Genomic DNA, 55541 nt, shown 5'->3' with positions numbered 1-55541 from the left:
TACACCTTGCCCAGCATGCCGCAATAGGTGAGGGCGATGGCGATCACGCCGGCCGTCGGCCCCAGGCCCACGATGCGCACCAATAACAAGGCCCAGACCAGTTCCGGCACGCTGCGCAGCAGCACCAGCAGCGCACGGACAGCGTGGCGCACGCTGGCGGCCAGCGGCGACACCTGGCCAGAGCCGATGCGCGAAATCGACAGGCGCTCCGTCACCAGCAGGGTCAGGGGAATCGCACCCAGCATGGCCAGCGCCATGCCGGCCGTCGCCATGGCGATGGTTTCCCAGCTGGAAATGGCCACCAGTTGCAGGAATTCCAGCGAGTGGGCCGGTGGCACGAAGCTGGCCAGGAATTGCCAGGTGGCCGCCAGGCTTTGCGCATCGAATAAAATCCATGGTTTGAATTCGGCCTGCACCAGCATCGGCCACAGCACGATGAGGAGGATGGCGGCGCCGATCAGGCGGCCGCGCCAGGCAGGGTCGCGCGGCAGCGCGGCGTGGGCGCTCTTCAGCAAAGGGGCCTCGCCGCGTCCAGGTTCGCTTCCACCGCCTCGAACTGCGGTGCGGCATCGGCCTTGTTGCGGTACAACTGCGCTATCATGACGTCGCTGACCTCTGCGCTGGGCAAGTCGAAGACGATCTTGCCATCGCGCAGCGCGACGATGCGCGTGAAGCAGGCGCGGGCGATCTCGACCTGGTGCAGGCTGCAAATCAAGGTAGCCTTGCGCGCGCGCGCCTCCGCTTGCAGCACCTCAATCGTCTGCAAAGCCAGCGTGGGGTCGAGCGCCGACAGAGGTTCATCGACGAGGAACACTTGTGCATTCGACACGAGGGCGCGGGCCATGCCGCAGCGCTGGCGTTCGCCGCCGGACAGGCGGTCGACCCGCGCATACAATTTATCTTGCAGGTTGAACTTGCCTAAAGCCTCCCACGCGGCGCGCGGGTCGACGGGCGCCAGCAGGGAGCGGATGGCGGTCCACACGCTCCATTGCGGCAAGCGGCCCGCCAGCACGGCGTTGACGACCCGTTGGCGCGGCGGCAGGGGCGGCGTTTGCGGCGCCAGGAACAGGCGCGCGCGCAAGGCGTGACGCTCGGCGCTGCCGATCTGCCAGGGAGAACTGCCGAGTATGTTCAAGCTGCCCGACGCTGGGCGCAGCGCGCAGGCCAGCGTATGCAGCAAGCTGGTCTTGCCGGCGCCCGAGGGGCCGATCAGGGCGATCTGTTCGCCCTGGGCCACGACCAGGTCCAGGTCGCGCAGGGCCAGCGCATTGCCGGCGGCGCCCGCGTGGTGGACGCTGACCTTGTGGAGTTGGAATGTCATGCGATGTTTCGTTGCAAATGAGGGCTGGGGTCAGTCGCTTCGTGATCGGAATACGTCCCATTGGGACGTATTCCCCGCGCGGGACTCGGCGCCACCGTCTGACCCCTGATTGATGCTGAATACGAGGAAATTATTTCAACAGCTTCGCGTCGCGCGCAGCCGCTTCGATATCCTTGTAGTTCTCGGCCTTAGTCGGGATGAACTTGGTGGCGCGCTGCAGGTCGAGGATTTCCTTGCCTTCCGGCGTGGAAGGGTCCAGCGCCAGGAAGGCGTCCGTCAGCTTCTGGCGCATGACAGGGTTCATGTCGGCGCGCACGCTCCAGTTGTAATCGTAGTAGCCGGGCGTCGTGTAGAACACGCGCACCTTGCTTGGGTCAACCTTTTTCGCTTCGACCAGCTTTTCCCACACGGAAATGTTCAAGGTGCCCGCATCGACCTTGCCGCCGGCAACGGCCGCCACGGTGGCGTCATGCGCGCCGGAAAACGCGATGCGCTTCATGTCCGTGTCCGGATTGATCTTGGCGGCCAGCAAGTAGTAACGCGGCATCAAGTGGCCGGAGGTCGACGATTCCGAGCCGAACGTGAAATTCTTGCCTTTCAAGTCGGACAACTGATTGATGTCCTTGCTGGTGGTGACGAACACCGAGCGGAATTTCGTGTCTTCTTCGCGCTGTACCAGGGGCACGATCTTGCCGCCGCTGCGCACGTTCGCTTGCACGAAGGTAAAACCGCCGAACCAGACCATGTCCAGCTTGTGGTTGATCAAGCCTTCCACGGAGGCCGCGTAATCGGTGACGGGCGTAAATTCCACCTTCATGCCCAGCTTTTTCTCCAGATAGCTGCCCAGCGGCTTGAACTTGCGCTGCAATTCTGTCGGCGCTTCGTCGGGAATGGCGGACACGCGCAGCACTTGCTGGGCTTGCGCCAGGCCGCTGTGGATGGCCAGGGTGGCGGCGACGGTGGCCAGGATGGCGGGAAACTTGTTCGATGAGTTGGAGAACATGGTCATGGGACTGCCTTTGCAAAAAATATTCATTAGATTACGGAAACCCCGGTCGTGCCTTCCAACATCTCGCCGATGACGACGGCGTCGCCAAAGCCTTCGGCGCGGAAAATCGCCAGCACTTGCTCGACGGCTTCCGGCGCGCAAGCCACCAGCAGGGGGCCGGCCGTTTGCGGATCCGTCAGGATCGCCTTGTCGATGGCGCTGAGGCTGTCGTCCAGCGCCACTTGCGCGCCGTAGCCCTGCCAGTTGCGGCTGGAGGCGCCCGTGATGTTTCCATTCTGCGCCAGTTGCTGCACCTGCGGCAGCAGCGGCACATCGTGCATGGCGATGCGCGCCTGCAACTTCGCGCCGCGCGCCAGTTCCAGCGTGTGGCCCAGCAAGCCGAAGCCCGTCACGTCCGTCAGCGCATGCACGCCGTCCAGCAGGGCCAGTTTCTTGCCCGGGGTATTCAATTTGGTGGTGTTATCGATCAGAGAAGCGTAGCCTTCCGCGTCCAGCGCATTTTTCTTCAGCGCGGCGGACAAAATGCCCACGCCGATCGGTTTGCCCAGCACCAGTTTGTCGCCGGTGCGTGCGCCCGCGTTGCGTTTGACTTGCGAGGGATGCACCAGGCCCAGCACGACCAGGCCGTAGATCGGTTCGACGGAGTCGATGGTGTGGCCACCCGCGATGGGGATGCCGGCCTGGGCACAGATAGTTTCGCCACCTTTTAATATGCGGCCGATGGTTTCCACTGGCAATTTATTGATTGGCATGCCCACCAGGGCCAGCGCCATGATGGGCGTTCCACCCATGGCGTACACGTCGGAAATGGCGTTGGTGGCGGCGATGCGGCCAAAGTCGAACGGGTCATCGACAATGGGCATGAAGAAATCCGTGGTGGCGATCAGCGCCTGCTCGTCGTTGAGCTGGTAGACGGCCGCGTCATCGGAGGTTTCTATGCCGACCAGCAATTCCTTCGGCAGGGGAAAGCCACCGCTGCCTTTTAAAATGTCGGCCAGCACGCCGGGCGCAATTTTGCAGCCGCATCCGCCGCCATGGGCAAATTCGGTCAATCGGATCGGTGTATCTGGTGTTGCTGCGCTATCGGACATGGTCGTCATCCTGCTGAATTAAGTAATTAGGTGGCAAGCCAGGCATCACGCGGCACTGGCGGTACGGGGTTGGCCGACGATAGCACATAATGCGCGCGCGGCTTGCTCGAAGGCATGTTCTGAAATATCGGGCAAGACCAGCGGCGTGGCCTGCGCGTAGCGGCTGAAGTTGCGGGCGATCGATTGCCGGTACACGGGGTCGTAATGTTGCACCAGCAACGCTTCCACGAGCTCGGCCATGCGGCCCGCTGTGGCCAGTTGCTGCCAGTGGGCAATTTTCTCCTTGCCATGCAGCTGCGTCAACAGCGCCAGCTGCACATTCAGGCGCTGCGCGTCGCCGACGAAATGTTCATAGTCTTGCATCAGCAATTGCACGCGCTGGTCGGTGGCGAGGCGCACGTCGGTGCAGTCGGCCGCGCGCATCTTGTCCATCAGCGCATCGGGCACGCGCAAACGGCCCACTTTCTTGCTTTCGGACTCGATGAACACGGGGAGCTGCGGGTCGAAATGGCGCAGTTGCTGCCACAACGCGCTTTCAAACGCTTTTTGCGAGGGCTGGTCCGCGTCTGGCAAGCCGCCCAGCACGGAGCCGCGATGGGCCGCCAGGTCTTCCAGGTCGATCACTTGCGCGCCTTGTTTGTCGAGCACCTGCAGCAAGCGGCTCTTGCCGCTGCCCGTGGGACCGCACAGCACATTGATAAAGTCGAAGCGTTCGGGCAGGGTAGCCAGTTCGGTATTCACATGGCGCCGGTATTCCTTGTAGCCGCCGTCGAGCTGAGTGACGGGCCAGCCGATGCGCGCCAGAATATGCGCCATGGCGCCGCTGCGGTTGCCGCCGCGCCAGCAATAGACGAGCGGAGACCATGAATGCGGATGAGCAAGAAAACCTTCTTCGATATGCCGCGCGATATTTTTCGCGATCAGCGCCGCACCCAGTTTCTTCGCTTCGAAGGCGCTGGTCTGTTTGTATAAAGTGCCCACGCGCACACGCTGCTCGTCATCGAGCACAGGCAGGTTGATGGCGCCCGGCAAGTGGTCTTCCGCGAACTCGGACGGGCTGCGCACGTCGATGATGGCATCGAACGCGTGCAAGCGGGACAGGATGTCGCTGAAAGGCAGGACTGCAGGGTATTTCATCGTGGCGCGGCTGCTTGGAATGGGGAAATGCGTATTATCCCCGATAAAGGCCGCTGGCGTGGGGCTTTGGTGCCGCGCCTCACCGCTGCCTCTTACACTTCCCGCGCCGGGCCTTCGTCTTGAATGCCGGCAAAGAACCGGACTAGGCTGTGCGGCGCCTCGTCGCCAACGCACAGGTGCAGGATGCGCTTGGACTCCGCTGCGGCCACGCTGCTGCGCGCAAACAGCGCCGCTTCATACGCCAGCAGGGCCGCGTCGACGTCGCCCGGCTGCGTGGCAAGCGCCTGCGCCAGCTCGGCGCCATCGAGCATGGCCAGGTTGGCGCCTTCGCCGACCGGCGCCATCAAATGAGCAGCGTCTCCCAGCAAGGTCACGCCCGACACGCGTTGCCAGCGGTGGTCAACGGGCAGCAGATGCACGGGGCGTGGCACGGGCGGCGTGTCCGCGTCCGTGATCAGGGCCGTCAGCGCGGGCGCCCACCCGGAAAATTGCGCGGCGATGCAAGCCCGGGCGGCGGCGGGATCGGCAAAATCAATGCCGGCCAGCCATTCTTCCGGCTTGCTCAAGGCCACATACGCATGCAGCACGCCATCGGCTTCCCGGTGCGCCAGGATGCCTTTTCCCGGCGCCAGCGCGAACAGGGCGCCCGCGCCCACGGCTTGCGCGCTGGCCAGGTGGCGACGGTCGCTGTCGAACAGATACGTTTCGATGAAGACAATGCCGCTGTACCCGGGCTGCGCGCTTGAGAGCAGGGGCCGCACCCTGGACCAGGCGCCGTCCGCGCCCACCAGCAGGTTGCTCGTTGCCGTGGCGCCATTTGCAAAGCTCAGCATGTGTTGGCCGCCGCCCATCGTTGCGACGCTGGTCAATTTATGGCCCCAGCGCACGCACCCGTCAGGCAAGGCATCGAGCAGGATGCGGCGCAGTTCTCCGCGCGCCACTTCCGGACGGCCAGCGGTGCCATCGCCCCCCTCTTCGAGCAAAACGGTGCCGTGCAGGTCGAGCACGCGGCTGGCCTCGCCGCCCGCATGGATGAGTGCGCGGAAGGCGTCATGCAGGCCAGCCGCCCGCAGCGCTTGCTGGCCGCTTTCCTCGTGGATATCGAGCAGGCCACCCTGGCGGCGCGCCTGCGGTGACGCATCGGCCTCGTACACGGTTGCGGCGATGCCTTGGACGTGCAGCACGCGGGCGAGCATCAGCCCGCCCAGGCCTGCGCCGATGATGGCGATATGCATGGTCATCCTTGAAGGTCGTTTTCAAAATGTTATTGGAACAGCGTTCCACAAGAATTTTGCGGCAAGCTGGCATCTGTGTCAAGATAAGCGATGCCCAATACTGTAGCGTACCCACCACGACGCGCCGATGCTCTGACGCGCGACACCATCATCGATGCCGCCATTGCCTTGCTCGATACGGCCGGCGAGGGCGGCCTGACCTTCCGCGCCCTGGCCGCGCGTCTGGCGACGGGCGCGGGTGCCATCTACTGGCACGTGGCCGACAAGGATGATTTGTTCACGGCCGCCAGCGACGCCATCGTCGCCCGCGCCATGCAGGCCGCCCCGTTTGGCGCTACGCCGCAGGCGGGCATACGCGCCGTGGCGCTGACCATGTTCGAGGCGATGGATGCGCATCCGTGGCTGGGCTCGGCCCTGTCGCGCGCGCCGGGCCAGCTGCCCACCGTGCGCATTCTGGAACGACTGGGCCAGCAAGTGGATGCCCTGGGCGTGCCGCAGCACAGGCAATGGCTGGCGGCATGCACCTTGTTGAACTATTTGCTGGGCGTGAGCGGACAAAATGCGGCCAATGCCGTCATCGCCAGGGAAAAGGGCCTGGAGCGTGCGCATTTCCTCGACAGCATGGCGGGCGCGTGGTCACGCCTCGATGCGCAGGCATTTCCGTTTGCCCGCAAGGTGGCGGGGCAGTTGCGCGCGCACGACGACCAGGAGGATTTTCTGGCGGGAATCGACCTGATCGTGCATGGCATGCAGGCGCTGCATGCGGACCGCTAGCCCAGAAGATGCCCCAGCAGCGGCGCCAGCAGCACCGTCACGACGCCCGAGAAAATCATCGTCAGGCTGGCCACGGCGCCTTCTTCGGTGCCCACGCGGCGCGCCACGGACAGACCGAAGCCGTGCGCCGCCGCGCCATACGGCGCGCCACGGGCGATGCGCATGCGCAAGGGCAGCAGTTTTAACAAGGGTTTGCCCAGCATCAAGCCGAACAAGCCCGTCATTACGACAAAAATCCCCGTCAGCTGTGCCGAGCCGCCCATGTGGCGCGACGCTTCCAGCGCGAATGGCGTCGAGACGGAACGGGCCAGCAAGCTGCGCGCCATGTCACCATGCACGCCCAACAAGCGGTCCAGCAGCAGGGTGGCGGCCACGGAGGCGACGATGCCGGCGCAGCTGCCCAGCGACAAGGCCAGCCAGTGCTTGCGAATCAGCTTGCGCTCCTGGAAGATGGGCAGCGCGAAGGCGATGGTGGCCGGGCCCAGCAGCCACGGCAGCCAGCGCGTCTCGCCGAAATAGGTGGCGAACGGCGTCGAGGTGGCTTGCACGATGACGATCAATAGCGCCGAGGTGCAGATGGCGGGCGTCAGTAAAAAATGCGGGTGGCGGCGGTGCACTGCCTGGTTGGCATAGAAGAGCACCAGGGTCAGCAGCAAAAACAGCAGGGACAGGACCAAAGTGCTCATGCTGCCGCCCTGGCTGTGCGCTGGCGCACGAGTTTTTGCAGGCGCAGCTTGCGCTCATATCGGCACACCCATTCCACCGTCAACGCCGTGGCCAGCATCACGCAGGCAAAGCCCAGGCCGATATTCACGAACAGCATCACGCCCTGCGATTTCAATAGCTGTGTAAATTGCACCACGGATACGACCAGCGGAATAAAGAACAGCAGCATATTGGCCAGCAGCCAGTTCGCGCCCAGTTCGATGGCGGCGGGCCGCACCCAGCCTGACAGCAGCAGGGCCACCAGCACGAACAAGCCCACTACGCCGCCGGAAAACGGCAAGTGCAGGGCGGAGGCGGCTTCGTCGGCCAGCCACCAGGCGGCAATCAAGATGCCCACCTGCCACACAGTCTGCGCGGGCTGGCGCCAGGCAGGGATGGCAGGCAGAGCGGCGGAATGGATGGCATGCGGCAAGGCTGGGGCTTTCACGGCGGGCTTTCTAGCGGCTGGGGAGGTTTTCATTGTAGAGACTACACATCAAAAGATAAAATGACTTAAACTTATGATTATCATTCGATTTTGGAATGCATCATGGATATCCGCTCCCTGCGCTACTTCGTCGAAGTGGTCGAACAGAACAGTTTTACGCGCGCCGCCGCCAGGCTGCACGTGACGCAACCCACCGTCAGCAAGATGATCGCCCAGCTGGAACAGTCGCTCGACCTGGCCTTGCTGGACCGCGCGGGCAAGCGCTTTACGCTGACGGACGCGGGCAAGGTGGTGCTGTCGCGCGCGCATGAACTGCTGGCCCTGCATGCGGAACTGAAGGTGGAGTTGCGCGACCTGCAAGAGCTGGAACGGGGAGAATTGCGCGTCGGCGTGTCGCCGCAGACCCATTCCACCCTGGCGCCGTGGCTGGCCGAATACCACCAGCGCTATCCGGGCATCGAACTGAAAATGTACGAGAGCGGCACGCAAGCCATCGAGCGCGACTTGCGCAACGGCACGGTGGAACTGGGCACCATGCTCGATTACCCGGGCAATGCAGCCACCTGGCAGGATTTCGAAGCCTTGCCCCTCGTGCGCTCGCCCCTGTGCCTGCTTGCTGCTCCCGCTTCTCCATGGCAGGGGCGCTCCTCGGTGGCCCTCGCCGAGCTGGCCGACAGCCCCTTCATCTTTTATGGCGCCGCTTTCGCCCTCAACGACATCGTGCACGCTGCCTGCCAGCGGGCCGGCTTCGCGCCGCGCATCACGGGCCGCAGCGGCCAGTGGGATTTCATTGCCTCGCTGGTGCGGCTGGGCGTCGGCATTTGCCTGCTGCCAAAGATGTATTGCGACACGCTCGATCCAGCGCAGTTTGCCGTGATTCCCCTGGCCGGCCCGCCCGTGGAGTGGAATCTGATGCTGGCCTGGCGCCGAGGCGGTCGGCTGTCGTTCGCCGCGCGGGCCTGGCTTGACCTCGTCAGGACGCACATGGTGGACGCCGCGCGATTACAATAGGCAGTCCTCCACTTCCGCCCGACCAGATGAACATCAACGTCAACGCCAAGGTTACAGCCAAAATCAAACGCAGCGCCGGCTCGCTGCTGCTGGGATTGTTATGCACCGTGGGCCTGATGAGCGAAATGGGCTACGCCCAGGCCGCCATTCCCGTGTATGGCTATTTCGTCAAGAATAGCTATCCGCACGACCCACAGGCTTTCACGCAGGGTTTGCTGTTCAAGGATGGCCATCTGTATGAAAGCACGGGCCAGAACGGCCAGTCCTCGCTGCGCAAGGTGGAGTTGACGACGGGTAAAGTGCTGCAAAAAAGCATGTTTGATAAAAAAGTATTCGGCGAAGGCATCACGGACGTGGGCGATGAGATCCTTGCCTTGACCTGGATTTCGCAGACCGGTTATGTGTTCGACCAGAAAACCTTCAAACTCAAGCGGACCTTTCGCTACCAGGGCGAAGGCTGGGGCCTGGCCAGCGATGGCAAATTCGTCTACATGAGCGACGGCAGCGCTGCCATCCGCGTGCTCAATCCGAAAACCCTGGTGGAAGTGCGCCGTTTCGACGTGAAGGGGGAAGGCCGCCCCATCGAGCGCCTGAACGAGCTGGAAATGGTCGACGGCGAACTGTTTGCCAATGTGTGGGGCACTGACGTGATCGCCCGCATTGACCCGGCCAGCGGTAGAGTGATCGGCTGGATCGACCTGACGGGCTTGCTGCCGCCCGCACAGCGCGGCACCGCCAATCCCGATGCCGTGCTGAACGGTATCGCCTGGGATGCGCGCGGCAAGCGCTTGTTTGTCACGGGCAAGCTGTGGCCCAAGCTGTTCGAAATCGAGCTGATCGAAATCCAGCGGCATTGAGGTTTTCTATCGGACAGTGTTGCTGGGAATGAATCGTTTATGATGTTCATCCTTCGCTCAGTGCGACCTTTACAGGATGCCATGCTGTCCCTTTCTTTCCGCCTGCACCGCCTGGCGCTTGCAGCCAGCCTGCTTGCCGCCATCTGGCCCGCCGCGCAGGCGCAAGCGCCGTATGTGCCGGTGACGAAACAATACGGCGACTTCGCCGTCACCAACGACCGTCACGACTCGCTCGTCACCTTGTCTTTCCGCCAGCACGGCTATTGGCCCGGCGGCGCCCGCGAAGTGGTGGAAGTGCGCCCGCTGAAAGCGACGCGCGAAGGCCAGCCCATGCTGCTGGCGTTTAGCAAGGGCTACACGGGCCAGGGCACGATACTCATCGGCGTGCAAAATGGCGAGCCGCTGATGCGCCCCATCAGTCCCATGCAGCGCGACAGCATGGTGCGCACGGAGCGCGACCCCGAATGGGGCGTGCCGCAGCCGGGCCGCAGCGAGGTGCTGCTGTTTGCCCGCGACGGCCGCGCGCTCGATACGGGCACCGGCGAATTGCTGTGGTTTGACGTGCCTGGTAGCGTCACTGGCGATTACGCGCCCGCCATGCTGGTCTCCGTGTCGCCCGACGGGCGGCGCGGCGCCTACCTCGCCAGGAAGTTGAGCAAATTGCAAATCATCGTCGCCACGCGGGACGATGGCGTCGCCGGCGTGCTGGCCTTGCCGCCCGACACGTATCAGCGGTGGCTGAAACCGATCTCGGAGGCCGCTTCCCAACAGGCGGGCGCCGCCATCAAGGCGCGCCAGGGCCGCACGGATTCGAACCGCATCCGGCGCGAGCTGGAACTGGCCTGGTTCGGCCAGCAATTTCAATGGAAACAAGGCAAGAATGGCTGGCAAGTGACGGGGCTGGGCCTCAGTTCCACGCCGCCAGAAGGAAAACAGCCATGACAAGACCCAAACTCCTCGCCGGCTGCCTCGCCGCCTCCTTGCTGGCCGGCTGCGTGCACGGCGAAATGTTCCCCAAGGATTATCTGGCACAAGATATCGACAAGCAACAAGCCTTGCTGGAACTGGACGTGGTCTTCGGGCAAGCGCCCGATGACAAGCTGACGTCGCGCAGCTCGGCCCGTGCCGATGGCAGCCTGGAATACTCGGGCGCGCCGCATATCGTCGTGCCGTTCTACCAGAAGGGACTCGGCTTCGACCAGGGTTTTGCCGGTACGTATATCTTTGCCATCGCGTATCCGCTTGCCAAGGTCGAGACGGCCACGGCCAGCAGCCGCGTCTTCGGCCTGAAACTCGAAGGCCAGCAGCCGGGCAGTCCGCGCTACCGCTTCCGCGTGCCTGGCAAGGCGCAATGGAACAGCAATGAAACCTTCATGCTGGAATTTGCACGCAAGGACCGCCGCGAAGAGATCACTTTCCGCTTCAGCAACGAGAAAAGCTGCCCGTCCGCCTTCCTGGCCACCACGCCAAAATATGGCTTCCCCATCAAGGTTGTCGCCACGTTCAAGGATAATAAAGGCTGCCTGAAAGTGTGCGACAGCCGCGACCAGTGGCCGGGCTTTTGCGCCTTCCAGCCGCCGCCGGCGGCTTGATCGCTACGTGGCTGAGCAATACTGGCAGACGTAAAAAAGGCCGATGGAAATCGGCCTCGATGACATTACATGTGTTGCTTAGCGGTAAAACGCTTCGACTTTGCCCTTCAGCTTGATCTGCAGCGGACGGCCGCGGCGGTCCAGCGACTTGGTGGAAGCGACCTTGATCCAGCGTTCGCTGATGCAATATTCTTCCACGTCAAGACGTTCCTTGTCGTTGAAGCGGATGCCGACGTCGTTCTCGAACACGGCTGCAACGTGGTAGGGGCTGCTAGGGTCGATCGACAGGCGATCGGGCAATGGGGGTAAGGTAGTGGTATCGTTCATGGGCGTAATTATCGCCCAGAATGCCGATCCAGACAACGGCCTTTCGCACGTCGCCTGTAGCACCGTTCATGAAAGGGCGGGCCTGGCCGTGCAGTCATCATGGGCCGACACGGTACTGGCGTACCGGCCCATGCTGCAGCGGAGTCCCGGCATATTTGCCGGCAATCACACGACCTGGCGATCAGGATTTGTCATCATTTTTGTGACTTTGACGTCCCGTTTCCATAGGCTTCTCATGCGCGCCGCTACGCGAACCGGTGCCGGAACCCGATTGTTCGCTGGCGTTCCTGCCTAGTCCCGATTGTTGCGAACCGGATTGCTTGTCGCCGTCATTCTTGTTGCTTTGGCGGCCTGCGTCATCATGCTGCTCTTGCTTGCCTCCCGGGAGTCGCTCCGATGACTGGCGGGTGCCGGACTGCTTGTCCGACTGCTGGTTGTCCGCTTGCTGTTTGTCCGACTGCTTACCGCTTTTGTCGTCGCTGTTTGAAGTCATGATCGTTACCCCTATGGTTAGTCTGCGTCATCATCCGCACCAAGGTTGGCGTAAGGATGGATTAAAGATGCTCCTGCCTGGCCTCCGGCGCCACGTGTCACCGTTACGCCCATTCTCGCTGTCGGACGCTGGCTTAACCATAGGGACACTCCCTGTCGCCACGTAGGAAAACTCCGTGGTGCGTGATAACCATTTCTACATGACATTATTTACAGATGCCGCGTTTCCTGTGGCGGCCTGTCCCAGTCGTCATGCCAGCCATCGACGAAGGTGACGGGCACCCGGGCCAGTTCGTCCACCGACGCGTCGTCGAGGCAGTTGACACCGATGCCGACAAACGGGCCGCTGCGGGGCGAATCGCCGCGCCCGAACGGCCGCACGCCGCAGTGGCGGCAAAAATAGTGGCGTTCGCGCCCGGCGCCGAAGCGATATTCGCTCAAGGCCGCTTCGCCGGTCAGCAGGCGGAAGGCCGTGGGCGGCACAAGGCTGGCCCAGCAGCGTATTTTCAGGCAATACGAGCAATTGCAGCGCAGGGTCGCGGCAGCCAGGTCGATCTCGGCTGCGAAGCGTACGCTGCCGCAGTGGCAACTGCCGTGGTAGGTTTTTTTCATTGTGGCCTACTCTATATGGTTGCCGTACTGTCATGCAACTGCTGTGATGGCGACAGTGCGACAGTGGCCCACCCACCAGGTCGCACACTATAATGGCGCTTGTTCACAAGAGAGGAGATGCAGGATGGAAATGAGCGTTAGCGATAGCCTGCGGCAACAGGCGTACGCGCAGGCGGCAGCCTTCGTGCAAACGCTGGACCTGCGCGATCCTGTTGCGCTGCAACGCGACTGGTGCTTGTCGCCGGGCGTTGCCGGGGAGGTCGTCGACATGCTTGACAGCTATTTTGCGGCGAACCAGGCGCTGTCCCTGGCGCCGCTGGCACTCGCCTTCGTGCCAGGCAAGGGCGGGCGTCCCGCCGTCGATGTGTATGCCACCGATGCCGGACCGCTGGGCCTGGAATGCATCATGCTGGCCGATGGCAAGCCAGGCGAAGCGACCTTGCACCTGGAAATGTCCGGCCACGATGGCGCACTGCGCCTCCATTATCGATACATCGGCTCCTGAGAACAGCATGACTGAACTGATCAGCGAAACACAACAGCGCATCTGCGACAGATTCGGCTTTCCGGCGCAGGCGCCGGAGCCCATGGTGGCACTGGCCATCGGCAGCCTGGCGCAGTCGCCCATCTACGGCACGCGCATCGTGCTACCGGAAAACGGCACCATCAGCTGGTTCATCCACTGTGGCGAACACGACGATGCAAGCGGCTTTTACCAGGCCCTGCATGCCGAGCACCTGCACGAGATGCTGCCGCAGGTGGTCGATTACCTGGCTTTGCCCAGCGGCGCCAAGTTTATCCTCGACAGGGAAGGCTATGAAGACGTGTGGCTGGACGAGTAAGTGTATAACCGGCAAGATTGTCGTTGACGTTGACAAATAGGTATGGGATGCTGCGATTCCGTTTTCAACTGTCGAAAGCTGCATCTTGAACCCACGCCTCCCATCCGTCCTGCTTCTCATGGCGTTTGCCGCCGTCCCCGCTGGCGTCATTGCCGCCGCTGCCGCCCCGACCAGCCAGTCGCAGGCGTCGCGCGTGGAACAGGAGATTGCCGCCTTCGTGCGCAGCGAAATGCAGGAGCGCCAGATTCCAGGATTGCAACTGGCCGTAATACAGCGTGGCAAGGTCGTACTAAAACGCAATTTTGGCCTGGCCAGCCTGCAATACCGGGTGCCTGTGACGGACGCCAGCCTGTTTTCCATCAATTCGGCGACGAAAGCGTTTGCGGGCGTGGCCGTGATGCAGCTGGTACAGCAGGGCAAGATCGACCTGGCGGCGCCCATCGACCGGTATCTGACGGGGCTGCCAGCAGCCTGGCAAGGCGTGACAGTGACGCAATTGCTCAACCATACCTCGGGCTTGCCCGATGTGCTGGACCAGCGCAGCGGCAAGCTGGTGGGGCCGCAGCCGGATGACGCCGACGCGGCGTGGACCGCCGTGCAGGTGCTGCCTGTGGAAGCCCAGCCAGGCGAGCGCTACCGCTACAACCAGACCAATTATGTGTTGCTGGCGAAATTGATCGAGCTGCAAGGCGGCCAGCCCTTCACCACCTTTGTCCAGCACCGGCAGTTTGACGTGGCGGGCATGCCGCACAGCGGCTTTGGCGATGCGAAGGACGTGGTCGCCAACAAGGCCAGTTCTTACGTGCTGGACCGGGGCGGCAAGGGCTACCGCAACGTCATCGAAGATTTCCCCGTGTTCTTGCGCGCCGGTGCCGGCATCAACAGCAATGTGGACGAACTGGCGAACTGGCTCATCGCGCTGCAAGCGGGGCGCTTGCTGGCGCCCGCCCGCGTGGCACGGCTATGGCAGCCGACCAGCTTGAATGACGGCAAGCCGGCGCCGTGGGCGCTGGGCTGGCCCACCATCGGCCGCGATGGCCACCGCGCCGTGGCTGGCATCGGCGGTGCCCGCTCGGCCTTTTATGTGTATCCGGACGATGACCTGGCCGTCATCATCCTGAGCAACCTGGCCGGCGGCCAACCGGAACAGTTGATCGATAGCATCGCCGGCTTTTACATTCCCGCCCTGCGCCAGCAGCGCGGCGGTGCGTATGCCGCGCACCTGCTGCGGCAAAGCACGTCCAGCGGCGGTTTCGACGGACTGGAGCAGAAACTGGTTGCCATCCGGCACCAGCATGGGCTGTCGGCGCCCACCGAAGGCGACTTGAATGCCTGGGGCTATCGCCTGCTGGGCCGGCAGCAGCCGAAACAGGCTATTGCCGTCTTCCAGTTGGGTGTGCAGCTGTATCCGCAAGGCGCGAATGGCTACGACAGCCTGGCCGAAGCGTACGAGGCGGACGGCGCAAAGTCGCTGGCCGTCACGCATTACCGCCGTTCGCTGGAACTCGACCCGGGCAACAAGCATGCCGTGGCGCGCTTGCGGGTGCTGGGCGCTGACTAGCGGGCTGCCGTAGCCTTGCCGTGCTCGGCCCCATGCAAGGCCAGGTAGGCGGCCAGATTTTCGTCGTCTATGCCCAGGGCGCGCAAGACTTCCTTTGTGAAGGTGACGGGCGCCGTGCCTGGCGCCGTGATGATGCGCTGGTCGGCCACAGCCCAGGGCACGTCCTGGTACAGGGCGGCACCCGCATAGCCGACCTTACTGAGGTTGTCGGCGCAATTGGAGGTGTGGCGCACAGTGTCGAGCACGCCTGCCTGCGCCAGCACGCGCGTGCCGTCGCAAATGCCGGCCAGCACCACACCCTTGTCGCGCGCGGCGCGCAGCAAGGGGCCCAGGTCGGGAGCCTTGCCGCTTTGCCAGTGGCTGCCGCCACACACCATCAGCAAGTCGAGATCATCGAGCGCAATATCTTCCAGCGCCAGTTGTGGCGTGACCAACATGCCGCCGGACGAGGTGACGGGCAAGCCGCCCGGGGTGGCGAACTGCGTGTAAAAGCCGTAGTACAGGCGCGCCGTGGAATTGATCAGGGCGGTTTCCCAATCGGCAAAGTTCTCGGTCAGAATGGTGATGGCACGTGTCATGAATAAGTCCTGTCGCAGTTGGAGGGATTATTATTGCAGGCTGGCTAGCCTGCTGGTGCCGAAAGCATACTAAAGAGTACTGACAATTTCTGTCAGGAGCGCAGGTGAAATGAGGGTACGCGCCGCTTCGCTGCTGATCCTTTCCGAGCATGGGCAGGAAGTTGGCTACAGCCGCATTCACGCGGGCCATGCCGCGTGCGACAGGAGCGGTGCTGAAATTGTCATGTTGATCTGGAACAAACGGCGCGCGCAGCCAGGCCGTTGAAGCACCAATGAAAAAGGCCCGCTGCCGCCGCAGGAAGCAGCGGCACCGGGCCTCAGGGGCGATGCGGATTACTTCTCGGCGAACGCGCGCTCGACCACGAAGTCGCCAGGCGTCGAGGTATTACCTTCCTTGAAACCACGCGCTTCCAGCATTTCTTTCAGGTCGCGCAGCATGTCCGAGCTGCCGCAGATCATCACGCGGTCTTCGGCCGGGTTCAGCTCCGGCAAGCCCAGGTCTGCGGCCAGCTTGCCGTTCTCGATCAGTGCCGTAATACGGCCCATGTTGCGGAAGTCTTCGCGCGTCACGGTCGGGTAGTAGCGCAGCTTGTCGCTGACCATTTCGCCCAGGAATTCATGCTTCGGCAGGTGTTCTTCCAGCAGCTCTTGGTAGGCCAGTTCGTCGACCTGGCGCACGCCATGCACGAGGATCAGTTGGTCGAAGCGCTCGTAGATGTCGGGATCGCGCACGATGCTGAGGAAAGGCGCCAGGCCCGTGCCCGTCGACAGCATGTACAGGCGCTTGCCTGGCAGCAGGTAGTCGGACACCAGAGTGCCCGTCGGCTTGCGGCCGACGATGACGGTATCGCCCACTTGCAAGTGTTGCAAACGCGACGTCAGGGGGCCGCCCGGCACCTTGATGCTGAAAAATTCCAGATGGTCTTCGTAATTGGCGCTGGCGATACTGTAGGCGCGCAGCAAAGGCTTGCCATCGACGCGCAGGCCGATCATGGTGAAATGGCCATTCGAGAAACGCAGCGACGGGTCGCGCGTGGTGGTAAAGGAGAACAGGGTATCCGTCCAGTGGTGCACGCTTAATACGCGCTCTTCATTCATCGAACTCATAGTGTTTGTTGGCTGGTCAAAAAAATGGTTAGTTGCTGGCAACTGCTGGCAAAAGTGAAACCCTGTGGAGGCCCAGACGCTATTGTACCGGCCTGCACATGAAATTGTTACCGTCTATCGCCGCCATTGCTGCCGCACGCGGTGCCGACATTATAGTGCGGATGGCAAGAACGGGCTGGAATTTGCCCGGAAAACGGGCCGTGGAGATGCGCGCGCTTGACCTGGCTCACTTTTCAAGGGGCCGCTCCAGGGCTGCGGCCCGCGCTTGCAGACGCGGCCGTGGCGGCGCCCCGGAAGCGACGGCGCAAGGTGGTATTGGCCGGTTCGGACACCCAGCGGGCGACGACGGCGGCCGCCAGCGCGGTCGCAGCCAGGAAGAGCGCCAGCCACGGCAGGCGCTCCGCGTAGCCCAGGCCCGCCTTGTCGACCAGATTGCGCATGGTGGCCAGCACGATGATATGGAACAGGTACAGCTCATAGCTGTGCCGTCCCAGCCATTGCAGCGGGCCTGGGTGGCCCTGTCCGGCCGTGGCGCCCACGATGAAGGCGGCGCTGGCCAGCGCGATCGCGCTGAAGCCAAAGACTTCATGTCCGCCGATGCCGCGCACGTACAGGGCCGCCACGACCAGGCCCGCTGCCCAGCGCAAGAGTTGCCCGACGCGCGGCCCCGGCTGCCAATGTTGCGTCAGCAGGGCCGTCAGGCAGCCGATGGCGATGGCGTCGAAACAGGCAAGGTAGCCGTACATGAAGTCAATCTCGTTGTCTGCATGGAGGCTGCGGTAGGCGGGCCCGGCCACGATGGCAGCGCCGCACAGCAGCATGATCCAGTGGCGCCGGCGCAGGATGCGGCACGACAACGGCAGCAGCAAGTAAAACATTTCCTCGACCGATAGCGACCAGTACACGTTCAGGCAGTAATTAAAATAGCCGGCGCTTTGCATCAGCACGTTGTGCCAGAAGGTCAGCACGGAAGCGATGGCGATGATGAAATAGCTGGCTGGCAAGTCCTTGCCGCCGTCCGAATTGGCAAAGAAGGGCACGTCCAGCACGCCCAGCAGCACGATGATGGACAGGGCCAGCAGCAGCGATGGCAGCAGGCGGGCGATGCGGTAGAGGTAGAACGCCGCCAGGTCGATGCGCGCCAGGTCGCCCCAGCGGTGCAGCGAAGTCGAGGTGATCAGGTAGCCGGAAATAACGAAAAACATGGTCACGCCGTAATTGCCCTGATAGGCGGCACGCAGCAGCCAGGAGGGCAGGATTTCGAGCGGGCTGTTCTTCAGGCCGTAGGCGAGGGCAAAGTGCAGCAGCAGCACGCACAGGATGGCCACGCCGCGCAGGGCGTCGATATGATGGTTGCGTGCTTGCAATGGCTTCCTCATTGGCTTAGGCGACATGAGGGGCGATTATGCGACACATGTCGCTCGCAGGTCAACGATTTTGCAATTGCAGGGAATGCCGCGCCGAATGGCACCGGGGACGGGCCGCCTTGCGTGTATGATATTTCCGAACAGAATTGTTGGGCATCTGTCATCCAGCAGGCGCGCTTCTTGTGCCTGCCAGCCCAGGAATCTGCGTGCACGATTCCGACCGCCAGGATGCCTGACCCACAGCGAAAGGTAATAAAGATGTACAAAACAGTGCGCGACATGTTCCTGCATTTCAAGGAAGCCGTCCCCTTCCGCCTCGTCCCCGCCCTGATCTGCACGGCCTTGCTGGTGAGCATGCTATTGCTGCCGGCGCCGGACGGCTTGACGCCCAAGGCCTGGGGGCTGGTGGCGATTTTCCTCACCACCATCCTGGCGATCATTCTGAAAGTCATGCCGATCGGCGTGATGGCCATGATGGCGATCGTCATCGTGTCATTGTCACAAGTGACGTCGACCTCGTCCAAGGGCGCGATCACGGATGCGCTCAGCAGTTTCTCGAATCCATTGATCTGGCTGATTGTCGTGGCGATTCTGATTTCGCGCGGCCTGAAAAAGACAGGCTTGGGCAGCCGCATCGGCCTGCTGTTCATCTCCCTGCTGGGCAAGCGCACCATGGGCATCGGCTACGGCCTGGCAATTTGCGAACTGGTGCTGGCGCCCTTTACGCCGAGTAATACGGCACGCGGCGGCGGCATCGTCCACCCCGTCATGAAATCGATCGCCAACGCCTTCGATTCGGACCCGGCCAAGGGCACGCAAGGTAAAGTGGGAACGTACCTTGCCCTCGTCAATTACCACGCCAACCCCATCACTTCAGCCATGTTCCTGACAGCCACGGCGCCGAATCCCCTGGTGGTCGACTTCGTGGCCAAGGCCAGCGGCCAGAGTTTCCACCTGACGTGGACCACCTGGGCCCTGTGCATGCTGCTGCCAGGCCTGGTGTGCCTGCTGGTGATGCCCCTGATTATCTACTGGCTCTCGCCGCCGGAACTGAAAGCCACGCCGGACGCCGTCACCTACGCCAAGGCGGAGCTGAAAAGCATGGGTCCGCTGTCGCCGCCGGAAAAAGTCATGCTGGGCACCTTCGCCTTGCTGCTCTTGCTGTGGGCCAACGTGCCTGCCATGCTGTTCGGCCCCGCGTTTTCGCTTGATGCGACGGTGGTGGCCTTCGTCGGCTTGTTCGTGCTGATCATCACCGGTACCATCGACTGGGATGACGTGCTGTCGGAAAAGAGCGCCTGGGATACCCTCGTTTGGTTCGGCGCCCTGGTCATGATGGCCGAGCAGTTGAACAAGACGGGCGTGATCGCCTGGTTCTCGTCCGGCATGAATGCGGCCATCGTCGCCAGCGGCATGGACTGGCTGCCGATCGCCGCCGTCCTGGTGCTGGTGTTCGTCTTCTCGCATTATTTCTTTGCCAGCACGACGGCCCACATCAGCGCCATGCTGCTGGCCTTCCTGACGGTGGGCATGCACCTGATTCCGTCCGCATACCACGTGCCCTTCATGCTGATGATGACGGCCGGCTCGGCCATCATGATGACCCTGACGCACTATGCGACGGGTACCTCGCCCATCATCTTCGGCAGCGGTTTCGTGACGATGGGCAACTGGTGGAGAGTCGGCTTCATCATGTGCGTGGTGGAATTGCTGATCTTTGCCATCATCGGCACGACCTGGTGGAAGGTGCTCGGTTATTGGTAAGGCAAGCTGCAGCAGCTGGCGCGCCAGATAGTGCGCCAGCCCGCCGTCCAAGGCGGGCCTGCACAGGACGGCCGCCTGAGACCACGCTTTTTCTGCCAGCCAATTCCTGATCTGCGCCCGCAGCTCGCTCGGCAAGGCTCCGAACTGGCGCAATTCCAGTGAGCGGGGCCAGCCATTGCGGCCAGCCGGGTCGCATTCTTCCAGCGTGTCATGCACGACGTCTGTCAGATTGTGCACGTCGACGCCCGCGTCCAGCAGGCGCTGCGGGGCAGGGGAGTTGATGAACTGAAAGCCCTTCTGGCCCTGCTCGCGCCAGCGTTCCAGCCACTGCGGCTGCGGCAAGCTGTCATCGCCGGCATCGATGTGTGTGAAATCTGGCTGGCAGGGATAAGAGTGCGCAGCCACACGAAGACATCAAGCGACTTTGCACGATCACTAGCCGCAATGTAACCGCCCCCGACAGCTGTCTGCAGCTATCGGGGGCGGTTAGCCTGCCGGCACGCCAAAGGCTCAGGCTCAGGCTCAGGCCAGCTTGCCCCTGCCTGCCGCAACGCGGTTCCAGCCATAGCCGGCGATGATGATGAGCAAGATGGTCGCCTGCGCCAGCAAGGTTTCCGCCGTGGGCAGGATGCCCAGCAGATCGATGCGCAGGAAGTCGACCGGGGTCACGCCCACCCAGCCAGCCTCTTGCAGCGCGGCCACGCCTTTGCCCATCAGGATCACGGCCAGCACGGCCACGAAGGCGGACGTCAGCGAGAAGAACTTGCCAATCGGCATGCGCGCGCTGGTGCGCAGCAAGGCCCAGGCGATCACGACCAGCAGCACGACGGCCACCACGAAGCCACCCAGCAGGGCGCCGCCATTGCCGTCTGCCGCCAGGGCGGAATAGAACAGTACGGTTTCAAAGACTTCGCGGTAGACCGCGATGAAGGCCAGGGCGAACAGTCCCCAGGCGGAACGTCGGCTCATCGCCGCCGTGAGTTTCTCGTGCAAATACTCTTGCCAGCGCCCGGCGCTGCTCTTCTGGTGCATCCACAGGCCCACGCTGAGCAGGACCAAGGCCGCGAACACGGAACCAAGGCCTTCGCTCACTTCACGGCTGGCGCCGCTGATGGTGACCAGGTACGTTGCCGCCACCCACGTCAGGCCGCCCGCCACCAGCGCGCCTATCCAGCCGCCGTGCACATAGGGCAGCACATCGTTGCGCTTGGCCTTGCGCAGGAAGGCGATGATGCCGATCACGATCAGCAGCGCTTCCACGCCTTCGCGCAGCAAGATCGTCAGGGCGCCGATAAAGGTTGTCATCGGCTCGGCCTTGGCGTCGCCCAGTTCCGCTTCCACATGGCTAAACAGTTGTTGCAGTTTTTCGCCCGCCGCGTCGGCGTCGGCCACCGTGCCCCTGGCAACGGCGGAGCGGTAAGCCAGCATGGCGTTTTCCACGGCCAGCAGCAGGGATTTATTGCGCGCGCCGACCATCGGCTCGATCGGCTCGAAGCCGTCCAGGTAGGCCGACAGGCCCAGGCGCGTGGCACCCGCGCGGTCACCCGCGTGCACGGCAGCAAGGCTTTCAGCCAAGCGCAGACGCGACAGGGCCAGGCCGGCCGGCTTGTGCGCTTCGGCCTGGCCCGGATGGCTGCGCAAATATGCCGTCAAGGCTTGCGCCGCGTCCGCTCCCAACTTGGCGGCAGCCGCTTCCTGCGTCAGGGTCGTCACGGCGGCCAGGTCCGCGTACAGTTGCTTGGCCCGTGGATCGTCCTGCCACAGTTTTTCGCCGTGCGCGCTAGCGGCAGCGTCGTGCGACATGCCGCCAATATAGAACGCCAGGTCCCAGCGCTCGCTGTCGGACAGCTGGCCGAAACTGGCCATCGAGGTGCCGGCCACGCCTTGCGAAATGACCTGGTACAGCGCCATCAGGCTGCGCGACTGCGCCCGTTCGCCGTCCGTGAAGGCGATCGGTTTCGGTTCCAGGCTGGCCGCCAGCGGACCATCGCCGCCGCCGGCCACGCCGTGGCAAGAAGCGCACTGGGCCGCGTAAAGGGCCGCGCCGCGCGCCAGCTTGGGCAACACTTTCGGCGCCACGGGAATCGGATAGGCGGCAATCAGCAAGCCATTCGCATGGTGCGCCAGGCGCTTGACTTCCGCGCCATCCGCCTTGGCGACGACGGCCGCGCGCAGCTCGGCGATGGCGGCGGCGATGGCAGCCTGCGACGCGTGGGCGCGCAGGGCGCCGATCTGCGTCGTTGCGTTGTCCGTGAAGTCGAGCATTTCCGCATATTCGGCTTCGCTGACCACCTTGCCATGCTCGACGGCGCCGCTGTAATCGACGGCAACATAGTCAATCAATTGCCACAATTGCTTGGCGCCGGCGCTCTGGTCGGCCACTTGCGCCTGCGCGCCGCCGGCCAGCAACAGGCTGGCGGCCACGAGAGGAAGGCATACGAGCCATTTCTTGATAGGGTTGAACATGATTCTCATTCTCATTTATAACTAACCCGGCGACTATAGGACAGACCGTGCGGGGTGTCAACGGCGCACGGGCTTGCACGGGCGCACACGGGAGGCGTGCCCGTCTGTCGTCTGCCTCTGATTGAGAACGCGGTTTTCGATAGGTCTGCCCGGTCATCTGCTGCAATACGGGAAATCAAGGGTTTGCGACTCTCGACAATAGCGCTTGAGATGTCATTCTTGATTGCTTATCATAGCCATGAGTTTTGACAATATTGGAGCCTTATGTACATTGTCCTTTTGCATTACGTTCAACCGCTGGCAGCCATCGAGGCTCACCTTGAAGAGCATCGGCGGTTTCTTGATCGCCATTATGCTGCGGGTATTTTTCTAGCTTCTGGTCCCCAGATGCCGCGCACAGGAGGTGTCATCCTCGTGAAAGGCTTGAGCCGGGAAGAACTCGATGGCGTGCTTGCAGAAGATCCTTTCTATCGCGAGCAGATCGCAAGCTATCAAGTCATTGAATTTAATCCGACCAAGTTTGGCGTTGGTGTCGAGGCCATTCTTACCTGACCGACATCAAAATTGAAGGTGCCGGGCAGCGGTAAAAGGGGACGGGGTCGGGGACGGGGACTGGGCCGGCTGGCCGGAGGCCTGCTTGGCGTACAGTCCCCTGGCCACGCACTGTCCATGTCGCCCACTTTCAGGCCACCGTTGACGACGCGCAAGGCCAGCTGAACAGCGACTTGCGAATGTTCATATTTTGCTGCACACAATGCAAAATTTGACTGATCCACCTCAACATGTAGGGAAGGGATGGCAGCGGCTTGCACGCTGTATATCAGTACAAAAACAGGCTTCCATTAATTTTATAATTCGATTATTATTGAAGTATTGAATAAATGGGGTGTGGATGGAAACCAGGAATGTTATTGCCGCGTTGGCGGCACTTGCGCAGGAATCCCGCTTGGCCGTCTTTCGTTTGCTTGTGCGGAGCGGACCGCAAGGCATGGCGGCAGTGAAGATTGCCGAACATCTTGGCATTGCGCCATCGTCCCCTGCATTTCACTGTCAGCCTGCCACTGCACATGCCGGAAAAAAGACGCGATCAGGCGGGAGCCCAACGCCATCGGAAAAAGCGCCGTCGCGTATACAAGCGCCGCGACGTACCCTCAGTTGAAGGGTATGCTTTATGTTCCCTATCTTGCGACAATTTCATGAACGTTCTTTTCTTGCCTACTGGAAACTCTTGCCGCGCCATCCAGGCAGAAGCGACTTTTCAACAGGCTGCCGGGGTGCGGTACCGAGGCGGCGAGAGGTCCCCGGCCCACCCGCGCCCAGTGCGCCTTAGCCGCAGGGGTGTGGGCGAGCGCGGCCATGTGACGGCGACGGGCGCGGCACAGGACGCCGCTTTCGGGGTTTCCAGGGGCTTGGCCCCGGCAGCACTCAAGGAGGCGCTTGCATGTTGACCGCTGTCCTGATTTTTCTGGCCACCCTGATCTTTGTTATCTGGCAGCCACGCGGACTGGGCATAGGCTGGAGCGCTGCCATCGGCGCCGCAGTGGCGCTACTGGCAGGCGTCATCCAGTTATCCGACATTCCTGTCGTCTGGCACATCGTCTGGAATGCCACCGGCACGTTCATCGCCGTCATCATCATCAGCTTGCTGCTTGACAAGGCCGGCTTCTTCGAGTGGGCCGCACTGCACGTGGCCCGCTGGGGCGGCGGCAGCGGCCGCAAGCTGTTTGTCTTGCTGGTCCTGCTGGGCGCCGCCGTCGCCGCACTGTTTGCCAACGATGGCGCGGCGCTGATACTGACGCCCATTGTGATCGCCATGTTGCTCGAACTGAAGTTTTCAGCCAGGGCGACATTGGCCTTCGTGATGGCCGCAGGCTTTATCGCCGACACGGCCAGTTTGCCGCTGGTGGTGTCGAACCTGGTCAATATCGTCTCGGCCGACTACTTCAAGATCGGCTTTGCCGAATATGCGGCCGTGATGGTGCCGGTCAACGCGGTGGCGGTGACGGCGACTCTGCTTGCATTGATGTGGTTTTTCCGCAAGGACATTCCGCAAGACTATGATGCCTCCCAACTCAAGCGCCCCGGCGCCGCTATCCGCGACATGGCCACGTTCAAAGCCGGCTGGCTGGTCCTGGCGCTGCTGCTGATCGGCTTTTTCTGGCTGGAGAGTAGGGGCGTGCCAATCAGTGCCGTGGCCGCCGTCGGCGCTGCACTGTTATTGGCTGTCGCCGCCAAAGGCCATGTGATCGCCACGCGCGAAGTCATCCGCAATGCGCCATGGCAAATCGTCGTCTTTTCCCTGGGCATGTACCTGGTCGTCTACGGCTTGCGCAATGCGGGCTTGACCGGCTACCTGACTGGCGTGCTGAATCACTTTGCGCAATATGGCGTATGGGGCGCGGCCATGGGCACCGGCGTGTTGACGGCCGTGTTGTCCTCGATCATGAACAATATGCCTACAGTGCTGATCGGTGCCTTGTCGATCGATCCGACGACGGCGCAGGGTGCCGTGCGCGAAGCGATGATTTATGCCAATGTCATAGGCAGCGACCTGGGGCCGAAGATTACCCCGATCGGCAGTCTGGCGACCCTGCTGTGGCTGCATGTCCTCGAGAGTAAGAAGATTCACATCTCCTGGGGTTATTACTTCCGCGTCGGCATCGTCCTCACCTTGCCCGTGTTGCTCGTGACCCTGGCGGCGCTGGCAATACGCCTCAGCTATTAAGCCAGGGATTCTGCATGACTATCCCGATGGTCCGATGGCCGGGCCGTCACTGCACGCTAACGTAGGCTAGCTCGTGGCTGGAAAGGCCAACATGAAAATCCTGCTGTTTCTCGGATCGATACGTACCAGCACGCCGCCCCGGCCGGCGCGCCTGGGCGAACGCGTCGCCAGGGCCTGCGCGGCGCAGTGCGGCCACGATGGCACCGAAGTGGTGCTCATCGATCCACTCGATTACGCTTTGGGAGAGGTGTTCAAGCCGCACTTTGCCTATGCGCAAGGGCGCGCCCCCCTGCCGTTAGAGCATCTGGCCAGCGAGATAGCCAGTGCCGATGGCTATGTGATGGTCAGTCCCGAATACAATCATTCCATGAGTCCGGCACTGGCGCATTTGCTGAATCATTTTGGCAGTTCCCTGTTTGCCTACAAGCCCAGCGCCATCGTCACCTATTCGGCGGGCCAGTGGGGTGGCGTGAGGGCGGCGGTGGGCATGCGCGCTTTTCTGTCCGAGCTGGGCTGCTTGCCGGTATCAGCCATGATCCATATTCCGGCCGCGCACACTGTTTTTACCGCCGATGGCAGCTTTGCCGCAGAGGTGGACGGCATGCGCTGGATCGCTTATATGCAACGCACCTTTGCGCAGTTGCTGTGGTGGGCGGCCGCCGCCAGAGGGGAGCGCGAGCATTCCGGCGTGACGCCAGCAACGCCGGCATTCCTGCGCGACCCGTCGCAACGCAATGCACCTTGAGTGCGCGGAACAATCGCAATGAATGCTAATATGACAATCTGCGCTGATCAGGTCAGCGACGGCGGCTTCATTCCCCCATCCTGAACTCCACCACGCTTTGCCACGCAGGAAAAGGATCGCTGTCATGACGCAGCCGCAGAACAGTGAGGGACTGACAGCCGCGCAGGCCGCTGAAAGGTTGCAGCAAAATGGGCCGAATGCCTTGCCCGCCTCGCGTCCCTTGAGTGCCGGGCGTTTGCTGCTCGATGTCGTCTCCGAACCGATGTTCTTGCTGCTGGTGGCCTGCGGCGTCATCTATCTGCTGCTGGGCGATCGCAATGAAGCGCTGATGCTGCTGGGCTTTGTTTGCATCGTCATGGGCTTCACTTTTTTTCAGCGCAGACGCACGGAACGCTCGTTGCAGGCGCTTGGCGACCTTTCCTGTCCACGCGCGCTGGTGATACGCGATGGGAAACAGGAACGCATCGCCGGCCGGGAACTGGTGCTGGGAGACCTGGTGCTGCTTGCCGAGGGCGACCGCGTTCCCGCCGATATGGAACTGCTGAGCACCTCGAATTTGACGGCCGATGAGTCCATGCTCACGGGCGAGTCCGTGCCGGTCGTCAAGCATGGCTGTGGCGATACTGGCGCCAGTCCGGACTGCCTGGTGTATTCCGGCACCCTGATCACGCAAGGCACGGCGAGCGGCCTGGTGGTCGCTACCGGCCCGCATAGCGCGCTCGGCCGCATCGGCGCCTCGCTTGCCACCATGGGCAGCGAGCTGACACCGATACAATCGGAAACGCGCCGCGTCGTCAGGAACGTCGCCATCGGCGGCTTGTGTCTCGCCGCAGGCCTGGCACTGCTGTATTGGTGGCTGCGCGGCGACGCCCTGCAAGGCCTGCTGGCCGGGCTGACCCTGGCCATGGCGATCCTGCCAGAAGAATTGCCGGTGATATTGACGCTTTTCCTGGGCTTGGGGGCCTGGCGCCTGGGCCGCGAAAGCATACTGGCGCGCAGCATACCGGCGATCGAATTGCTGGGCGCGACGACGGTGCTGTGCGTTGACAAGACGGGCACGCTGACAGCCAACCGCATGGACGTGGCCCGACTGTGGTCGGAGGCCTGCGCCTATGATGCTCAAGGCAGTCAGGCCGGGTCCTTGCAGGAGGAACTGCACGGCCTGCTCGAATATGCCGTCCTGGCCAGCCATCGGCGGGCGTTTGACCCCATGGAATCGGCCATCGGCCAGACTGGCGCCCGCTTGCTGGCGAATACGGAACACCTGCATGCCGACTGGCGGCTGATCGACGATTATCCGCTGTCGCGGGAAATGCTGGCCATGTCGCGGGTGTGGCAATCGCCGGACCAATCCGAGTTGCTGGTGGCGGCGAAGGGTGCGCCCGAGGCCATCGTCGACCTGTGCCATCTGACGCCGACGCGCGCCGCTGCCATCGCCGCGCAGGTGCAGTCCATGGCAGACGGCGGCTTGCGCGTGATCGGCGTCGCCTGCGCCACCTTTGCTGCGCCACCATTGCCTGACAACCAGCATGTCTTTGCATTTGAATTTCTCGGGCTGCTAGGCTTGCATGATCCGGTGCGGCCGGAAGTTCCCGATGCGGTGGCGCAATGCCACGCGGCGGGGATAAGCGTGGTGATGATCACGGGCGACCATCCCGCCACGGCGCGGGCCATCGCGCAGCAGGCCGGTATCGCCGGCGCGCAAGGCGGTTTGCTGTCCGGCACGGAACTGGCAGCACTGGACGACGCGACACTGCAGGCGCGCCTGGCGGATACGGATATTTTCTGCCGCATCGCGCCGGAGCAGAAGTTGCGTCTGGTGCAAGCGTTCCGCAGCCGTGGCGATATCGTCGCCATGACGGGCGATGGCGTCAACGACGCGCCCGCATTAAAGGCGGCCAACATCGGCGTGGCCATGGGCGCCCGTGGCACCGACGTCGCGCGTGAAGCGGCGGCGCTGGTGTTGCTCAAGGACGACTTTTCCTCGCTGCTGCTGGCAGTGCAACATGGCCGCCGCCTGTTCGCCAATCTGCGCAAGGCCATCGTCTTCATCGTGGCGGTGCATGTGCCCATCGTCGGCCTGTCCATCCTGCCCGTGCTGCTGGGCTGGCCCATGCTCCTGATGCCCGTGCACATCCTGTTCCTGCAAATGGTGATCGACCCCGCCTGCTCGATCGTGTTCGAGGCCGAGCCCATCGAAGCCGATGCCATGGTGCGCAAGCCCAGAAGGCCGGACATGCATTTGTTCGACCGTGAAATACTGCTGCGCGGCTTGCTGCAGGGGGCAGGATTATTGGCCATGCTGGTCGGCTTCTACGTGTTCGTGCGGTGGACGGGCAATTCCGATGAGCTGGCGCGCACGACGACCTTCCTCAGCCTTGTGGCCTCGAACCTTGGACTGATCTATGTCAATCGCCAATGGACCCAGCCGTCATGGAGGAGGGGACTGAAATCGAACCGGGCATTCGCATGGATCAGCTTGGCGGCCTCGCTGTTGCTCTTGCTGGTGCTCGGCGTGGCGGCCATCCGCGAACTGTTTGCCTTCGCGCTGCCGAGCATTGCGCTGCTGCTGCAGTGCGCGCTGGTCGCTGCGCTAGGCATCATCTGGTTCGAATGCGTCAAGTGGGGCCTACCGAAATGGCGCTGGCTAAGCGGCGTGGCGGCGGCGCCTTGACGCACGCCCCTTCAGGTCAGGCAATCTTCCCGTCGACGAGCAGAATTTCTTCGAGTGCGGCGCCGTGGCGCAGGACGAATAGCACGTCCATGCCTCGTTTGCTGGCCAGCGCGACACCCTCGGCGTCGCCCAGGACCATGAACGCCGTGGCCCAGGCATCGGCCAGCATGCAGCTGGGGGCGAGCACGGTAGCGGCTGCGAGGCGGTTCGATACCGGTAGACGCAAGGCCGGATGCATGGTGTGCGCATGCCGCGTTCCGTCGATTTCCACCCAGCGGCGATAGTCGCCCGAGGTGGCGATGGCCATGTCGTGCAGTTCCATCACGCCACCGATTTCACGGATGCCAGGCGTCGGCTTTTCTATCGCCACGCTCCATGCCTTGCCATCGGGCCTGCTCGAGCGCGCCCGCATTTCTCCATCGATACCGACCAGGTAACTGTCGATGCCCCAGCCATCGAGGCAATGCGCCAGCTGGTCGACGCCAAAACCCTTGGCGATGCCCGACAGGTCGAGCATCAGCGGCGCGCGCTTGCGCACCTGCCGGCCTGCCAGATCCACGTCCAATGCGTCGGTGGCCGGGTGGTATGCCTTGCCATGCTGTGCTGCGATCTGCGGCGATGGCCTGCCTTGCGACGGCCCGAAGCCCCAATCCTCCACTAGCTGGCCAACCGCCATGTCGAAGGCGCCGCCCGATTCGCGGCTGACCTGCAGGCCCGCAGCCAGCACCAGTGCCAGCTCCTGCGGCACAGCAAGCCAGGTATTCTCCGGCGCTGCGTTCAGGCGACTAAGGTCCGAGGCGGCATTCCAGGTCGACATCTGCCGGTCGACCCTGTCGACTGCGGCGTACAGGCTGGCGCCGATGGCGGCCACGTCTGCCTGCCCGGTCGCATAGAATATGGCCGTATAGCGGCCGCCCATGGTTGCGCCATTCAGGCTGTAGCGCTGCAGCGCATGCTCAAAAGACGTCTTCACGATACCTTCCCTTGTCCCGCAGCGCCGCCACGTCGAGCTTGAGTGGTGCGAGTATCTGGTCCAGCGCCTGCCTGACGCTGGCTGCCATGGCGCGGCTGCCGCAGACGAGCACCTGGCCATCGTCCGCAATCAGGCGACGCATATGGTCAGCGTCCTCCATCAGCCGGGTTTGCACGCGGACGCCATTCTCGACTCTGGAGAAGGCCGTATGCAGCTGTGTCAGCCTGCGGTCGGCCAGATAGTTGCGCAGTTCGGGTTCATACAGAAAATCGGAGGCGGGGGGGCGCCCGCCCCAATACAAGTACATCGGATGTTTGCCCGTATTGTTGCGTATGAATCCGGCAAGCGGCCCGATCCCGGTACCGGCTCCGATCAGGATGACGGGCGCCTTGCCCAGGGCCGGACGAAATTGCGGATTGGGCTGGACAAAGGCCTCGATGCTGGCACCCGGCAGCAAGTCGTACAGGTAGCTAGAACACAGGCCCCCAGGCTGCTTGCGCACGCAGATTTCCAGCACGCCGTCACTCGATCCGCTCGCCAGCGAATAGAAGCGCGGCATGGAACTGCCGGGCGCCATGATGCCAGCCAGGTCGCCGGCCTCGAAGCGCGGCAGTCGATGGGGGACAAGCCGGCTTGCCAGCCATCCGGCAGTGGCCGGCAACGGGGCCGCAATAAAGCGCAGCACGACAGTGGGGTCGTGCTCCTCCTCGCCGTAGGCGATACGCTCGCGCAGCTGCAATGTATGCGTGTGCGGATGTTCCGGGGCATATTCAAGCACGAGCTCGTGGCCGAGCAGCGTGCCAAGCTTGCTTCCCCAGCGCGCGAATTCCTGGGGTGACTGGCGATCGATCATGGCCAGCTCAATCAAGCGCCGCCATCCGCGCGCCGCCATCGCCGCGTCGACCTCCTGTGCGAACTGGCAGAAGGTGGGAAACTGGCGGTCGCCGAAACCGAGCACAGCATAACTTGCCGCGTGCTTGGGGGCCATGCCGGCCAAATTGGCCAGGAAGTGCGTGGCGGAGGCGGGGGCATCGCCATCGCCATAGGTCGCCGTCAGGATGAACAACTGGCGCGCGCTAGCGTAGCGCGACGAGAACTGGTTCATCGGCGCCGTGTGGACGCGTTGGCCGGCCTGACGCAATGCTTCGTGCAGCACGCGAGCAAAGCCCCAGCTACTGTTGTTTTCGCTACCCACCAGTATCACGGTGTCGGCCGAAGCCGGGGCGCAGTTATTGGCGATGCGCGGTTTGGCCCGCAGCCGCTGCCACCATACGACAATGCCGGTCAGCGCCAGCCATGGCGCGCCGAGCGCACTCAGGCCGAGCGCCAGCCCCAGCCACCACAGGCCTTCGCCCGTATGCAACTGGTAGATCAGTTCAAAGGCTTCCCGGACATTGCTGTGCGCGCGGAAGGCCAGCAGCGCGCCGCTGGACTGGTCGACATAGGCGTCGCCTTGCCGGGTGCGCAAGGTATAGACGGCGCTGCGATCCCCGGCAAGTGGAAAGGAAAGCTCGCGCAGGTCTTCCAGTCGCGTGGCCAGCAAGGCTGGCAAGCGGGCAGCGGGCAGCGGCGCTCCGCCGGACGTGGCGGCGGGTATATCGGGTTCATCCTGGCTGCCATCGGAAATGAGGGCGAAGGTCGCCGCCGACATATAGCTGCCGGTCAAGGCAGACAGCAGCAGACCGGCGAGCGCGAGACGGGCCACCGCAGCGTGCCAGCGCTGGCTGCGGTTGCCATGCAATGGACGTGCCAGCTGGCGCCAACCGCCCACCCGCTTGACCAGCAGGAATAGGCCTGAGCTTGAGACCAGCAGCATCAGCAGGGCGGTGATGCCGACAGCGGCGCTACCTGGCGTGTCGAGCAATAGTGACCTGTGCAATTCCTTGAACCAGCGCGCGTATGCCGGCGGCGCATAGGGCGCGATCGCCTTGCCGCTGGACGGATCGACGCGGTCCACGCCCGAGATGTCGCCGGTGCTGTAATAGACGATGATGGTTCCGGAGGCCGTGCGCTGGATCTGCTCGGCTCCCGGATAGTGGCGCGCCACCCGGCCAGCAAGTTCGGCAACGCTGACGCCGGCCGGCATGCTGGTCGCCAGCCGGTCGAGCACGGGAGTGGTCGACAGCACCGCGCCCGTCAAGCCGATGACGATCAGCAGCAGGGCGCTGATCAGGCCAGCGAACGAATGTATCTGTCGCAACATGCGGGCGGTGGCTACATGTCGTAAGTGAAGGACTTGACGTAGCCGCGTCCACCGACGGGTTTGCCTGCTCCCGTTTTGCTCAAAGGCACCCGCACGTCGGCCGGGTTATCGCGTCCATCCTCAGCCGCGCTGTCAACCCGGATCTCGTAGCCGGCATCAATCAGGCTGTCTGCCAGTTCGACCGTCACCTTGAGGGTTTTGCCGCTGCCGACGCTCGCTCCGCTGACCCCGTCAAATTCGCGCGCATTCAAGCCGCTACCGCGTGCCCAGTCACTCAGGTGCTTGTAATACTTCGTTTTCTTTCCAGCTATCCAAAGCGTTTTCTTGTATTTGCCGGCGCCATCCGTGACATACACCGCCAGGTACGCGCCGTTGCCGGCGTAGTTCTTCAGTTGCGCAGTGAGTACGACGGGACGCGCTTGGACGAAACTTGGCAACGCCAATGCACCTGCAAGGCAGGCGTAGACGGTCATGTTTTTCATTTTTTTTCCCCTTGGGATGTAGGACTTGCGGGCCGGCTGACGGGAGCCAGCGGTACAGGGCCGAGGTAGTCGGAGGTATCGCCGTCATTGCCGAAGTTCACCGCCAGGCTGCGCATGCGCAGCGACGCCGGCGAGTACTTGGCCTTGATTTTATTGCCGTTGCGATCAATGGCCCTGAGTTCGTAGCAGCCATCATCGATCTTGATGCGCTGGACTATCCAGCCGCGCTGTTCGGCTTCCCGTTGCAATTGCTCGCGAGGTTTCCAGTCACCGATGGGATCCGTGCAATTGACCTCTGCACTGGCCACGCCGCTGAAAACCAGGGCAGACAGCACCATGCATGTGCGTGCTAGGAACATCGCTTGCTCTCCTTGTAACCACCTGAGCATGGCAGTTCATGCTGACATCATACTTAGCTGCCCGGCCTCGCACGATGAAAAATCCGGCTATTCGCGGGTCTACCATCGTGAGATCAATTTTTTTGCAAAAACATGCACACAATGTGCCGCCGCGCTTGTTTCCTGGCCATATAAGACCTATTGTCTGGCGGCAAGAGCGACGGAAGAGTCATCAAATGACAATCATTAAGTAGCTGAAGCGGCAATGTGCTGACGCAAATACTGGCCGATCCTGCGCACTCTGAGCGTACACTTGCATATCATCAGATGGCCTTGATAAACAGTGCCAGCGCGGCCACTGTGGAAACAATCGCAAACGTTTTTTGCAGTTGCTGCGCCGGCAACCTGGAGGCGAGCATCCGGCCACCCGTCATGCCCGCCAGGGAACCAAGGGCGAAAGGCAGGGCAATGGCCCATTGCAAATGACCGGACGCTGTACTGGCGACGACGCCTGCAAGCGATACCAGCGCAATGACCGCCAGCGAGGTGGCGACGATGGATTGCATCGTCAAATCCGTGTAGCGTTGCAATGCCGGTACCATCACGAAGCCTCCGCCCACACCCAGCAAGCCGGACAAGACGCCCGCAAGCACTCCCGCCAGGGCCAGCGCCCTGGCGCAAGGGGCCGTCCAATGTAATTTTCCGCGCCTGGCGTCGAGTTGGCAGGGCGGCATGCGTTGCGCTTTCCCTGCAGTGTCGGCAGTGTCGGCGGGGCCGGCGGTGGCGCGCAGGTAGACGCGCAGGGAAACGTAAAGCAGCACGAGGGAAAACAGGATCGCCAGGGGCCGGTTCGGACTGCGCTGTGCCAGCCACAAGCCGAAAGGGGAGCAGATGATGCCCGCGCCAGCGATGAGCATGGCCGCCTTGTAGCGTACCGTCCCGTTCTTCAGGCCCATCACCGCGCCCAGGGCCGCCGCCAGGCCGACCGCCAGCAAGCCGATCGGGCCAGCCTGCGCCATGCTCAAGCCGGCGCCAAACACCAGCAAGGGTACGGCAAGGATGCCGCCACCGGCACCGGTCAGCGCGAGGATAATGCCGACTGTAAAGCCGAGCAGCACGATGACGGTCATGCTCGGTCCTTGATGTAGACAATCGCAGTCATCGATCGGCCACTTCAGGTTGCGCCAGCCATTCGCGCCCCTTCAGCATGCCCCGCCAATACAGCGGCGGCAGGATGCGCTCCTTGAGCAGCCAGGCCAGACGCGAGGGCCGCGTGCCGTCGATGAGCCAGGCCGGAAAGCTGGGCGCAAGCTTGCCGCCATAGGTAAATTCCGCCAGCACGATCTTGCCGCGCTCGACAGTCAGCGGGCAGGAGCCGTAACCGTCGTAATGGGCGCTGCCCGCCGCCTTGCCCATTGCGGCCAGCACATTGTGGGCCACGACGGGCCCCTGTTTGCGCGCCGCCGCTGCCGTTTTGGCGTTGCTCGTGTTGGCGACATCGCCCAGCGCATGAATATTGCCCCACACCTTATGCTGCAACGTCGCGGGATCGACGTCCAGCCACCCTGCGGCGTCGGCCAGGGCGCTGACACGAATGAAGTCCGGCGCCACCTGGGGTGGCACGACGTGCAGCAGATCGAACGGGCGTTCAAGCAGTTGCTGCTTGCCGTCGGTGCCTGTGCCACTGAAGGTGGCCATCCTGGCGGGCCCGTTCACGCTGACCAGCGTCTGGCCGAAATTGAGATCAACGGCGTAAGCATCTATGTATTCCATCAGCGCCGGCACGTAATCGGCCACGCCGAACAGCACGGCGCCAGCACTGCAGAATTCGACCTTTATCTGCTCCAGCACGCCATGGCGCTTCCAGTGATCGGCAGACAGGTACATCGCTTTTTGTGGCGCACCGGCGCATTTGATCGGCATCGGCGGCTGGGTGAAAATTGCCCGGCCGGCGCGCAGTTCCTGTACCAGTTGCCAGGTGTACGGCGCAAGATGGTACAGATAGTTGGAGGTGACGCCATTGCGCCCCAAGGTCTCGTGCAAGCCGTCGATCGCATGCCAGTCTAGCTTCAGGCCGGGACAAATGACCAGTTGTTCATACCGCACGATTCTGCAGCCATCGAGAATGACGGCGTTGCGCTCGGGTTCAAATGCCGCCACGGCGGACTTGATCCAGTGTGCGCCACGGGGAATGGTCGATGCCATGGTATGCGCAGTTTGCGGGGCATCGAAGACACCGGCCCCAACCAGGGTCCAGCCGGGCTGGTAGTAATGCACGTCGGCAGGGTCGATGATGGCGACGTCGAGATCGGGGCAGCGCGCCAACAGGCTCGATGCGGTGGCGATGCCGGCGGCGCCGCCGCCGATGATGACCACGGCGTGCGCCACTTCGGCGACATCCAGCGGCGTGCGGCCATGATTGAGGATGCGCCGCACTACGCCTTGCATATCGAAGCCTGCCTTTTTCGCCGCCTCGATGATGTGTGGAAGCGTCTGTTGATTCGCCTGCGACAGTGCCCACATCGTGGTCGAGCGCATGCCCGTCCGGCAATACGCGAGTACCGGCTTCGGTAGCTGAGCCATCAGTTCGCCAAAGGCGATGCCCTGTTCATCGCTAACCTTGCCCGGCTCGGCCGGCAGGTAATGGGCGCGCATGCCCAATGCCACGGCCGCCCGCTCGATCTCGGCAAACAATGGCTGGTCGCCGCCCTCGCCATCGGGACGATTGCAGATGATCGTTTGATAGCCCGCCTCCTTGAGCGCGGCAAGCTCGTGCGGCAGGATTTGCGCCGATACGGACAGCCCCGGCGCCAGTGGATGAATGTGCATATTGTTTTCGCTTCAGTCTGTGCTGTCTGTTTCAGACGGCGTTGAGCGGTATTTTCAGATAGCGTATGCCGTTCGCCTCAGGCTCAGGCAAATGCCCGGCGCGCATATTGACTTGCACCGATGGCAGTATCAGGGTCGGCATGTCCAGTGAGGCATCGCGCCTGGTACGCATGGCAACAAACTCTTCTTCGCTGATACCGTTGCGGACATGGATATTGCCGGTGCGCTCCTCGCCGACAGTACAGACATAGCGTACGTCGCGGCCGCCCGGCTGGTAGTCGTGACACATATAGAGCAGGGTGTTTTCCGGCAAGCTCAGTACTTTGTTGATGGAGTGGAAGAGGGTGCGCGCATCGCCACCGGGAAAATCGCAGCGTGCCGTGCCATAGTCAGGCATGAACAGCGTATCGCCGACAAAGGCGGCGCTGTGCCCAGCGCCGCTGACGACATAAGTCATGCAGGCCGGTGTATGGCCCGGCGTGTGCAGGGCGCGGCAGTGCAGCGCGCCGACGGCAAACATCTCGTCATCGGCAAACAGATGATCGAACTGGCTGCCGTCGCGCGCCATGTCGTCGCCGGCGTGAAACAGCGTGCCGAAAACCTGCTGCACCGTGGCGATATGCTGTCCGATGCCGATCTTGCCGCCCACTTTATCCTTCAGGTAGGGCGCGGCCGTCAAATGATCCGCGTGCACATGGGTTTCCAGTATCCATTCGACCTCGGCATCCAAGGCCGCAACGCGGGCAAGCAGGCGGTCGGCCGAGGCAGTGCTGGTGCGGCCCGACTTCGGGTCATAGTCCAGCACGCTATCGATCAATGCGCAACGGCGCGTCGCCGGATCGAGCACCAGATAGCTGACGGTGCTGGTGGCCGGGTCGAAGAAACCCTCTATCTGCGGTAGCGTGTTGCTCATGATGCGACTCTCTCCTGAATATGCAAACCTGGCGTGCCTGCGGTTCAGCAGGTAACGCAAGACCTGTGCCAGTACGCAAGGAGGCTAGCCATGTTTCGCAAATGCCTGATTTCATTCATTTTTACCGCCAGTGGCGCCGTATCGCAGACATGCGCTGTCCCTGTTTGGCACTGCCGCTGGCACTGCCACTTGACGCATTGGCAGTGCTGCGACAGTATGGTCATACAATGAGGAGCCAACATGCCAACGTCACCTGTCATACACATCAAACCGTCCCCCGGCGAGCCTATGATGCAATCCCTGGTCTCGTTCCTGGAACACGAGATGCAACCGATGATCGTGCTCGATCCCGCATACAACATCCTGGCCGCAAACGTGGCTTACCGGCGACAATTTGGCAGCATCGAGCAGTCGGTGATCGGACAAAAGTGCTATCGCATCTCGCATCATTACGATGCCCCTTGCGACCAGGCCGGTGAACATTGCCCCATGAAGAAGGCGCAGGAACTGCGCGGACCTGACCGTGTGCTGCACATACACCATACGCCGCGCGGGCCTGAACACGTCGCCGTCGAACTGCGTCCCATCTTCGATGCCGGCGGCACCATCACCGCCTATGTCGAGCGGCTGGAAGTGGTGCGCAGCGCTTCGGCCAAGCCGAGCGAGGAAGGTCTGGTTGGCTGCTCTGCCGCGTTTAACCGGGTGCTGGCCGCATTGCAGCGGGTCGCGCCCTCGATGCTGTCGGTGCTGCTGCTAGGGGAGTCAGGAACTGGCAAGGAACTGTTTGCACGCGCCGTCCATGAAACCAGCGACCGGGCTGCAGGGCCATTCGTCGTCGTCGATTGCTCGGGCCTGACTGAAACGCTGTTTGAAAGTGAATTGTTCGGACACGAAAAGGGCGCCTTTACAGGCGCGACCTCGCGCAAGCCGGGGCTGGTCGACACGGCGCAGGGCGGCACCCTGTTCCTCGATGAAATCGGCGACGTGCCGCTTTCCATGCAAGTCAAGCTGCTGCGCCTGATTGAGTCGGGCACTTTCCGGCGCGTCGGCAGTGTCGAGACCCAACACGCGAATTTCCGCCTGGTCGCCGCCACCCATAAATCGCTGGAAACCATGATGGCGCGGGGTGAATTCCGGCAAGACCTGTATTACCGTATCAGCGCCTTTCCCATTGCCCTGCCGCCGCTACGCCAGCGGCCGGAAGACATTGCGCTGCTGGTGCAGTCCTTTCTGCGCCGCGCGGCAGGGGGCAAGCGCACGCTGACGATAGACGCGGAAGCCATGGCGCAGCTGCAGCAGCGCGCATGGCCGGGCAATATCCGCGAGCTGCGCAACGTGCTGGAAAGGGCCAGCCTGTATGCCGATGACGGCGTGATCCGCGTCGAGCAGCTATTGGCGGCACCGGTGGAGCAGGGCGCCGCGCCAGGCATGCCGCCGAGCGCTGTTGGCGCGCCGTTGGCCGAGGTGCACGCCAGCTTTGGCGGAACGCGCAAGGAACTGGCAGCATACCTGGGCATCAGCGAACGCACCTTGTACCGCCGCCTGAAAGCGCTGGGCATCGCCTAGCACGACGAAAAGACAAGGTCGCGCGCACTGTCATACGCTTGCTGCCAGCGTGGCAGTGTGGCAGTGCCGCGAAGCGACTGGCAGCGTATCGCCGCTGGTCGCCTCGCCCTAAGTCCCTGTTTTATCGCCTTTATTTACTTTGCATCTTGCTGGCATGAAATATGCGTCTATCAAACATGACGGGAACCACAAACGTGGCTGTTTAGCGTTTTTTCATCGCAACGATTAACCATAGAGGAGCAAGACCATGAACGCGAATGTCGGCAATACCGATCGGGCCATCCGCATACTGTTGGGCTTGGGCCTGATCGCCGCCACACTGGCTGGTGCCATCGGCGTATGGGGCTGGCTAGGCGTGATCCCCTTGGCGACAGGCATTTTCCGCTTCTGTCCCGCGTATTTGCCGTTTGGCATACGTACCTGTGCGGCGAAAAAATAAAGCAGAGAACGGAGACGGAAACATGACGATGCAAGCAAGCGGCTACCGCGCATTGACGCAATCGGTAACACAACAACTGGCGACCCTGCGCACGGATATTCCCGACGTGATGAAAGGCTTCGGCGATCTGGCGCGGGCGGCCACGCGCGATGGGGCGCTGGACAGGAAAACCAAGGAATTCATCGCGCTCGCCCTGGGCATCGCGGCCCATTGCGATGCCTGCATAGGATTTCATGTCCAGGCGCTGGTGAAACTGGGCGCCAGCCGGGCGGAATTCGAGGAAACCCTGGGCATGGCCATCTATATGGGCGGCGGGCCGTCGGCAATGTACTGCGCCAATGCCTTGGCGGCGTTCGACGAATTTTCCAACGCCGCTTGAATAGCTGTAAGTTGGCAAGGCATGTACATCACATCAGACTTGGAGAAGTAACGTGGAGATAGACTGGAATAATTTTACGCCCTGGGCCTCGTTGGCTGGAGGGATGCTGATCGGCTTGTCGGCTGCGGCGTTTGTCCTGTTGAATGGTCGTATTGCCGGCATTAGCGGCATTCTTGGCGGCCTGCTGGAATGGCCGAAAGGCGACGTCGCCTGGCGCCTGGCCTTCCTTGCCGGCCTGGTGGGCGCGCCCTTGGTCTATGGCGCAGTGGTGACGCTGCCAGCAGTACGGGTAGACGCTGATATCCCCACCTTGATCGTTGCCGGCCTGCTCGTTGGAGCGGGGACGCGCTACGGTTCAGGCTGTACCAGCGGACATGGCGTGTGTGGCTTGTCCCGCCTGTCGCCACGCTCACTGGTGGCCACCGTCGCATTCATGGCAGCCGGCTTCGCCACTGTCTTTGTGGTCCGCCACGTCATCGCTTAAGGTAAAGCTCATGAAAAATATAGTTGCGGGCCTGGTCGGCCTGGTCTTTGGTATCGGACTGATCGTCTCAGGGATGACGGATCCATCGAAAGTGCTTGCTTTCCTCGATCTCGCTGGTCATTGGGATCCCTCGCTGGGCCTCGTCATGGGCGGCGCGATAGGCGTGGGCTTCGTGGCATTCCGTTTCGCGTCGCGCAGGGAGCGCAGCCTGTTGGGCGATGCGATGCGCTTGCCGACTTCTACGCAAATCGACCGGCGCCTGGTCCTCGGTGGCCTGGCCTTTGGTGCCGGCTGGGGACTGGCTGGCTATTGTCCCGGTCCGGTGCTGGCGTCGCTCGCGGCGGGAGGGGTGAAGCCGCTCATTCTCTTCGTCGCCATGCTCGCCGGCATGGGGATTTTCACTGTTGCAGAGCGATTAGGTTCTCGATAGAAAACGCGGGATGCCAGATACGAAGCGAGCCGGCAACGCCCTGATGTAAAAGTATCGGGTAATGTCTGGTGGATTGATCCGCCAGGGCGATGACAGGGAACAGCGCCTGGATCAGGCTGGCGCCGCTCAACATTTGTTCGGTCGCAACAGCACTGTGGCGACCAGGCCGCCTTCGGGGGCGTTGTATAAGGTGAGCGTGCCGCCTTGTTTCTCAATGGCTTCGCGCGCGATGGATAATCCGAGGCCCACGCCACCACTGGCTTTGTTACGCGACGACTCCAGGCGGTAGAACGGCTGCATGACGGCGCTCAGTTCGGCGGCCGGAATGCCTGGGCCCTGGTCGTGGATCGTGATGGACAGTCCGGATGGGTGCATGGCACACTCAACCTTCGTCATTCCGCCGTAACGCAGCGCATTTTCCATCAAATTGGCCAGGGCGCGCCGCAATGCGATCGGCTGGGCCAGAATGGGTGCGACTACGCCTGCGCATTCGATGGCGTGTCCCTGCTCCTGATAATCTTCAACCATTGAACTCACCAGGGCTTGCACATCGAGCATGGCCGGGACCTCGACGGCCGCTTCGCCGCGCAGATACTCCAGTGTGGCGTCGAGCATGGCGGCCATCTCGGTGGCATCGGCGTGCAGTTGGGCGCGCACATTGGGCTCGGCCAACTGTTCGACGCGCAGCCGTATACGCGTCAGCGGGGTGCGCAGGTCGTGCGAAACGGCGGCGAGAAAGTGGCCGCGGGCAGCCAGTTGCTGGCGCAGATCGGATTGCATGCGGTTGAAAGCGCGCGCCGCCAACTGCGCCTCGACAGGGCCGCTTTCCGTCAGGGCCGAGCGGTTCACGTCGTTGCCGAGCTCAACTGCGGCGACCGCCAATTGCTGGATCGGACGTGCGATGCTGCGCGCGCCCAGCCAGGCGGCTGTGGCCAGTGCCAACAACTCCGTGACGAGTCCAATGACCACGCCGCCCACCGGCGGCTGCGGGTGGCAGCGAGCCGTGTCGTGATAGAGCATGAAAAACAGGCCAAAGCCGATGGCGTGACTAGCCACGATGGCGCTGACTGCCAAGGCGAACAGGCGAGAGAACAGCGTGTCTACGAACTTGAACCTCATGCTTCGAATGCCACGTCGAGCAGATAACCCTCGCCGCGGATGGTGCGCAACAGTGGCTTGGCCGTGCTGTCGGTTTCGAGTTTCTGGCGCAGCCGAGACACCAGCAAGTCGATGGTTCGGTCGTACGCCTCCATGCTGCGCCCGCGCGCCGCACTCAACAGATAGCTACGGCTGAGGACACTTTGCGGCTTCTCGATGAACGCAGACAACAGCCGGAATTCACCGTAGGACAGGGGGATCAGCAACTGCGCGGGCGAGGTCAGTTCGCGAGTGGCGCGGTTCAGCCGCCAGCCACCGAAGCAGATGTCGTTGGCCGGCGGCGGCCTCCGCTCTAGCGTCGGCGGCGCTCCCACGCCGCGGCCACGAATGCGCCGCAAGATTGTGTGCAGTCGCGCCACCAGTTCGCGCGGGTCGAACGGTTTAATCACGTAATCGTCGGCGCCAGCCTCCAGTCCGGCCACCTTGTCGCCGCGTTCGCCCCGCGCCGTGAGCATAAGTATGGGAATATCAGACAGGAAGCGGATGCTGTGACACAGAGACAGTCCATCTTCACCCGGCAACATCAAATCCAAGATGATGATGTCGAAGCGCTGCCGGGCAAGAGACGAGCGCATCGCGGTGCCGTCATGGACCGCTTGGGCGCGGATGCCGAAATCACCCAGATAGGCGACTAGCAGGGTACAGATATCGGGATCATCGTCGACGATGAGCACTTCGGCAGTTGTTGGCATGGTCTACTTGAAACAGGAACGAAACGGCAAGCGGGAACAGTTTAACTGATTCCTACCACTGTAGTATCAGGCCTGTGTCGCAATGGCGGACTGTGGTGGTTCGGCGAAGGATGCCGCGCCTTTCACGTAGGAATCGACAGCGACCTTGATTTTTGCGTTGGCAGCGGCTTCGGGATGCTTGTTGAGATAGGCGTTGGTTTCCTTGTAGTCCGCGCGCTCCTGCTCGGTGACATCGCCGTTTTCGTTCTTGTCTTCAGCTTCGTAAGTCTTGCTGGAATTCGCCGTGGCGGTGAGGCTGGCGTCATTGCTGACGGCCGACGCGTCGGCCGCTCCGGCCTGTTTGGTACCGCCAGCATTGGCAGTGTCGGTGCTGCCGGTCTCAGTCTTAGCGGCGCGTCCATCGACAGCCGACGTGTCTACGCGCGAGGCGTCGTACTGGCTCTGCAGCGTGTTCGACAACGCTGCCGCGCCGTTCGGCGCCTTACTGGCGGTCGCGCCAGCGACTTCCGCATTGGCACCCTGCGGCGGCTCGCTTAACGGCGCGGCGATCTTTTGCTCTGCCGAACTCGCCGCGCTGGTGGCGTCTTTTTTGCTTTGCGTAGGGATAAATCCCGCACCGCCGCTGACTGCTGATATTCCTGCCATACGATCTCTCCTGTTGGTGCGGCAGAACTTTGTTGTTCATGCCTTGCATAGGTAAACGGCAGGAATCCGCGAAACTATTGAACAGCTTTGTAGCATGTTTGTATCATTTGAAATAAAAGGGAGTTGTTCACTGGCTCTGTCGCGTGGTCGACGCGGTGAATCGAGCCAGCGCGAGACGAATGACGACGATGCAGGCTGGCGCGCAAAGAAAAATGTGCGTCTTTGCTGCAAGCAAATCGGTGCGGATCGCATGGTGACGTTGACCTACAGAGAAAACATGCTGGAATTGATGGGGAGGAGGGACGTGATATGGCAAATTTTGATGATAATTCACTGCGGATACTTGAACAGATCCAGGATGAGTTTCGCAATCAATACTGGATTATTCGGAATTCCAGGCGGACAAACTGGCGGGCGGTCAACCGTACCAGAATGCTTGGTGATTTCATGTACATGCTAGGGGTGCCAAAATGGGCTGTGCAGCAGGCTCGATATTGTCTGCGTTTACGTATTTGTGAACGATGTTTTAAGGACGAGTTTAGGTGTCATAAAATTTGTGAGCGAGCAAAACGTGGAGACTTTGATTTATAGATTTTTGCGGTAATTTAAGTTAGATACCCATGTTGCTTTTTTTTAGTATCATCTAAAAACCATGCGCATATGGCGAGAATTCCTATCTTTTATAGATTATATGTATCGATAAAGTAGTAAACTGATTGTTTTCTGATGGCCATCCCATGGCATCGGCAACCGAAGATCAGCAAGAGATTAGGAGACGTAGGTGACTGTCGAGACTTGTTTTGGATTCGTATGTTTTATCCCGCTCGATGCCAGTGGACAGAAGTTTTTCGGGTTCTCGGAATTCCTCGCGGCCCTTGCCCTAATGGTGCTCGCATGGACCATTGCGGACGTTCGCTATCAATTCCGAGTCCGGACAGCACCCATACCTCTCCAGAGTGTGACGTTCTCTGTTGTAGCCGGAGTAGGGGTTCTTACCCTTCTTACCGATCTCTGGCGTGCGGAGCAATGGCTGGTGCCACACGGGACATTGCTTACGCCAGCGTCATGGCAAGCACTTCTTGGCGCACTGTTTCTCTTAACATTTCTTGCTTGGGCATGGTTCGCGTTCATTCAGCCTTCAACATATAGCAGATTTAACGCCGAACGATATGCGAAAACACTGTATCACTTTGTTCTTAAGGGATCTTCAAATGATTTGGCGGTAATCGCCGACGAATTGACCTACTCGGTTAAATCTATTGTGCATCATGCGTGCGATTCCATCACACTTAGTAGATACCGCTCACAATCGGACGAAAAAAAGAGGATTCCACCAAAGGTGGCGAGGTATGCGAATGATCTTTTGTTATTGATTGCAGACAAAAGACTGTGTAGGGTTATTGTCGAATCGTCACCTGGGACGTTGATGGCCATATTTCAGGAAATGAGTTTTGCGGAAAAGTACGATATTCAATTGGGTATTTTTGCGAGAAACATCGTTAACGAGGCAATTTTGAATAAAAACTCCTTTCTATTTCACGAAGCAGAGGGATACGAATCGGGTCTAATGGGTTACCATAAACCACTTAGCCAAGCGATGTTTTCGAATTATCACATGATCGAGGTAGTCGACACCATGCTAGATCCAGCGTTCCCAAGCAGCTCGAAGTGGGACGCTTCACAATGGGGAGCTTACAGCAGGATTGTGCTAATGGCTTTCCGCAGTTTTGTCGAAGCAGGGTCTGTTGGGCACTCTTTTACCCTGTATCGAGCCATGAAGAATATCGAGAATGTTGGCGCTGAAATCTACAAACTAAACGGAGTGCCGAATATTTCCTGGGATAACGACGCTATGGCGCAGTTGCGTGTCGTCGTAGATTTTATTAATGATGCGGTTAATATTCTAGAGGAGAAAGATGTTCCTGATCGCCGATATTTACGCGTTAGAGGGAACCAGCCATATAACGAGAGTCTTTACGATCATCTCGCGAGTATGATTTTTGAGGTAGTACTTGCGGCTTCTTCGGTTGCAACTCCCGTTTGGGAGTGCTGGTTAGTCCAACACAACACCGTCTGGACTAATATCTTCGGTTCGACCAGGCTAGCTAATCATGCTGGACGGATAGTGCAATTTAAGGCTCGCAGGCTTCTCTATGAAGAAATCTTGAGAATGAATAAATTTGCAAACTTTCAAGGAGCAAGAATTCTGGGATTCTGTCTTAACGTAATGGGCTTGAAGGAGAGGAATGACAATCAAGGAAAATCGAGTCGCGCTCTTCAAAAAGTAGTCCTTGCATGGACCAAAAAATACTATATTGAGCTTCACAACTATAACTTTAGGGTAGGTGAAGCATGTCTGATGGGAGGGATAACTTACGATCCGGACCACAAGAGAATTGTTAAAACATATCTGGCCGAAGGGTTGAGACGTGAACCGCAATATGTCTATCTTGAACTCGATCCTGTAGCGCCGAATAGTGGCACGCCGCCGTAGATATTGCTTGGATTGATGTGAATGTGAACGCGCCAGTCGATGGTATTTTGATCGAATTGACTGGCTATCTGGATAACTAGAAGTACTGCTAACCTCCGCCCTCAATTTGACATAATATAAATTATGCGAAGTTATGGATGAATTTGAAAAAACCGCCATTTGGCCAACTCCCCAATCGCAAATGCGATTTTCCCCATCTGGGCGCCGCGGTCGCCGCTGCTTACATGAAATACGGCTTGTCCCCGTCCGTGTTCGGTTTGTTTACGCCCAGGTTGGCGTGCTGGTGCAAGTGTGGCGCTTCGATGATGCTGGCGATCAGGTCTGCCACGCTCCTGCGCGACACTACGGTACCTTTGAATGGCGCGTGGCGCGTCGTCAGTTCGTAGTCGACTTCGTCTTCGTCCGTCATCCAGGCTGGACGCACGATGGTGTATGCCAGGCCCGACGCCTCGATGGCGTCGGCGGCGCGGCGGAATGGTTTCAGGTGTTCCGCCAGCCTGGCGTTGTTCCACTCGCCGAATTTGCCGGGCACTTCATCGTAGATGCCCATCGATAGCACGAAAACCAGGCGCTCGACACCGGAAGCCCGCATGGCGGCAATGATGCTGTTGGCCTGATCTTCCATGTCGTCGCCCACCAGATTGGCGTAGACCAGGTCGTGTCCGGGCATCATTTGCCGCAGCATTGATTGGTCCAGTACGTCGCCAGGCAGCACGGTACCGTTGGACGGGACTGGCGTGGGCAGCTTGCCGGGATTGCGCAACAACAGCGTCAAGGCGATGTTGTCACGGCCCGCGAAGGTGCGGATGACCCACTGCGCTACCTGTCCGCCTGCGCCCAGTATCAATATCTTTTTCATCATCTCGCTTTCGTCAGGGTACGCTGCCATGCAGGAAGTTACAGGTTTTCTTTGAGGAAAGGAACACGGTGCGCTTGAAAAAGCAAAAACCGGTGATGCGTGCCGGCCCAGCGTTTTGTATCGCCGTCGCCGCCGCAAGACTTGCCTGGCGTCCACCTCCCTTCCCCGCCCTGCTCCCGGCACCATACCAGCACACGGCAAAATTGAAACTGGTATGGCCCGCAACGCTTGATTGATGGGCTAATGCCGAAACTGGTATTGTTGGCTTGCGCAAAGAATAAAACCAGTTGACTACCACCTGCAATGCTTGCACTCTGAAAAATCGGACGGTGTCCAGCCGGCCGGCCATGAAAAAAATAGACAAGGAGATGCAAGTGAACCGGACAGTCATGAATACCCTCATCCTTACCCTCTTCGGCTGTACGCTGGCCGCCTGTGGTGGCAGCGGCGACGGATCTGGCGCAGGCGCGAGCCAGCTGCTGGCCGGCGCAACCACAGCAGTGGCCTGCTACATGCCGTGGAATAGCGGCACCGCCTACAACGGTGGCGGCAAGGCCAGCTACAACAACGTCAATTACACGGCCAACTGGTGGACGCAAGGCAATAACCCGTCGACCAGCAGCGGCGGCGCCGGCAGTGGCCAGCCCTGGACGGCAGTGGGAGACTGCGGCACGCCGACTCCTACCCCGACGCCCACCCCAACACCTACGCCGACTCCCACCCCGACGCCAACGCCGACACCGACACCGACACCGACACCAACGCCGACACCGACACCAACGCCCACGGGATTGGCAAAGCACGCGCTGATCGGCTACTGGCACAATTTCACCAACCCCAGCGGCGCCACCTATCCGATCAGCCAGGTCAGCGATGACTGGGATGTGATCGTCGTCTCGTTCGGCGACAACGCGGGCGGCGGCAATGTCAGCCTGACCATCGATCCGGGCGCGGGCACGGAGGCGCAGTTCATCGCCGACGTGGCCGCCAAGCGGGCGAAAGGCAAGAAAGTCATCCTGTCGCTGGGCGGGCAAAACGGCTCCGTTTCCGTCGGCAACACGGCCGAGGCGACGAATTTCACCAACAGCCTGTACGCCATTATCACGAAATACGGTTTCGACGGCATCGACCTTGACCTGGAAAATGGCGTGGCGCAAGGCGCGGCTATCCAGACCTATTTGCCGATCGCCGTGAAAAACCTGAAAACCAAGGTTGGCAACGGCTTTTACCTGTCGATGGCGCCGGAATGGGTGTATGTGGAAGGGGGATACACGAGCTATGGCAGCATCTGGGGCGCCTATATTCCCATCATCAACGCTTTGCGCTCCGAGTTGACGGTGCTGCATCCGCAGTATTACAACAATGGCGATATCTATACACCCTACGCCACGGGGGCCATCAAGGCCGGCTCGGCAGACCAGTTGGTGGCCACGGCACGCATGCTGATCGAAGGGTTTAATTATGGCGGCAACACCTTCGCCGGCCTGCGCCCGGATCAGGTGGGCTTTGGCGTGCCATCGGGCCGCAGCTCGGCCGGCTCGGGCTTTACGACGAATGCCGACGTCAGCAACGCCCTGAATTGCCTGACGCGCCTGCTCAACTGCGGCACCATCAAGCCGCAGCAGGCCTACCCGGACTTCCGCGGCGTGATGACGTGGTCGATCAACTGGGACCGCCACGATGGTTATAACTTCTCCGTGCCAACCAAGACGGTGCTGAAGACCCTGCCGTAGCAGCCCTGGCCCGACTGCGCATGGGAGCCACGATGCTCACATGCGCAGCAGCGCGGCTCCCAGCAAACGCATGTGCAGCGCCATGCCCTCGCGCAGCGCCTCACCTCCCCCTTGCGTGTGCTTGATGCCATCCATGGTGGCTACCAGCAAGCCGGCCACTTGCGCAGCAGTCGCGTCCGCTCGGCGCAGAGCGATATCGCCCGCCGCTTCGGCTTGCTCCAGTGCGCCGGCCAGCGATGCCACCAGCGTAGCCCGCGCGGTCAAGGTGATGTCGGCAGCCAGGGTCATATTGGCATCGAACAATTCCTGTCCATGGGCACTGGCCGAAATTTCCGCCATCAAGCCTAGCTGGAATGCCAGCAGCGCCGCTTCAATGCGCGTGAAGACGGGGCCGGGCTCGGCCAGCGCCTCGGCCACTTGCGCCATGACGGTGGCATGGGCCCGTTCGGAGCCGGCGCGAAACACGTCCTCCTTGTTCTTGAAGTGCAGGTACAGCGCGGCGCGCGACATATCCGCCGCCTGCGCGATGTCGAGCATGGACGTCTTGCGATAGCCGTAGCGGCAAAACACGGCCAGCGCCGCATCGAGTATCCGTTGGATTTTGAGAGTGTGGAGTGACATGCGGGCATGTTGACAGTTTGAATATATAGTGTCAACATGACTTATAGACAAAAACCGTCAAAGTGTCATTTACCGTCAAGAACAGGAACGCAATGAGTCATTTCAATGCCGCACTCACTGAAGAACAGCAGATGGAATTGCTGCGCCAAACGGAACGCAGCCGTTTGCGCGCCCTCGTGGCCGCCGACACGGAAGCGGCGCGCGCTCTGCACGCCGCTGACTTCCAACTCGTCACGCCCCTCGGCAGCATGCTGTCACGGGAACAATATCTGGGCGCCATCGCCTCCGGCCAGATGCGCTATGTGAGCTGGGTGCCGGAAGCGATCAGCGTGCGCCTGTACGGCACGGCCGCCGTCCTGCGTTACCAAGCGCAACTGGAGATCGTCTTCGCTAGCCACCCCGTGCCGCGCGCCCGCTACTGGCATATGGATAGCTATGAATGGCGCGATGGGCGCTGGCAAGCTGTCTGGTCTCAGGCGACGGCAATACGCTGACTTGTTCAAGTGCGGCACCACCACGCCGCTGCGGCCTTAGCCGTGCACGCGCAGAGCAATGTCCTGGTCAATCGGCTGGGGTAGCGGCGACAATGACTATTTTTCCGGGCCGGCGCGGCATGTCCTGAACCGGCGTCATGATGGCCAAGCGCTCGCGCACCGTTCGTGGCGCTAGCGCGGCCCGGCCTCGCAGGGCGTCGCTGGTGCCCCGGAAAGCGCGCTTCGCGCCCGCCGCTATTGCCGCCCGCGTGGCTTTGCCCTATTCTGCTGCTCTTATGGCAATTCCTGGGGCCGTCACATTCATGTCCACACTACGCTGCGCCATCGATGGCCTGCGAACCTGCCTGTCCGCGCGACGATTGTGCGTGGCCGGGCTGGCTGCGCTATTTGAATTCGCCCTGTTTTCCCTGTCCTGGGAGGACCCGTTAAGCTACCTGGTCATGGCGGTTTTCCTGCCGGCGCTGGCGGCGCTGCTGGCCTATGGATTGTTCGAGCGCTGGCCGCGCCGGCTGCCCGCCTGGCTGGCGCATTGGGTCTTGCAGGTGCTTGGCGTGGCCCTGGCGATCGTGCTGACCCTGGCCAGTCTGTATTTGCTCAATACCCAGGCCGGTGCGCCGCCGTTCTGGCAGGTGCCGGAGAGGCTGCAGAGTTACGTCGCGCTTAGTTTCCTGGGCCTGTTGCTCGGGCCATGGACAGCGATGGCTGCCCTGCTGCGCCAGCGCGACGCCTGCGTGCGCGAGGCCGAGCGCAGGCGCGGCGAACTGGAGCGCCAGGCCCACGATGCACGCGTGTGGCTGCTGCAGGCCCAGGTCCAGCCGCATTTTTTGTTCAATACGCTGGCCAGCCTGCAAGCGCTGCTCGATGCGGGGTCCAGCCATGCGGCGCCCGTCCTGGCGCACCTGGTGACCTATCTGCGGGCTGCCGTGCCGCGCCTGAACGAGTCGGCCACGCGCCTGGAGCAGGAACTGGAGATGGTGAACGCCTATCTGGTGCTGATGCAGCTGCGCATGCCTGACCGTCTGCAGTTCTCGATCACCGTCGCGCCAGGCTGCGAAAGACTGCAATGCCCGCCCATGACCCTGATGACCCTGGTCGAGAATGCGGTGCGCCATGGTATCGATCCCGGCATGAACGGCGGGCGCATCGACGTACGCATCAGCGAGCTCAGTGGCCGCTGCCATATCGAGGTGAGCGATACCGGAGTAGGCCTGCAAGCGGGCAGCCCCGGCCTCGGCACGGGACTGGGTAGCCTGCGCGAACGGTTGGCACTGATGTTTGGCGGCGAAGCGGCCTTGCGCATCAGCGAACTGGCTCCCCACGGTTTCCGTGTTTCCATAGAGTGCCCTGCATGGTCATGACACTGACTGCCCTCATTGCCGACGATGAACCTTTGCTGCGGGCCAACCTGCGGCGCCAGTTGGCCGAGTGCTGGCCGGAGCTGCTGGTGGTGGCCGAAGCGCGCAACGGACCGGAGGCGCTCGCGCTGTTCGAACGGCACCAGCCGGCGGTCTGCTTCCTCGACGTGCACATGCCGGGCCTGTCCGGCGTCGACGTGGCCAGCCAGATCGGCCGCCGCGCCCACCTGGTCTTTGTCACCGCTTACGACCAGTACGCAGTGCGGGCCTTCGAGCAGGGCGCGCTCGACTACCTCGTCAAGCCAGTGCAACTGGGCCGCCTCGCCGGGACCGTGACGCGCGTGCGCGAACGCGCGGCGGCGGCCCTGCCAGGCGTGGCCAGCGAAACGTTGTTGCAGCAACTGGCAAGCTACCTGCAGGCCAAGCAGGCACCAGCGCAGGCGCCGCTGCGCTGGCTGCGCGCCTCCGTAGGACAGGCCGTGCGGCTGATACCAGTCGATGACGTCGACTATTTGAAATCCGACGACAAGTACACGCTGGTTGCGTGGCGCGATGGCGGCAAGCCTACAGAGGCACTGCTGCGCAACACCCTCAAGGAATTGCTGGTACAGCTTGATGCAGAACAGTTCCAGCAGATCCACCGGACCGAGGTCGTCAACCTGCATGCCGTTCGCCAGGTTGTGCGCGGCGCCCACGAAACGGGCGAACTGACATTGAAACACCGGCCGGAAGTGCTGCCGGTCAGCCGCACCTTCCTCCACCTGTTCAAGGCGGAATAGACCTCGGGCGCGCCAAGGCCCGCGTCACTCGTCGTGTTCGGGCGCGCTTCGCCACCCCGTGCGCGTGACGCGTCGGATCGGGCTTGCCGCAGCGCCCCCGTTTGCCGACACTGCGCGCTCAGGTCCTGCATGGGCCGCTAATTGCCAATCCGATAAAGGTAAACCGATGAAGCAGAACATTTCCGCCGCCACCACGCTGCACGCAATCCCCATGGACGACACCGCTGCCATGCATGACAACGCCGCCACGACGGGACGTTTGCTGGGCCTGGGCCTGCTCTGCTGCTCACCTTCGGCCTGGGCATCGGCTCGAATTTCCAACTGCAGGCACAGGTGTTCGCCGCGCCAGGCTTCCTGTTGCGGGCAGCCGGCATGCCGCTACAGGTGGGGCTGATCGTACTGCTCGGGCTGCTCACGGCCTTGATCGGGCTGGCCATCGCGGCAGCCCTGCGCGGCCTGTATGGCGAACAGCACCCCCTGCTGAGCCGCTGCTACGTGGCGCTGCTAGCGGCGGTGCTGGCGACCAGCCTGTTCGAAGGGACGCTGGTGCTGGCGATGCGCAGCCTGAGTGTCGCCTTCCTCGCTTCTGGCGCAGACGGTCATGCCTATGAGCCGGCGCGCGCCCTGCTGGCGGGCCTGCGCAACGGCGTGCACTTTCCCGACAAGCTGCTGGGCGGAATGGGCGTGGCCCTGATGTACCTGCTGTTGTACCGCGCTCGGGCGATTCCGCCCCTGCTGGCCCTGGCCGGCATGCTGGCTGGCGTGCTGCAGTGGATCGCCGTGGCGCGCGAACTGTTTGGCCTGGACGTCATGCACTCCTTGCTGTTGCCCTTGGGCCTGGTCTATCCGCTCACTGGCCTGTGGCTATTGCTGCGGGGTTTGGCGCCGCGGCAATGACATACGGATTATCAATAGTTTGCCACTATTGATTCAGTTGGAATATTTTACTTCCTTTTGTAAATGAGAATCGTTACTATCTAAATCAAGGATAAGCGCATTCTACAGAAAGGAGCATCCCTTGTTCACCGCCATCAAAACATTCAGCCAGGTTGGCACGCATATGTCGATCGCCTTCGGCCTCGCCTATTTGCTGACGGGTTCGCTGGCACTCGGTGGCTTGGCCGCCATCCTCGAACCGATCATCAACGTGGCCCTGTTGCCGCAGCACGAGAAAGCCTGGCACGCGATTCGCCGCCGCCACGCCGCCAGCCGTCTGGGGTTTGCCGCGCTGGCTGGCGAAAAGCTCAGCCAGACGGCCTTGCACATGGGCGTGGCCTTCGGCGTCATGTACTGGGCCACGGGCTCCATGGCCTTCGGCGGCTTGCTGGCCGTGGTCGAGCCGATCTGCAATGTGATCTTGCTGCCCTTCCATGACCGGCTGTGGGAAAAAGCCCGTTTCCGCCTGGAAAACCGGCACGCGGCCCTCCCCGCCGCCCTGTAATCCACCCTTCTTAATGACCGGCCCATACGGGCGGGCAACGCTGCCCCCATGGTGCCGCCCGCTCCAACTGACCCGCCAGGCGCAGCAGCGTTCCATCCTGACCATAGCCCGCCATGAACTGCATGCCGATCGGCATGCCATCCTCCGACATGGCCAGCGGCACGGACATGGCCGGCAGTCCTGCCACGTTTGCCAGCGGCGTGTAGGGCGAGTGCTCGAACAGGCGCGCCGTCCAGCCCAGCCCATCGAGCTTGTCCTGGTCCTCGCCGTAGCGCCCCAGCGCCCATGGCAAGTCCGGCATGGTGGGAGTGAGCAGCACGTCGTACTGGCCAAACAAAGCGCCGGCCTGTCGCGTGACGCTATTGCGCACGTCGAGCGCGGCGACGAAATCAACTGCCGAGACCGTTTTGCCATGGCGGTAGCAGGCCAGGGTCGCCGGTTCCAGGGTATCGAGCGACACGCCGCGCCCGCTTTCCTGCGCCAGGGCGTCTATCCACGGCACCAGGTTGGCGCACCAGATGCTGGCATTCGCGTGCACGAACGCTTGCCACGACACGCCCAGCGACCCCTGCACGTCTTCCACATGGTGGCCCAGGCTCTCCAGCAGGCGTACGCTGGCGTCCAGCGCGGCATCGATAGAGGGCACGGGATGGGCGCCATTGAAGGCCATGCGCTGCACGGCGATGCGCAGCCGTCCCGGTTCCCGGCTGACCTGCGATAGCCAGCTGTGGCCAGGCGCGGCCGTCACATACGCTTCACCCGCCATCACGCCCTGCACGCAATCGAGCAAGGCGGCGCTGTCGCGCACCGTGCGGCTCACGCCCAGTTGCACGCCCAGGCCGCTGAATATCTCGTCCATGGCGGGGCCGTTCGACACCCGGCCACGGCTGGGCTTGAAGCCGAACAGGCCCGTCGAGGCGGCCGGCACGCGGATGGAACCGGCCGCGTCCGTCGCATGGGCAAGCGGCACGATGCCGGCCGCCACGGCTGCGGCCGCGCCGCCGCTGGAGCCGCCCGCGCTCATGCTGACGTTCCAGGGATTGCGCGTGGCGCCGTACAGCACGGGCTCGGTGGTGGTGGCAAAGGCCATTTCCGGCGTGCTGGTGCGGCCAAACGTTAGCAACCCCGCCTGGCGGAACTGCGTCATCAGGTGGGAGTCCAGGGCGGCCACATGGCCGGCGCCCAGGCGGCTGCCCGCTTCGCTGCGCTGGCCCGCCATCGTGACGGCGATGTCCTTGATCAAAAACGGCACGCCGGCGAACGGCGCGGCACCGTCCACCTGCGACAAATCGACTGGCCACAGTTCGACCACCGCGTTGAGTTGGGGGTTGACGGCGGCGCAAGCGCGCACGGCTGCATCGTGCAATTCGGCGGCCGAGACGGCGCCAGTACGCAGCAACTGGGCCAGTCCTAGACCATCAAAGCTTGAATATTCATGGAGTTGCATCATTTAGTTCCTGTAAAATTTGAAGAGTGGAAATCACAGGAACTACTGTAGGGCTTGCGCTATCATAGTGGAAATGAATAGTTGATATACAAGGTATAGCCATGAACAATTTGCATAAGCTGGATCTACATAAGCTGGACTTGAACCTGCTGCTGACCCTGAACGCGCTGCTGATTGAACGCAACGTCACGCGGGCGGCGGCGCGGCTGCACCTGAGCCAGCCGTCCGTCAGCGTGCAGTTGGGCAAGCTGCGCGCGGCCTTCGACGATCCGCTGCTGTTGCCCGGCCCGCGCGGCATGTTGCCCACGGCGCGCGCGCTGGCCTTGCTGGCGCCCCTGCAAGCCGTGCTGGCCCAGTTGGAGCAAGTCTTGCAGCCGGAATCGGCGTTCGATCCAGGCACGGCCGAGGTGCGCTGGAATCTGGCGGCGGCCGACGCCACCGAATATGCGATCCTGCTGCCTATGCTACCTGCCCTGCGCGCGCAGGCGCCCTTGTCGCGCATGGCCGTGTTCGAAGCCGTGCCGGCGCGCATGGCGCAAGACCTGGAAAGCGGCCAGGTCGACCTGGGTTTCTTGGCGCAGGAAGAAGCGCCGGCCGGCTTGCGCCACCGCACGCTGTTCACCGAACACTACGTGCTGGCGGCGCGCCACGACCATCCGCTGCTGCAATCGCCGCCCGACCTCGACCAGTTCTGCGCGCTGGAATTCATCGTCGTCTCACCGAATGGCGGCGGTTTCCGCAGCAATGTCGATACGGCAATCGAACAACGGGGACGAGCGCGCAAAGTGGTGTTGTCCGTGCCGCATTTTCTCATCGTGCCGCACTTGCTGGCGGCGTCCGATATGGTGGCCCTGATGCCATCGCGCCTGCTGAAGAACGCCCTGGGCGCGCTGCGTACGTGGGAGCCGCCGATCCGCTTGCCCGATTACGAAATGGCGATGGTCTGGCACGAGCGCATGCACCTGGACCCGGCGCACCGCTGGCTGCGCGAGCGGATCATGGCCAGCTTGTAGGCTGCCACACATGAGTTTCCACTGTAAATGATCAGCACGCCACTGCCGTCACCTGGTATTTAGGGGCCTGTGTATGCCAGCAAACAGAAGAATGTGGCGTTGGCGGCAATGATGGTGCACACACCCCCATCACAAGGAAAAGCCATGTCCGACATTCCACGCCCGCCCCTGCCCTACGAGCCACGCTACGAGTTTGAAGAGGAAGGCGAGCAGGAGACTTGCGCGCAGTTGCTGCAGACCCTGCATGGCATTTCCGCCACCACCTGTGCCGACTCGGGCCATGCCACGCGCAGCGTGCATGCGAAAAGCCATGGCTTGCTGCGCGCCCGCCTGCAGGTGCTCGATGGCCTGGCGCCCGAACTGGCGCAAGGCCTGTTCGCCACGCCGGGCAGTTACGATGTAGTCATGCGCATCTCCACTATCCCCGGCGACATGCTCGACGACAAGGTGTCCGTGCCGCGCGGCATGGCCATCAAGGTGATCGGCGTGCCGGGCATGCAGCTGTCCAGCCTGCAACCGGACGATGGCACGGAGCCCGCCAGCACGCAGGATTTCGTGCTCGTCAACGGCCCTGCCTTCCTGGCGCCCAGCGCGAAAAAGTTCCTCGGCAGCTTGAAGCTGTTGGCCAGCACCACGGATAAAGTACCGCGCCTGAAGCAGGCGCTGTCGAGCGTACTGCAAGGGGCGGAAAAGGCGCTCGAAGCCGTGGGCGGCGAAAGCGGCACCCTGAAAAGCCTGGGCGGCCATCCGCAAACCCATGTGCTGGGCGAAACCTACTACAGCCAGGCGCCCGTTTTGTATGGCACTTACATGGCCAAGGTGGCGCTGGTGCCCGTGTCGCCGGAACTTGCCGCCCTGAAAGCTGCGCCCGTCGACCTGGACGGCAAGCCCAACGGCTTGCGCGACGCCGTCGTCGCCTACTTTGCCCGCCATGCGGCCACCTGGGAAGTGCGCGTCCAGCTGTGCCGCGACATCGACAGCATGCCACTGGAAGACGCTTCCGTCGCCTGGCCGGAAGAAGACAGCCCGTATCTGCCCGTGGCGCGCATCACGGCCCAGCCACAGGCGGGCTGGAGCGAAGCCTTGTCGCGCGCGGTCGATGACGGCATGGCGTTCAGCCCCTGGCATGGCGTGCTGGCGCACCGCCCCCTCGGTTCCATTATGCGCGTGCGCAAGGCCGCTTACGCGATGTCGGCCCGCTTCCGCTTCGAGCGCACGGGCAGCATCGCCCGTGAACCGCGCAATCTCGACGATTTCCCTGTCAGATAGGGCACCATGCATAGCGACGAGCCCACCCAATCCGACACCTGGCTGGGCAAGCTGGGGCCGGGCCT

57 protein-coding genes and 2 pseudogenes (1 of these 59 running past the window's edge) are annotated in these 55541 nt (G+C 62.1%); 30 read left to right on the top strand and 29 right to left on the bottom strand.

From position 1 onward, the window contains the following. The 6 genes from K0F85_RS08865 to K0F85_RS08840 form a co-directional block, all read right to left on the bottom strand. Nucleotides 1–515: the 5' portion of an ABC transporter permease gene (locus K0F85_RS08865; protein ID WP_219115688.1), read on the bottom strand. It extends 322 nt beyond the left edge of the window; 515 of the gene's 837 nt are visible here — the first part of the coding sequence; its start codon is at nucleotides 513–515; the stop codon falls past the left edge of the window. Then, nucleotides 509–1321 carry a phosphonate ABC transporter ATP-binding protein gene (locus K0F85_RS08860; protein ID WP_219115687.1) on the bottom strand — a complete coding sequence of 271 codons (813 nt, stop codon included), beginning with the start codon at nucleotides 1319–1321 and terminating at the stop codon, nucleotides 509–511. Before K0F85_RS08860 ends, K0F85_RS08865 begins: the two co-directional genes overlap by 7 nt. A 130-nt stretch (nucleotides 1322–1451) precedes the next feature. After that, a complete protein-coding gene (locus K0F85_RS08855) occupies nucleotides 1452–2330 on the bottom strand; it encodes a putative selenate ABC transporter substrate-binding protein (RefSeq protein WP_374198661.1) in 879 nt (292 codons plus the stop codon). Between the two features lie 26 nt (nucleotides 2331–2356). Then, on the bottom strand, nucleotides 2357–3421 hold the full coding sequence (selD, locus tag K0F85_RS08850; RefSeq protein ID WP_219115686.1) for a selenide, water dikinase SelD: 1065 nt from the start codon (nucleotides 3419–3421) through the stop codon (nucleotides 2357–2359). Nucleotides 3422–3466: 45 nt separating this feature from the next. Continuing rightward, entirely contained in the window at nucleotides 3467–4558 is a 1092-nt protein-coding gene (gene mnmH / locus K0F85_RS08845; protein WP_219115685.1) for a tRNA 2-selenouridine(34) synthase MnmH, read from the bottom strand. Between the two features lie 92 nt (nucleotides 4559–4650). After that, on the bottom strand, nucleotides 4651–5793 hold the full coding sequence (locus tag K0F85_RS08840) for an NAD(P)/FAD-dependent oxidoreductase (protein WP_257572632.1): 1143 nt from the start codon (nucleotides 5791–5793) through the stop codon (nucleotides 4651–4653). A 90-nt stretch (nucleotides 5794–5883) separates the two neighbouring features. Here K0F85_RS08840 and K0F85_RS08835 point away from each other — a divergent pair, with 90 nt between their 5' ends. Further along, the gene (locus tag K0F85_RS08835; protein ID WP_219115683.1) at nucleotides 5884–6567 is read left to right on the top strand and encodes a TetR/AcrR family transcriptional regulator; all 684 of its coding nucleotides are present in this window, start codon (nucleotides 5884–5886) and stop codon (nucleotides 6565–6567) included. Here the strand turns inward: K0F85_RS08835 and K0F85_RS08830 are convergent. Both K0F85_RS08830 and K0F85_RS08825 read right to left on the bottom strand, forming a co-directional pair. Next, the gene (locus K0F85_RS08830; RefSeq protein WP_219115682.1) at nucleotides 6564–7253 is read right to left on the bottom strand and encodes an LrgB family protein; all 690 of its coding nucleotides are present in this window, start codon (nucleotides 7251–7253) and stop codon (nucleotides 6564–6566) included. The genes K0F85_RS08835 and K0F85_RS08830 overlap by 4 nt on opposite strands. Next, nucleotides 7250–7720 (bottom strand): CidA/LrgA family protein, encoded by a 471-nt coding sequence (locus K0F85_RS08825; protein ID WP_257572631.1) that lies wholly within the window; start codon nucleotides 7718–7720, stop codon nucleotides 7250–7252. The genes K0F85_RS08830 and K0F85_RS08825 overlap by 4 nt, the downstream gene beginning before the upstream one ends. A gap of 102 nt (nucleotides 7721–7822) precedes the next feature. Between K0F85_RS08825 and K0F85_RS08820 the strand changes: the two genes are divergently transcribed. From K0F85_RS08820 to K0F85_RS08805, 4 genes are all read left to right on the top strand, one after another. Next, nucleotides 7823–8731, top strand: coding sequence for a LysR family transcriptional regulator (locus K0F85_RS08820; protein WP_219115680.1), 909 nt, complete (start codon nucleotides 7823–7825; stop codon nucleotides 8729–8731). Between the two features lie 26 nt (nucleotides 8732–8757). After that, nucleotides 8758–9588 carry a glutaminyl-peptide cyclotransferase gene (locus K0F85_RS08815; protein ID WP_219115679.1) on the top strand — a complete coding sequence of 277 codons (831 nt, stop codon included), beginning with the start codon at nucleotides 8758–8760 and terminating at the stop codon, nucleotides 9586–9588. Between the two features lie 81 nt (nucleotides 9589–9669). Next, nucleotides 9670–10530: a hypothetical protein gene (locus K0F85_RS08810; RefSeq protein WP_219115678.1), complete on the top strand. Its 861-nt coding sequence runs from the start codon at nucleotides 9670–9672 to the stop codon at nucleotides 10528–10530. Then, on the top strand, nucleotides 10527–11180 hold the full coding sequence (locus tag K0F85_RS08805; RefSeq protein ID WP_219115677.1) for a hypothetical protein: 654 nt from the start codon (nucleotides 10527–10529) through the stop codon (nucleotides 11178–11180). Before K0F85_RS08810 ends, K0F85_RS08805 begins: the two co-directional genes overlap by 4 nt. 78 nt (nucleotides 11181–11258) lie before the next feature. Here K0F85_RS08805 and K0F85_RS08800 read toward each other — a convergent pair whose 3' ends face one another. The 3 genes from K0F85_RS08800 to K0F85_RS08790 form a co-directional block, all read right to left on the bottom strand. After that, nucleotides 11259–11507, bottom strand: a complete 249-nt coding sequence (locus K0F85_RS08800) for a DUF3297 family protein (RefSeq protein ID WP_010398340.1) — start codon at nucleotides 11505–11507, stop codon at nucleotides 11259–11261. Between the two features lie 181 nt (nucleotides 11508–11688). Next, nucleotides 11689–12000, bottom strand: coding sequence for a hypothetical protein (locus K0F85_RS08795; protein ID WP_219115676.1), 312 nt, complete (start codon nucleotides 11998–12000; stop codon nucleotides 11689–11691). Between the two features lie 209 nt (nucleotides 12001–12209). After that, nucleotides 12210–12611 carry a GFA family protein gene (locus K0F85_RS08790; protein WP_219115675.1) on the bottom strand — a complete coding sequence of 134 codons (402 nt, stop codon included), beginning with the start codon at nucleotides 12609–12611 and terminating at the stop codon, nucleotides 12210–12212. Nucleotides 12612–12741: 130 nt separating this feature from the next. Between K0F85_RS08790 and K0F85_RS08785 the strand changes: the two genes are divergently transcribed. The 3 genes from K0F85_RS08785 (at nucleotide 12742) to K0F85_RS08775 (ending at nucleotide 15014) form a co-directional block, all read left to right on the top strand. Further along, nucleotides 12742–13116, top strand: a complete 375-nt coding sequence (locus K0F85_RS08785; protein ID WP_219115674.1) for a hypothetical protein — start codon at nucleotides 12742–12744, stop codon at nucleotides 13114–13116. A 7-nt stretch (nucleotides 13117–13123) separates the two neighbouring features. Then, nucleotides 13124–13453, top strand: coding sequence for a hypothetical protein (locus K0F85_RS08780; RefSeq protein WP_219115673.1), 330 nt, complete (start codon nucleotides 13124–13126; stop codon nucleotides 13451–13453). An 85-nt stretch (nucleotides 13454–13538) separates the two neighbouring features. Next, nucleotides 13539–15014: a serine hydrolase domain-containing protein gene (locus K0F85_RS08775; protein WP_219115672.1), complete on the top strand. Its 1476-nt coding sequence runs from the start codon at nucleotides 13539–13541 to the stop codon at nucleotides 15012–15014. Here K0F85_RS08775 and K0F85_RS08770 read toward each other — a convergent pair. From K0F85_RS08770 to K0F85_RS08760, 3 genes are all read right to left on the bottom strand, one after another. Beyond that, nucleotides 15011–15592, bottom strand: coding sequence for a DJ-1/PfpI family protein (locus K0F85_RS08770; protein ID WP_219115671.1), 582 nt, complete (start codon nucleotides 15590–15592; stop codon nucleotides 15011–15013). The genes K0F85_RS08775 and K0F85_RS08770 overlap by 4 nt on opposite strands. Before the next feature lie 333 nt (nucleotides 15593–15925). Next, on the bottom strand, nucleotides 15926–16699 hold the full coding sequence (locus K0F85_RS08765; protein WP_219115670.1) for a ferredoxin--NADP reductase: 774 nt from the start codon (nucleotides 16697–16699) through the stop codon (nucleotides 15926–15928). Nucleotides 16700–16932: 233 nt separating this feature from the next. Further along, nucleotides 16933–18066, bottom strand: coding sequence for an acyltransferase (locus tag K0F85_RS08760; RefSeq protein WP_257572628.1), 1134 nt, complete (start codon nucleotides 18064–18066; stop codon nucleotides 16933–16935). Between the two features lie 258 nt (nucleotides 18067–18324). On the opposite strand from K0F85_RS08760, the gene K0F85_RS08755 reads away from it, so the two are divergent. Together K0F85_RS08755 and K0F85_RS08750 are read left to right on the top strand one after the other, a co-directional pair. After that, the gene (locus tag K0F85_RS08755) at nucleotides 18325–19830 is read left to right on the top strand and encodes an anion permease (RefSeq protein ID WP_219115668.1); all 1506 of its coding nucleotides are present in this window, start codon (nucleotides 18325–18327) and stop codon (nucleotides 19828–19830) included. 210 nt (nucleotides 19831–20040) lie between these two features. Next, a complete protein-coding gene (locus K0F85_RS08750; RefSeq protein WP_219115667.1) occupies nucleotides 20041–20280 on the top strand; it encodes a hypothetical protein in 240 nt (79 codons plus the stop codon). A gap of 72 nt (nucleotides 20281–20352) precedes the next feature. Here K0F85_RS08750 and K0F85_RS08745 read toward each other — a convergent pair whose 3' ends face one another. Beyond that, a complete protein-coding gene (locus K0F85_RS08745) occupies nucleotides 20353–22296 on the bottom strand; it encodes a cytochrome c/FTR1 family iron permease (protein WP_219115666.1) in 1944 nt (647 codons plus the stop codon). Nucleotides 22297–22560: 264 nt separating this feature from the next. Between K0F85_RS08745 and K0F85_RS08740 the strand changes: the two genes are divergently transcribed. The 5 genes and pseudogenes from K0F85_RS08740 (at nucleotide 22561) to K0F85_RS08725 (ending at nucleotide 28440) form a co-directional block, all read left to right on the top strand. Continuing rightward, nucleotides 22561–22848 carry a YciI family protein gene (locus tag K0F85_RS08740; RefSeq protein WP_219115665.1) on the top strand — a complete coding sequence of 96 codons (288 nt, stop codon included), beginning with the start codon at nucleotides 22561–22563 and terminating at the stop codon, nucleotides 22846–22848. A 340-nt stretch (nucleotides 22849–23188) separates the two neighbouring features. After that, nucleotides 23189–23380: pseudogene (locus K0F85_RS28640) on the top strand (transcriptional regulator); the annotation flags it as partial. 357 nt (nucleotides 23381–23737) lie between these two features. Next, on the top strand, nucleotides 23738–25021 hold the full coding sequence (locus tag K0F85_RS08735; RefSeq protein ID WP_219115664.1) for an arsenic transporter: 1284 nt from the start codon (nucleotides 23738–23740) through the stop codon (nucleotides 25019–25021). Nucleotides 25022–25112: 91 nt separating this feature from the next. Then, complete coding sequence (locus tag K0F85_RS08730; RefSeq protein ID WP_219115663.1) at nucleotides 25113–25766, top strand: NADPH-dependent FMN reductase; 654 nt, start codon at nucleotides 25113–25115, stop codon at nucleotides 25764–25766. Between the two features lie 124 nt (nucleotides 25767–25890). Beyond that, a complete protein-coding gene (locus K0F85_RS08725; protein WP_219115662.1) occupies nucleotides 25891–28440 on the top strand; it encodes a cation-translocating P-type ATPase in 2550 nt (849 codons plus the stop codon). Between the two features lie 16 nt (nucleotides 28441–28456). On the opposite strand, the gene K0F85_RS08720 is transcribed toward K0F85_RS08725, so the two are convergent. The 7 genes from K0F85_RS08720 to K0F85_RS08690 all read right to left on the bottom strand — a co-directional run bounded on the left by K0F85_RS08720 (nucleotide 28457) and on the right by K0F85_RS08690 (nucleotide 36178). Continuing rightward, the gene (locus K0F85_RS08720) at nucleotides 28457–29413 is read right to left on the bottom strand and encodes an FAD:protein FMN transferase (protein ID WP_257572627.1); all 957 of its coding nucleotides are present in this window, start codon (nucleotides 29411–29413) and stop codon (nucleotides 28457–28459) included. Further along, the gene (locus tag K0F85_RS08715) at nucleotides 29397–31616 is read right to left on the bottom strand and encodes a PepSY domain-containing protein (protein ID WP_219115661.1); all 2220 of its coding nucleotides are present in this window, start codon (nucleotides 31614–31616) and stop codon (nucleotides 29397–29399) included. Before K0F85_RS08715 ends, K0F85_RS08720 begins: the two co-directional genes overlap by 17 nt. An 11-nt stretch (nucleotides 31617–31627) precedes the next feature. Further along, nucleotides 31628–32098, bottom strand: a complete 471-nt coding sequence (locus K0F85_RS08710) for a DUF2271 domain-containing protein (RefSeq protein ID WP_219115660.1) — start codon at nucleotides 32096–32098, stop codon at nucleotides 31628–31630. Beyond that, nucleotides 32095–32436, bottom strand: coding sequence for a PepSY domain-containing protein (locus tag K0F85_RS08705; RefSeq protein WP_257572626.1), 342 nt, complete (start codon nucleotides 32434–32436; stop codon nucleotides 32095–32097). The genes K0F85_RS08710 and K0F85_RS08705 overlap by 4 nt, the downstream gene beginning before the upstream one ends. Before the next feature lie 323 nt (nucleotides 32437–32759). Continuing rightward, entirely contained in the window at nucleotides 32760–33566 is an 807-nt protein-coding gene (locus tag K0F85_RS08700) for a sulfite exporter TauE/SafE family protein (RefSeq protein WP_219115659.1), read from the bottom strand. 28 nt (nucleotides 33567–33594) lie between these two features. Next, entirely contained in the window at nucleotides 33595–35265 is a 1671-nt protein-coding gene (locus tag K0F85_RS08695; RefSeq protein WP_219115658.1) for a bifunctional protein tyrosine phosphatase family protein/NAD(P)/FAD-dependent oxidoreductase, read from the bottom strand. 31 nt (nucleotides 35266–35296) lie between these two features. Then, a complete protein-coding gene (locus K0F85_RS08690) occupies nucleotides 35297–36178 on the bottom strand; it encodes an MBL fold metallo-hydrolase (protein WP_219115657.1) in 882 nt (293 codons plus the stop codon). 240 nt (nucleotides 36179–36418) lie between these two features. Between K0F85_RS08690 and K0F85_RS08685 the strand changes: the two genes are divergently transcribed. From K0F85_RS08685 to K0F85_RS08665, 5 genes are all read left to right on the top strand, one after another. Further along, on the top strand, nucleotides 36419–37744 hold the full coding sequence (locus K0F85_RS08685) for a sigma-54 interaction domain-containing protein (RefSeq protein WP_374198659.1): 1326 nt from the start codon (nucleotides 36419–36421) through the stop codon (nucleotides 37742–37744). Between the two features lie 247 nt (nucleotides 37745–37991). After that, nucleotides 37992–38183 carry a DUF2892 domain-containing protein gene (locus K0F85_RS08680; RefSeq protein ID WP_219115655.1) on the top strand — a complete coding sequence of 64 codons (192 nt, stop codon included), beginning with the start codon at nucleotides 37992–37994 and terminating at the stop codon, nucleotides 38181–38183. A 28-nt stretch (nucleotides 38184–38211) separates the two neighbouring features. Next, nucleotides 38212–38562 carry a carboxymuconolactone decarboxylase family protein gene (locus tag K0F85_RS08675; RefSeq protein WP_219116036.1) on the top strand — a complete coding sequence of 117 codons (351 nt, stop codon included), beginning with the start codon at nucleotides 38212–38214 and terminating at the stop codon, nucleotides 38560–38562. 52 nt (nucleotides 38563–38614) lie between these two features. Continuing rightward, nucleotides 38615–39046, top strand: a complete 432-nt coding sequence (locus K0F85_RS08670) for a YeeE/YedE family protein (RefSeq protein ID WP_219115654.1) — start codon at nucleotides 38615–38617, stop codon at nucleotides 39044–39046. Nucleotides 39047–39056: 10 nt separating this feature from the next. Next, a complete protein-coding gene (locus K0F85_RS08665) occupies nucleotides 39057–39476 on the top strand; it encodes a DUF6691 family protein (protein WP_219115653.1) in 420 nt (139 codons plus the stop codon). Between the two features lie 126 nt (nucleotides 39477–39602). On the opposite strand, the gene K0F85_RS08660 is transcribed toward K0F85_RS08665, so the two are convergent. The 3 genes from K0F85_RS08660 to K0F85_RS08650 form a co-directional block, all read right to left on the bottom strand. Beyond that, entirely contained in the window at nucleotides 39603–40595 is a 993-nt protein-coding gene (locus tag K0F85_RS08660; protein ID WP_219115652.1) for a HAMP domain-containing sensor histidine kinase, read from the bottom strand. Continuing rightward, nucleotides 40592–41326 carry a response regulator gene (locus K0F85_RS08655; RefSeq protein WP_219115651.1) on the bottom strand — a complete coding sequence of 245 codons (735 nt, stop codon included), beginning with the start codon at nucleotides 41324–41326 and terminating at the stop codon, nucleotides 40592–40594. Before K0F85_RS08655 ends, K0F85_RS08660 begins: the two co-directional genes overlap by 4 nt. A gap of 66 nt (nucleotides 41327–41392) precedes the next feature. Next, nucleotides 41393–41971 carry a hypothetical protein gene (locus K0F85_RS08650; protein WP_219115650.1) on the bottom strand — a complete coding sequence of 193 codons (579 nt, stop codon included), beginning with the start codon at nucleotides 41969–41971 and terminating at the stop codon, nucleotides 41393–41395. A gap of 94 nt (nucleotides 41972–42065) precedes the next feature. Here K0F85_RS08650 and K0F85_RS28635 point away from each other — a divergent pair. Both K0F85_RS28635 and K0F85_RS08645 read left to right on the top strand, forming a co-directional pair. Continuing rightward, a pseudogene (locus tag K0F85_RS28635) lies at nucleotides 42066–42257 on the top strand (hypothetical protein); the annotation flags it as partial. Nucleotides 42258–42752: 495 nt separating this feature from the next. Beyond that, entirely contained in the window at nucleotides 42753–44465 is a 1713-nt protein-coding gene (locus tag K0F85_RS08645; protein ID WP_219115649.1) for a hypothetical protein, read from the top strand. Between the two features lie 220 nt (nucleotides 44466–44685). On the opposite strand, the gene K0F85_RS08640 is transcribed toward K0F85_RS08645, so the two are convergent. Beyond that, nucleotides 44686–45327: an SDR family oxidoreductase gene (locus K0F85_RS08640; RefSeq protein ID WP_257572624.1), complete on the bottom strand. Its 642-nt coding sequence runs from the start codon at nucleotides 45325–45327 to the stop codon at nucleotides 44686–44688. A 10-nt stretch (nucleotides 45328–45337) separates the two neighbouring features. Further along, nucleotides 45338–45715 (bottom strand): hypothetical protein, encoded by a 378-nt coding sequence (locus tag K0F85_RS08635; protein ID WP_219115648.1) that lies wholly within the window; start codon nucleotides 45713–45715, stop codon nucleotides 45338–45340. On the opposite strand from K0F85_RS08635, the gene K0F85_RS08630 reads away from it, so the two are divergent. Further along, nucleotides 45714–47057: a chitinase gene (locus K0F85_RS08630; RefSeq protein WP_257572623.1), complete on the top strand. Its 1344-nt coding sequence runs from the start codon at nucleotides 45714–45716 to the stop codon at nucleotides 47055–47057. The two genes, K0F85_RS08635 and K0F85_RS08630, sit on opposite strands and share 2 nt — an antisense overlap. A gap of 36 nt (nucleotides 47058–47093) precedes the next feature. Here K0F85_RS08630 and K0F85_RS08625 read toward each other — a convergent pair whose 3' ends face one another. Further along, nucleotides 47094–47678: a TetR family transcriptional regulator gene (locus K0F85_RS08625; RefSeq protein ID WP_219115647.1), complete on the bottom strand. Its 585-nt coding sequence runs from the start codon at nucleotides 47676–47678 to the stop codon at nucleotides 47094–47096. A gap of 92 nt (nucleotides 47679–47770) precedes the next feature. On the opposite strand from K0F85_RS08625, the gene K0F85_RS08620 reads away from it, so the two are divergent. The 5 genes from K0F85_RS08620 (at nucleotide 47771) to K0F85_RS08600 (ending at nucleotide 51747) form a co-directional block, all read left to right on the top strand. Next, nucleotides 47771–48172, top strand: coding sequence for a nuclear transport factor 2 family protein (locus K0F85_RS08620; protein ID WP_219115646.1), 402 nt, complete (start codon nucleotides 47771–47773; stop codon nucleotides 48170–48172). 302 nt (nucleotides 48173–48474) lie between these two features. After that, nucleotides 48475–49530, top strand: a complete 1056-nt coding sequence (locus K0F85_RS08615) for a sensor histidine kinase (protein WP_219115645.1) — start codon at nucleotides 48475–48477, stop codon at nucleotides 49528–49530. Continuing rightward, entirely contained in the window at nucleotides 49527–50306 is a 780-nt protein-coding gene (locus K0F85_RS08610) for a LytTR family DNA-binding domain-containing protein (RefSeq protein WP_257572622.1), read from the top strand. The genes K0F85_RS08615 and K0F85_RS08610 overlap by 4 nt, the downstream gene beginning before the upstream one ends. 279 nt (nucleotides 50307–50585) lie before the next feature. Continuing rightward, nucleotides 50586–51203 (top strand): DUF4386 family protein, encoded by a 618-nt coding sequence (locus tag K0F85_RS08605; protein WP_219116033.1) that lies wholly within the window; start codon nucleotides 50586–50588, stop codon nucleotides 51201–51203. A 121-nt stretch (nucleotides 51204–51324) separates the two neighbouring features. Continuing rightward, a complete protein-coding gene (locus K0F85_RS08600; protein WP_219115643.1) occupies nucleotides 51325–51747 on the top strand; it encodes a DUF2061 domain-containing protein in 423 nt (140 codons plus the stop codon). A 10-nt stretch (nucleotides 51748–51757) separates the two neighbouring features. On the opposite strand, the gene K0F85_RS08595 is transcribed toward K0F85_RS08600, so the two are convergent. Then, nucleotides 51758–53197, bottom strand: a complete 1440-nt coding sequence (locus K0F85_RS08595) for an amidase (RefSeq protein WP_374198658.1) — start codon at nucleotides 53195–53197, stop codon at nucleotides 51758–51760. A 98-nt stretch (nucleotides 53198–53295) separates the two neighbouring features. Here K0F85_RS08595 and K0F85_RS08590 point away from each other — a divergent pair, with 98 nt between their 5' ends. Next, entirely contained in the window at nucleotides 53296–54207 is a 912-nt protein-coding gene (locus K0F85_RS08590; RefSeq protein ID WP_374198657.1) for a LysR family transcriptional regulator, read from the top strand. Between the two features lie 144 nt (nucleotides 54208–54351). Continuing rightward, nucleotides 54352–55476: a catalase family protein gene (locus tag K0F85_RS08585; RefSeq protein ID WP_219115642.1), complete on the top strand. Its 1125-nt coding sequence runs from the start codon at nucleotides 54352–54354 to the stop codon at nucleotides 55474–55476. Nucleotides 55477–55541: the final 65 nt, after the last annotated feature.

Origin of the sequence: Janthinobacterium sp. UMAB-56 (genome assembly GCF_900095265.1) — a bacterium.
In the GTDB taxonomy this organism is placed as follows: domain Bacteria; phylum Pseudomonadota; class Gammaproteobacteria; order Burkholderiales; family Burkholderiaceae_D; genus Janthinobacterium.
Note: the sequence above shows the minus strand (reverse complement) of the source record. Positions and strands in the feature narration are given on the sequence as shown.

Coding starts and splice junctions, on each gene's coding strand:
- K0F85_RS08595 (WP_374198658.1), bottom strand. CDS start 53,197: ATGATGCAACTCCATGAATATTCAAGCTTTGATGGTCTAGGACTGGCC.
- K0F85_RS08695 (WP_219115658.1), bottom strand. CDS start 35,265: ATGCACATTCATCCACTGGCGCCGGGGCTGTCCGTATCGGCGCAAATC.
- K0F85_RS08780 (WP_219115673.1), top strand. CDS start 13,124: ATGACTGAACTGATCAGCGAAACACAACAGCGCATCTGCGACAGATTC.
- selD (WP_219115686.1), bottom strand. CDS start 3,421: ATGTCCGATAGCGCAGCAACACCAGATACACCGATCCGATTGACCGAA.
- K0F85_RS08770 (WP_219115671.1), bottom strand. CDS start 15,592: ATGACACGTGCCATCACCATTCTGACCGAGAACTTTGCCGATTGGGAA.
- K0F85_RS08835 (WP_219115683.1), top strand. CDS start 5,884: ATGCCCAATACTGTAGCGTACCCACCACGACGCGCCGATGCTCTGACG.
- K0F85_RS08675 (WP_219116036.1), top strand. CDS start 38,212: ATGCAAGCAAGCGGCTACCGCGCATTGACGCAATCGGTAACACAACAA.
- K0F85_RS08700 (WP_219115659.1), bottom strand. CDS start 33,566: ATGACCGTCATCGTGCTGCTCGGCTTTACAGTCGGCATTATCCTCGCG.
- K0F85_RS08840 (WP_257572632.1), bottom strand. CDS start 5,793: ATGCATATCGCCATCATCGGCGCAGGCCTGGGCGGGCTGATGCTCGCC.
- K0F85_RS08740 (WP_219115665.1), top strand. CDS start 22,561: ATGTACATTGTCCTTTTGCATTACGTTCAACCGCTGGCAGCCATCGAG.
- K0F85_RS08585 (WP_219115642.1), top strand. CDS start 54,352: ATGTCCGACATTCCACGCCCGCCCCTGCCCTACGAGCCACGCTACGAG.
- K0F85_RS08815 (WP_219115679.1), top strand. CDS start 8,758: ATGAACATCAACGTCAACGCCAAGGTTACAGCCAAAATCAAACGCAGC.
- K0F85_RS08830 (WP_219115682.1), bottom strand. CDS start 7,253: ATGAGCACTTTGGTCCTGTCCCTGCTGTTTTTGCTGCTGACCCTGGTG.
- K0F85_RS08635 (WP_219115648.1), bottom strand. CDS start 45,715: ATGACTGTCCGGTTCACTTGCATCTCCTTGTCTATTTTTTTCATGGCC.
- K0F85_RS08590 (WP_374198657.1), top strand. CDS start 53,296: ATGAACAATTTGCATAAGCTGGATCTACATAAGCTGGACTTGAACCTG.
- K0F85_RS08765 (WP_219115670.1), bottom strand. CDS start 16,699: ATGAGTTCGATGAATGAAGAGCGCGTATTAAGCGTGCACCACTGGACG.
- K0F85_RS08665 (WP_219115653.1), top strand. CDS start 39,057: ATGAAAAATATAGTTGCGGGCCTGGTCGGCCTGGTCTTTGGTATCGGA.
- K0F85_RS08705 (WP_257572626.1), bottom strand. CDS start 32,436: ATGGTGCTGTCTGCCCTGGTTTTCAGCGGCGTGGCCAGTGCAGAGGTC.
- mnmH (WP_219115685.1), bottom strand. CDS start 4,558: ATGAAATACCCTGCAGTCCTGCCTTTCAGCGACATCCTGTCCCGCTTG.
- K0F85_RS08745 (WP_219115666.1), bottom strand. CDS start 22,296: ATGTTCAACCCTATCAAGAAATGGCTCGTATGCCTTCCTCTCGTGGCC.
- K0F85_RS08730 (WP_219115663.1), top strand. CDS start 25,113: ATGAAAATCCTGCTGTTTCTCGGATCGATACGTACCAGCACGCCGCCC.
- K0F85_RS08630 (WP_257572623.1), top strand. CDS start 45,714: ATGAATACCCTCATCCTTACCCTCTTCGGCTGTACGCTGGCCGCCTGT.
- K0F85_RS08735 (WP_219115664.1), top strand. CDS start 23,738: ATGTTGACCGCTGTCCTGATTTTTCTGGCCACCCTGATCTTTGTTATC.
- K0F85_RS08620 (WP_219115646.1), top strand. CDS start 47,771: ATGAGTCATTTCAATGCCGCACTCACTGAAGAACAGCAGATGGAATTG.
- K0F85_RS08790 (WP_219115675.1), bottom strand. CDS start 12,611: ATGAAAAAAACCTACCACGGCAGTTGCCACTGCGGCAGCGTACGCTTC.
- K0F85_RS08640 (WP_257572624.1), bottom strand. CDS start 45,327: ATGATGAAAAAGATATTGATACTGGGCGCAGGCGGACAGGTAGCGCAG.
- K0F85_RS08755 (WP_219115668.1), top strand. CDS start 18,325: ATGTACAAAACAGTGCGCGACATGTTCCTGCATTTCAAGGAAGCCGTC.
- K0F85_RS08650 (WP_219115650.1), bottom strand. CDS start 41,971: ATGGCAGGAATATCAGCAGTCAGCGGCGGTGCGGGATTTATCCCTACG.
- K0F85_RS08820 (WP_219115680.1), top strand. CDS start 7,823: ATGGATATCCGCTCCCTGCGCTACTTCGTCGAAGTGGTCGAACAGAAC.
- K0F85_RS08685 (WP_374198659.1), top strand. CDS start 36,419: ATGCCAACGTCACCTGTCATACACATCAAACCGTCCCCCGGCGAGCCT.
- K0F85_RS08615 (WP_219115645.1), top strand. CDS start 48,475: ATGTCCACACTACGCTGCGCCATCGATGGCCTGCGAACCTGCCTGTCC.
- K0F85_RS08710 (WP_219115660.1), bottom strand. CDS start 32,098: ATGAAAAACATGACCGTCTACGCCTGCCTTGCAGGTGCATTGGCGTTG.
- K0F85_RS08725 (WP_219115662.1), top strand. CDS start 25,891: ATGACGCAGCCGCAGAACAGTGAGGGACTGACAGCCGCGCAGGCCGCT.
- K0F85_RS08680 (WP_219115655.1), top strand. CDS start 37,992: ATGAACGCGAATGTCGGCAATACCGATCGGGCCATCCGCATACTGTTG.
- K0F85_RS08800 (WP_010398340.1), bottom strand. CDS start 11,507: ATGAACGATACCACTACCTTACCCCCATTGCCCGATCGCCTGTCGATC.
- K0F85_RS08810 (WP_219115678.1), top strand. CDS start 9,670: ATGCTGTCCCTTTCTTTCCGCCTGCACCGCCTGGCGCTTGCAGCCAGC.
- K0F85_RS08660 (WP_219115652.1), bottom strand. CDS start 40,595: ATGAGGTTCAAGTTCGTAGACACGCTGTTCTCTCGCCTGTTCGCCTTG.
- K0F85_RS08690 (WP_219115657.1), bottom strand. CDS start 36,178: ATGAGCAACACGCTACCGCAGATAGAGGGTTTCTTCGACCCGGCCACC.
- K0F85_RS08805 (WP_219115677.1), top strand. CDS start 10,527: ATGACAAGACCCAAACTCCTCGCCGGCTGCCTCGCCGCCTCCTTGCTG.
- K0F85_RS08625 (WP_219115647.1), bottom strand. CDS start 47,678: ATGTCACTCCACACTCTCAAAATCCAACGGATACTCGATGCGGCGCTG.
- K0F85_RS08860 (WP_219115687.1), bottom strand. CDS start 1,321: ATGACATTCCAACTCCACAAGGTCAGCGTCCACCACGCGGGCGCCGCC.
- K0F85_RS08750 (WP_219115667.1), top strand. CDS start 20,041: ATGCACGACGTCTGTCAGATTGTGCACGTCGACGCCCGCGTCCAGCAG.
- K0F85_RS08655 (WP_219115651.1), bottom strand. CDS start 41,326: ATGCCAACAACTGCCGAAGTGCTCATCGTCGACGATGATCCCGATATC.
- K0F85_RS08715 (WP_219115661.1), bottom strand. CDS start 31,616: ATGTTGCGACAGATACATTCGTTCGCTGGCCTGATCAGCGCCCTGCTG.
- K0F85_RS08855 (WP_374198661.1), bottom strand. CDS start 2,330: ATGACCATGTTCTCCAACTCATCGAACAAGTTTCCCGCCATCCTGGCC.
- K0F85_RS08785 (WP_219115674.1), top strand. CDS start 12,742: ATGAGCGTTAGCGATAGCCTGCGGCAACAGGCGTACGCGCAGGCGGCA.
- K0F85_RS08610 (WP_257572622.1), top strand. CDS start 49,527: ATGACACTGACTGCCCTCATTGCCGACGATGAACCTTTGCTGCGGGCC.
- K0F85_RS08795 (WP_219115676.1), bottom strand. CDS start 12,000: ATGACTTCAAACAGCGACGACAAAAGCGGTAAGCAGTCGGACAAACAG.